This is a genomic window from Aliihoeflea sp. PC F10.4, from assembly GCF_054612275.1.
The window spans coordinates 3942241-3997721 of the sequence record NZ_JBTSWH010000001.1 but is presented as its reverse complement, the minus strand read 5'-3'; the positions used below and the strand labels follow the sequence as shown (position 1 = coordinate 3997721).

Sequence of the window (55481 nt, the reverse complement as noted above, 5' to 3'; positions counted from 1 at the left end):
TCTGCAGCTCCGATCCGCTCGTGCGCCGAAAGCGCCGCTACGCACGCGCACCCATTCGCCGGCCGCACGCCGCATTGCGAGATATTCGCCGAGCGTCCGCGCCTGTGCTTCGCTCATCTTGCTCAGGAGGCGATTTTCGCCAAGCTCGATCGCGCCCTTTTCGTTGGAGCGCTTGTCCGTCTTGCGGTTGGATTTGAAGCCGCGCCGCTGGTCGAGATGGAAGATCGCGCGCCCGATGTGATGAAGCGGCAGCTTTTCGTTCAAGGCACGCGCGCGCAAATTGTAGACGTCGGTGAGAACGGTTTCTTCGGCTTTACGGTCGCGTGTTTCCTTCAAGAGCGCCTGACGTCTTGCCGTGTCTGGCGGCATCAAACCGTATTCGCTCAACGTGCGTAGAACAGCCTTGCGCCGCCTCTTGTAGCGCTCACGCCGCCGCGACATCCCGCGCGCCATGCGTCGGCCTTCGGCAAGCGAGTTTCCCGATTTCGGCTCGCGGCCGTCGCTGAAGATGCGCACGCCAGCGGCAACTATCTGGCCGGGCTCAACCGAGCCATTATTTCCGAGAACGCACCATCCGATCGAGTTCGTTCCGATATCGAACGAGAACGTGCGTATCGACGACATATACCCCTCCACCAAAAGCCCGACGCATGGTCAAACACAGTGGGGGCAATGTAAAGTTGTAATGTCCGGCGGGATCGGCTTGCACGGCGCTACGCATGTGCTAACTTTGGCTCAGTGCTTAGCAGTTCAGAAAACGCGGTCTGGCCGTTAACAAGCCTCGACCAGCACCAGATAAGGCCCTCGCCACGGCGGGGGCTTTTTGTTTTTAAGGCTTCGACGGTCCTAAAGGCTGCGGAATATCACTCGGCGGCCTCGAGACGCGACTCGGCCGGCGCGGTCTTCAATCGCTCGGTCAAACGCTTGCGCTCGCCTTCAGCACGCTTCGCGTTCGCCGCCTTGACGTGACCGAAGCCTCGGATCGTCTGCGGAAGGGACGCCAGCGCCGTTGCTTCCACGATCCGGCCGGGAGCCAGAAGCGAGCGGATAAGGTCGAGGTCGGTCTCGTAGCCGGCGAGCAATTGGCGCTCGTGACGACGCTCGGCCGTATAGCCGAAGACATCGAGCGGCGTGCCGCGCAGCCGCTTTAGCCCCGCGAGAATGCCGAACGCCTTCATCATCCACGGCCCGAAATTCGACTTGCGCGGCTGGCCGTCACTTCCCTTACGCCCGAGGATCGGCGGGGCGAGGTGGAATTCGAGCCGCTCGTAATTGGAGAATTCCCGCGCAAGCTGGCGCTTGAAATTCCCATCCGTATAAAGCCGCGCCACCTCGTACTCGTCCTTGATCGCCATCAGCTTGAAGAGGGAGCGCGCCGCAGCTTCACTCACCACAGTCGACCCCGGCTCGGCCGCTTCCTCCGCGGCACGGATGGCGGCGATATTGTCGGCGTAACGCTGCGCATAGGCCGCATTCTGATAGTCCGTCAGGAACTCGACGCGTCGTGCGACGATGTCATCGAGCGTTACGCTGAGCTTCGTCGCCTCGGTTGCGTCCTCTTGGACCAGTGCGGCGATCTCGTCGGGCTTCACGGCTGCGCGTCGGCCCCAGCGGAAGGCCGCAACGTTCATGGCGACGGCCTGACCGTTGAGATCGATCGCTTTTTCGATCGCCTCGGCCGACAGCGGCAGCGCCCCATGCTGATAGGCGAAGCCCAGCATGAACATGTTGGCGGCAAGCGCGTTGCCGAACAGGATTTGCGCGGTGCGCGTCGCGTTGATGAAATGCGCGTTTTCAACGCCTACCGCCTTCGTGACGGCACGCTTCACGCGTTCGACGGGGAGCGAGAAATCGGCAGAACGTGCGAAATCTCCCGGCATGACTTCCGCCGTATTGCCGACAAAGATCGTCTTGCCCTCGCGCACCGACGACAGGATCTTGGCGCTGCCGGAGACGACGAGGTCGCAGCCGAGCACCATGTCGGCCTTGCCGGCGGACACGCGGATGGCGTTGATGTCATCGGGCGTCTTGGCGATGCGCATATGGCTGAAAACCGCGCCGCCCTTCTGCGCCAGACCCGCCATGTCGATGACACCGCAGCCCTTGCCTTCCAGATGCGCCGCCATGCCGATCACCGCGCCGATGGTCACGACGCCGGTGCCGCCGATGCCGTCGACGATCCCCGACCAACCCGCGTCGAGAGAGGCAAGACGCGGCTCGGTGACGCCGTCCAGCGGATCGCCGCTTGCAGCGCGACCCTCCGCCTTGCGGATTTTCGCGCCATGCACCGTCACGAAGGACGGGCAGAACCCGTTGACGCAGGAGAAATCCTTGTTGCACGACGACTGGTCGATCCGCCTCTTGCGCCCGAATTCGGTCTCGGCCGGCTGCACGGAGACGCAGTTGGACTTCACGCCGCAATCGCCGCAGCCCTCGCAGACCAGTTCGTTGATGATGACGCGCTTGTCCGGATCGGGGAACGTTCCGCGCTTGCGCCGACGGCGCTTTTCGGCCGCACAGGTCTGGTCGTAAAGCAGGACCGATACGCCCTCGATCTCGCGAAGCTCGCGCTGGACGGCGTCGAGATCGTCGCGGTGATGGATGGTCGCGCCTGTCGGAAACTGCATGCGCCCGGAATATTTGCCCGGCTCGTCGGTGACGATGGCGATGCGGTCGACGCCTTCGCCGCGTACCTGGTTCGCGATCATGTCGACGGTCAGTCCGCCTTCGTGCGGCTGACCGCCCGTCATCGCGACGGCGTCGTTATAGAGGATCTTGTAGGTGATGTTGGCGTCGCTCGCGAGCGCGAAGCGCAGCGCCAGCGAGCCGGAGTGATTATAAGTGCCGTCACCGAGATTCTGGAAGATGTGGCCGCGTTTCGAGAACGGTGCCTGCCCCACCCATTGCGCTCCCTCGCCGCCCATGGCCGTGAAACCGACCGTCGAGCGGTCCATCCACAAGGACATGAAATGGCAACCGATGCCGGCCGCCGCGAGCGAGCCCTCGGGCACCTTCGTCGACGAATTGTGCGGACAGCCCGAGCAGAAATAGGGCGTGCGTGTCGCGACATTCACCGTCTCGGCCATCATCGCCTGAAACTGGCGCATCTGCGCTACGCGCGCGGCGATTTCTTCCGAATGCCCGATGGTCTTCAGGACCCGGTCGCCGATCGCGATCGCGATGTCGTTCGGATCGAGCGCGCCGGGCGCAGGAAAGAGCCAGTCGCCGCGCTCGTCCTTCTTGCCGACGATCTTGGGCTGCATGGCGGTGCCATAAAGATGCTCGCGCATCTGCACCTCGATCAGCGAGCGCTTTTCCTCGACCACGATGACCGTTTCGAGCCCTTCGGCGAATTCGGCGATGTGCTCGTAGTCGAGCGGCCAGGGGCACGCGACCTTGAACAGGCGGATGCCAAGCCGGTTCGCCTCGGCTTCAGTGATGCCGATATCGTCGAGCGCCTGGCGCACGTCGAGATAGGATTTGCCGATGGTGATGATTCCGAGCTTCGCCGCCGATCCGCCGGAATAGACGATCCTGTTGAGCTTGTTCGCCCGAATGAAGGCAGCGGCTGCAGCGCGCTTGTATTCGTGCAGCCGCGCTTCCTGACCCATCTGGTCGATCTCGTGGCGGATCGAAAGGCCGCCTTGCGGCATGTCGATTTCCGGCAGTACGATGTTCAGCCGGTCGAGCGACACGTCGACGGACGCGGTCGATTCGATGTTGTCCTTGACGCATTTCATCGCCGACCAGACGCTGGCGAAACGCGACAGCGCATAGCCATAAAGCCCGTAGTCGACGAGTTCCTGCACGCCGGCCGGATTGAAGATCGGGCTCATCGTGTCGACGAACAGGAACTCCGTCGCATGCGCGTTGGTGGAGGATTCGGCCGTATGGTCGTCGCCCATCAGCGCGAGAACGCCACCATGCGGCGAGGTGCCGGCGAGATTGGCATGGCGAAAGACGTCGCCGGACCGGTCGACGCCCGGCCCCTTGCCGTACCAGAGCGCGAACACGCCGTCGTGCCTGCCTTCGCCCAGAAGCTCTGTCTGCTGGGTGCCCCAGCAGGCCGTTGCGGCGAGCTCCTCGTTAAGGCCCGCCTGAAAGACGACGTCGGATTCCCTCAGTTCGCGCTTCGCCTTCCAGAGCTGCTGGTCAAGCCCGCCGAGCGGCGAACCGCGATAACCCGACACGAACCCCGCCGTGTTGAGGCCGTTTCTCCGATCGCGCTCGCGCTGCATCATCAGCATGCGAACGATGGCCTGCGACCCGGAAATGAAGATGCGCTCCTTCGACAAATCGTATTTGTCGTTCAGCGCGACATCGTGAAGCGTCATGAAAATCCTCCCGCTGGCACGACCCTGATGGGTCGACTGGCTAAGTCAATTTTGGCGTGCATGCCAAATCCGTCAAACCTTTTCCCTGCGTCATGCAAAAGAGCAACGACCGACAAGATTATTCATCCGCCGCGCAATATTCTATCGCCAGAACCGGCCCGCATGATGTGTCATGTCGAAAACGCTTCTGTTGGACGGGCAAAACTGTTAGGAGCCGCCAGATTTTCCAGTGCGACATTTGACAAGCGCGACGCCGCCCGCATTGTCGTCATGGAAGAAGTGGGAGCAGTCGCCGACGAACAGACCGCCAGAAGCGGCAGCCGGCGAAAGGTGGAGGACCGATGTTTCACGCAATCAGGAATTGTGCATGCGCACGCCATGCCGTGGCGACCGCACGCCATTCGAGGGCATATTCATGGGACTGATCGTGTTCCTGATCCGGGCGATCTCCGGGTTCAACCGCATACTCGGCAACACCTTTGCATGGCTGTCTCTGGCCATGGTCGCCGTCTGTTTCACCGTCGTCGTACAGCGCTACGTGTTCGGCTTTTCCATCATCTGGATGCAGGACCTCTATGTCTGGCTGAACGGTGCAATGTTCACGGCGGTCGCCGGCTATGCGCTGCTGAGAGACTCGCATGTGCGCGTCGACATTTTCTATCGGCCCGCCTCGATCCCGCGCAAGGCATTGATCGACCTGATCGGCGTCGTGGTCTTCCTGATCCCGTTCTGCTGGATCGTCTACGTCTATAGCTGGACCTATATCGCGCGTTCCTGGCGCATCTCCGAAGGGTCGGCGAATTTCGGCGGCATGCCGGGCCTCTACATCCTCAAGAGCTTCATCCTGGTCTTCGCCTTCGTCGTGTTCATTCAGGGCGTCGCCATGGCCCTTCGCTCAATTCTCGTGCTGATGGGCAAGGAGCATCTTCTGCCTGCCGATCTGCGCTACCCGGTACATCAGGACTGATACACGATGGATCCCGTACTTCTCGGTGAAATTCTTTCCGGTCTGATGTTCTTCGGCATCATCGGCTTTCTCATGCTCGGTTTTCCGGTGGCGTTCACGCTTGCGGGTGTGTCGCTGATCTTCGGCGCCGTCGGCATGCTCCTGGGTGTTTTCGATCCGTCAAACTTCGGCTCGCTCGCCAACCGCTTCCTCGGCACGATGACGAACGAAGTGTTCGTGGCCGTTCCGCTGTTCGTATTCATGGGCGTCATCCTCGAACGCTCGAAGATCGCCGAGCAGCTTCTGACGACGATGGGCAAGCTGTTCGGCAATATGCGCGGCGGCCTTGGAATGTCGGTCATCCTCGTCGGTGCGCTTCTTGCCGCATCGACAGGCGTCGTCGGCGCGACCGTCGTCACCATGGGCCTGATCTCGTTGCCCGCCATGCTGCGGGCCGGCTACGATCCGAAGCTGTCCTGCGGCATCATCTGCGCGTCGGGCACGCTCGGCCAGATCGTTCCTCCCTCGACGGTCCTGATCTTGATGGGCGACATGCTTTCGGGCATCAACGCGCAGGTCCAGATGGCGCAGGGCAATTTCGCGCCTGTTCCGATGTCCGTCGGCGATCTCTTCGCCGGCGCTTTGGTGCCGAGCGCCCTTCTCATCTTGCTTTATCTCGGCTGGATGGTCTTCAAGGCGATCTTCGATCCCGAAAGCTGCCCCGCAACGCCCGTCCCTGAGGCCGAGAAGAAGGGCCTCTGGCTGGAAATCATCACGGCGCTCGTTCCTCCGCTTCTCCTGATCATCGCCGTTCTCGGCTCCATTCTGGGCGGCATCGCGACGCCGACGGAGGCCTCCTCTGTCGGTGCAGTCGGCGCGATGCTTCTTGCGATCCTGCGCGGACGCATGAGCTATACGATGATGCGCGAGGCCGTGCGCTCGACAGCATCCATCACGACGATGATCTTCGTGATCCTGTTCGGCGCGGCCGTGTTCTCGATCGTGTTCCGAATGATGGGCGGCGAGGCGCTGGTTCACGAGTTTCTGGAGAACATGCCGGGTGGCATCGGCATGGCGATCCTCGTCGTGATGGCGCTGATGTTCGTCCTCGGCTTCATTCTCGACGCCTTCGAGATCATTTTCATCGTCGTGCCGATCACGGCACCGGTGCTTTTGGCGATGGGCATCGATCCGATCCTGCTGGGCGTGATGATCGGCGTTAATCTGCAGACGTCGTTTATGACACCGCCCTTCGGCTTCTCGCTCTTCTATCTGCGAGGCGTAGCGCCCAACAACGTGTCGACGGGCATGATCTATCGTGGCGTCATTCCGTTCGTCTTCCTTCAGCTCATCGCCCTTGCGATCATCTTCACCTTTCCGGCGATCGCGACCTGGCTACCCCGCTGGCTCTATAGCTGACGAACAGCACATCGTGCTAAAGGGCCGGCAATCGTCGGCCCTTTTTCATGTCGAGGCCTTATGTCGCTTCCCTATCCCGAACGCTCCGAGACCGTCGGTGAAGCGCTGACGCGAATGATCGCCTCGCTGTCCGCCCCCCGCGTGACGCTAAGGCAGATCCTGCGCGATTTCGGCGACCACGGTTCGCTTCTCCTGTGCGCGCTCTTGACGATTCCGTTTCTTCTGCCGGTGTCGATCCCCGGCGTCAGCACGGTCTTCGGCCTTGCGATCCTCCTTCTGTCGGTCGGTATCGTCGCCAATCAAACGCCTTGGCTGCCGGCGCGCATCATGGACCGTTCGCTGGACGCCGACGCGCTTAAGGGCGTCCTTGCGCGCGGCATCAGCATCATCGCCCGTGTCGAGCGCGTGGTGCGCCAGCGGCTCGAAGGTTTGACCCGCACCGCCTTTGCAAACCGCGTCAACGGCCTGGGTATTCTGGTCGGCGCGATATTGCTGATGTTTCCGCTCGGGCTCGTGCCGTTTTCCAATACGCTGCCGGCGTTCGCGATCCTGTTCCTGTCGCTCGGCATGGCGCAGCGCGACGGACTGTTCGTCATCGCGGGCTATGCGATGCTGGCGGCGACGACCGTTTACTTCGGTGCTCTCGCCTATCTGGTCTTCTTTGCCGGGCGCAGCCTCGCCTCATTTGCCTTGACCTGAGGCTTGAGCGGCCGGCTGAGATAAAGCGAACCGGCCTCCGCGAAGCGCCATTCGATATCGACCGCTTTGGAAATTCCGACCCGCACACCGGCGACGATTTCGGGATTGGAATGGCGGCGCATCACCTGATGCATGGGCAGACCGTTCCACGCAGCATCGACACCGAGCGCCTGTGCGAGCCGTCCGGGTCCGGCGCAAAGAAGACGCGGCGCTTCCAGGCCGCGCCGCTTACGCATCAGGTCAAGTCCACCGACAGGCTCCAGCGCGCGCAACAGCACCGCGCTGCCTGAGATGCAGACGATGTTCAGGCACCAGTGCAACCCATAGGATCGGTAGACATAGGCCGTTCCGGGAGCGCCGAACATCGCCGCGTTGCGCGACGTCGGACCACGAAAAGAATGCGATGCAGGATCGTCGGTCGCATAGGCTTCGGTTTCCACGATGACGCCCGCCGCACCGCCTGCGGCAAGTTCGACGCCGATCAGATCGCGCGCCACCTCGGCCGGGTGGCGATCGAAGAACGAGGCGGAAGGAACGTCAGGCATGCATCGGCGGCTCGTCGTTCTCATCCGGATTAGGCATCGGCGTCTCGTCCGGCAACCGGTCGGGTTCGGGCTCCTTGATCGGCGGCGGCTGCGGGGTCGGCGGCGGATCAGGCGTTTTCGGATCGGGGGAAAGCATGTTCATCTCGATGTCTCCTCGATCATGAAGACGCGCCAGTCGCCGATCCTGTTCCCTTGTGCGGCTTCGCAAGCTATGTCGGAAGATAATGAAATCGGTCAGGAGCGACGGCATGGAAAAACGCAGGCTCGGAGAACACGGTCCGGAAATCGGCGCGGTCGGCCTCGGCTGCATGAGCTTCGGCGGCATGTATGGCGCGACCGACGAGGCGGAAAGTCATCGCACACTCGTCCGCGCACTCGATCTCGGCGTCGATCATCTCGATACGGCCAACATCTATGGAGACGGCGTTTCGGAAGACGTGATCGGATCGTTTATCCGCGCCAACGGAAACCGGTTCACCATCGCGACCAAAGCCGGGATCGTCAGCGGCCCGCCGCGCAGTTTCGACAACTCGCCGGAACATCTGCGCGCCAATCTCGAAGCGTCGCTGCGCCGGCTCGGCGTCGATCACATCGCGCTTTACTACATTCATCGGCGCGAACAGTCGCGTCCGATCGAAGACGTGATGGAAACGCTCGTCCGCTTCAAGGACGAGGGCAAGATCGGCGCGATCGGCCTGTCGGAAATCGCGCCTTCGACGCTCGAACGCGCTTCAGCCATTCATCCGGTCGCGGCAGTCCAGAACGAATATTCGCTGTGGACGCGGCTTCCCGAGATCGGCCTCGTCGAAGCGTGCCGGCGCCACGGCACGGCCCTCGTCGCCTTCTCGCCGCTCGCGCGCGGAATGTTCTCGTCGACGGCGGTCGATCCCGAAAGTTTCGGTTCCTCCGATTTCCGCCGCACCAATCCGCGTTTCATGGAGCCGAACTTCGCCTATAACGCCAAAGTCTTCGACCGCTTCCGCGCTTTCGCAAAAGATAAGGGCGTATCCCCCGCCGCTCTGGCAATTGCGTGGGTGTTGTCGCGCGGACCGCATGTCATCGCCATTCCGGGAACCCGGACCGAAGAACATCTGGCCGAATGCGCGGCAGGTGCGGCGGTCAGCCTGTCGCCTGACGATCTCGCTGCCATCGACACGATCATGCCGTCAGGCTTTGCACATGGGGATCGCTATAACGACGCGCAGGCGGTCGGCCCCGAGCGCTATTGTTGAGAAAAGAAACGGCGGCCCTCGTAAGAGAGCCGCCGCAACTGTCTATGCCCGGATCAGAATGGTGAATCGGGGAAATAGAACTGTTCGGCATTGTCCTGCGTGATCAGGACCGAGCCGATGATGAAATTCCCCGAGACCGGCGCGTTGCCGACATAGTTGAGGGCCGTCAGTTCGATCGCCGTGCCGATCATGGCCGGCGGGTAGGTGACGTCCGCCGGGACCATCTCGTCGCCATCCATGACGCGCTGGATCATTTCCTTCATGCCGGCGCCGCCAAGCACCCACATTTCACCTTCGCGGCCGGCCTGGTTGATGGCCTCGATCGCGCCTACGGCCATGTCGTCGTCGGACGCCCAGACGGCGACCACGTCGGAATTGCGCGACAGAAGGTCCTGCGTGACCTCAAAGGCGTCGTCGCGGTTCCAGTTGCCGTGCTCCATGCCGACGATTTCGATGCCCGAGCCTTCGATCGCACTCTGGAACGCCTCGACGCGCTCATTGTCGATCGTGGTCGGAATGCCGCGCAGGACGATGATGTTGCCGCCGTCCGGCAGGCGCTCCTTGAAGAACTCGCCCGCAACGCGCCCAAAGCCGGAATTGTCGCCGGCGACGTAAAGGTCTTCGATGTTGTCCTGGCTAAGACCACGATCGACCACGGTCACCCATTTGCCGGCTTCCTTCACACGCTGGACCGGCCCGGTCAGCGGCTCGGATTCGAAGGGCAGGACGACGAGCGCGTCGATGTTGCGCGTGGCCATCATGTCCTCGATGTCGGAGACCTGCTGGCCCGGATCGGACGCCGTCGAGAGCACGAAGTCGAGGTTTTCGTAGCGCTCCTCCAGTGCGTCGATGGTCGCCTGCGCATGGAAATTCATGCCGCCGGCCCAACCATGGGTGGCTGCCGGGATCGACACGCCGATGACGGACGTTTCGCCATCTTGCGCGTAAAGCGGGGTGGCGAATGCGACGCCAAGCGCGAGCACGCCGGCCAATGCTGAAAGTTTCATGATCTTACCTCCCTTTGTTGACTTCGCTGGAACGGAAATCTCCTACCGCTCCGTTTTTTTCTGCCGCTGCAACACGACGGCCAGAATGATGATGACGCCCTGGATCGCCCCGTTGAGATAGGGGCTGACGAGGTTCGCCAGATTGAGGATATTGCCGATCAGGCTGAGGATCAGGACGCCGACGACCGTGCCCCAAACGCGCCCGAAGCCGCCCTTCAGCACCGTGCCGCCGATGATGACCGCCGCGATGGCTTCCAGTTCCCACAGCACGCCCGTCGAGGACGAGGCCGAACCGAGGCGCGGCACATACATGATCGTCGCGATACCGACGAGAACGCCGAGCAGCACATAGGCCGCGAGCCGCACGCGCTCGACATGGACGGCCGAATAGCGCGCGACCTGCTCGTTCGACCCGATGGCTGCGCAATGACGGCCGAACGGCGTCTTGCGCATGATGATCTCGCCGATGATGGCGACGAGCGCGAAGACGATGATCGGCCAGGCGACGCCGAGAATGCCGCCGTAATAGACCGGCCGGTAAACCTCGCGCACGGCGAAATCGAGTGACAGCGTGCCGCCATCGGCAAGCCAGGTGATCAGCGAACGGAAGATGCCCATCGTGCCGAGCGTGACGATGAAGGCCTCGATCCGCGCCTGCGTGATGAGGAGGCCGTTGATCAGACCTGCCGCCACGCCGACGGCGAGCGCCGCCGCCATGCCGACGAAGATGACGCCCCAGCCGACGCCCATCGACGGCACCAGCGCATTCATCACCATGATCATGACGCCGGCGATGAAGGCGGCCATCGACCCGACGGAAAGATCGAGCCCGCCCGACGTGATGACGAAGGTCATGCCGACCGCAATGATGCCGATAAAGGCCGAGCGCGCGAGCACGTTCGTCACATTGCCGTAAGACAGGAAGTTCGGGTTGAGGAACGCGCCGAGCGCGATCAGCGCCAGAAGCGCGATCACCGGCCCCCATACGTGGAAGTCGATGCGAAAGCCCGAGCGGGCAGGAGCGGCCGTCGCCGTTTCGCTGGTCATGCTGCTTCCTTGCCTTCAAGACCCATCGCGTAACGCACGATCTGGTCCTCGTTGATCTCCGCGCCCTGCAAAATGCCGGTGATGCGGCCCGACCGCATGACGACGACCCTGTGGGAGAGACCGATGATCTCGGCCATCTCGGAAGAGATGACGATGACGCTCTTGCCGGAGGCGGCGAGCTTGTGGATGAATTCGTAGATCTGCTGCTTGGTGCCGATGTCGATGCCGCGTGTCGGCTCGTCGATGATGACGATGTCGGGTTCGGCCAGCATGGTCTTTGCCAAAAGCAGCTTCTGCTGATTGCCGCCCGACAGGTTCCCGACCTTGACCGCGCGTGTCGGCGCACGCACGTCGAACTCCGAGATCGCCTTGTCCAGCGCCGCTTCTTCGGCGCGTCGGTCGATCGCGTAACGGCCGAAACGGTCGAGCGCCAGAAGCGTCAGATTCTCGCGCATGCCTTGCGTCAGCACGAGGCCGCGCCCTTTGCGGTCCTCGGTGAGGTAGACGATGCCCGCCCGGCGCGCGTCCTTGACGTTGCGGATCGTCGCCGGCTTGCCCTCGACTTCGATCGTGCCGTTTGCCGGACGAACGCCGATCACGCCTTCCATGAGTTCGGTACGCCCGGCTCCCACGAGGCCCGCAAAGCCGAGAATTTCGCCGCGCCGCAGATCGAAGGAGGCATCCTTGACGATGTCCTCGACATCGAGATTGCGCACGGAAAGGATGGTTTCGGCCGCGCTTGCGGGCACCTTGACCGGGAACAGGTTCGACAATTCGCGCCCGACCATGGCCTGCGCCATCTGGTCTTCGTTCATCTCGCCCGCCTCTACGGCCGCCACCCCCGCCCCGTCGCGAAAGACGGTAATCCGGTCGGCGATGCGCGCGACTTCGTCGAGCTTATGCGAGGTGTAGAGGATCGCGGTGCCCTTCTCCTTCAGCCGCGCGATCTGGCGAAACAGCACCTCCGCTTCGCGGTTGGTCAGAACAGCCGTCGGCTCGTCCATGATCAGCACGCGCGCATTGCGCGACAGGGCTTTGGCGATCTCGACCATCTGCTTGTCGGAAACGGAAATGTCGGAGACGCGCGCGTCCGGGCTGACGCGCGTTTCGAGTTCGGACAAAAGCCGGGCGGCTTCGGCGCGCATCGCTTTCTTGTCGAGAAAGATGCCGCGCTTCAGTTCGCGCCCAAGGAAGATGTTTTCCTCGACGCTCAGTTGCTCGGCGAGATTGAACTCCTGATGGATCAGGATGACGCCCTTGTTCTCAGCGTCCTCGCTGGAGGAAAAACGTGTCGGCGCGCCGTCGAGCAGCAATTCGCCCTTCGTCGGTTCGAGATATCCCGACAGGATTTTCATGATCGTTGACTTGCCCGCGCCGTTCTCACCGATCAGCGCGTGCACCTCGCCACCTTGAAGTGCGATGCCGACCTCGTGCAGCACCTCGACCGGGCCGAAGGACCGGGAGACGTCACGTGCTTCGAGGATGGCGGCGTGCTCGCTCACAGCTTGACGAAGCCCCCGTTCTTTGCCGACGAACGAATGCAGGCATCGATGAATTTAAGGCCCTCGACGCCGTCGGCGACGGTTGGGTAGATCACGTCCTCCGGCAGCTTTTCGCCCGCCTGCTTCGCCCGGATCGCACGGGCGGCCTCTGTGTAGATATTTGCGAAGCCTTCTAGGTAGCCTTCCGGATGGCCGGGCGGAATGCGGCTGACGCGTGCGGCAGCGGGTCCTGCGCCCGCGCCGTTGCGCGTGATGAGACGCTTCGGCTCTCCGAATGGCGTGAACCAGAGCTTGTTCGGCTCTTCTTGGCACCATTCGATGCCGCCCTTCTCGCCGTAGATGCGCAGCTTCAGGCCGTTTTCGCAGCCCGGCGCGACCTGGCTCGACCACAGCATGCCGCGCGCGCCGCCGGCAAAGCGCAGAAGAATATGGGCGTTGTCGTCGACGCGTCGTCCGGGCACGAAGCGGTGCAGTTCGGCCGCCAGTTCATCTGTCCTGAGACCTGTAACGAACGAAAGCAGATTAAAGGCATGCGTGCCGATGTCGCCGATCGACCCACCAGCGCCGGACTGTGCGGGATCGGTGCGCCACGCGGCCTGCTTCGATCCAGCATCCTCTGCTGCCTCGGTCAGCCAGTCCTGTGCATATTCGGCCTGCACGACGCGGAGCTGCCCGAGATCGCCATTCGCGATCATTTCGCGCGCCTGCCGGATCATCGGGTAGCCGGTATAATTGTGCGTCAGCACGAACAGCGCATCGCTTTCGTTCGCCAGTTTTTCGAGCTTCTTGGCGTCTGCCAGCGTCGAGGTCAGCGGCTTGTCGCAAATGACGTGAATGCCGCGCTTCAGGAACTCGCGCGCGATCGGATAGTGCATGTGGTTCGGCGTGACGATGGCGACCGCCTCGATCCCGTCCTTCAGCCGCGCCTCGCGCGAAGCCATGTCGCGATAGGAGCCGTAGATGCGCTTTTCGTCGAGGCCGAGCGCCCGGCCCGATTCCAGCGCTTTTTGCGGCGTAGAAGAGAGCGCACCCGCAACAAGCGCGTATTCGCCGTCGAGACGCGCGGCGATGCGATGGACGGCCCCGATAAACGCGTCCTTGCCGCCGCCGACCATGCCGAGCCGGATCGGTCCCCGCCGTGTCTCGGAGCTTCCCGTAATCGCCATCCACTGCCCCCTACGCCAGACCAAGCATGCGGCGATTGGCGGCTTCGTCGGTGCCGCCGTCGGCGAAATCGTCGAAAGCCTTGTCCGTCACGCGAATGATATGGTCCTTGACGAATTGCGCGCCTTCGCGCGCGCCGTCCTCGGGATGCTTCAGGCAGCATTCCCACTCGACCACAGCCCAGCCGTCGAAATCATTTGCCGTGAGCTTCGAGAACACCGCGCCGAAATCGACCTGTCCGTCGCCGAGCGAGCGGAAGCGCCCGGCGCGGTTGATCCACGGCTGGAAGCCCGAATAGACGCCTTGCCGCCCGGTCGGATTGAACTCGGCATCCTTGACGTGGAACATGCGGATGCGCTCGGCATAGATGTCGATATTGTCGAGATAGTCGAGACATTGCAGCACGTAGTGCGACGGGTCGTAGAGCATGTTGGCGCGGGCGTGGTTGCCGACGCGTTCGAGGAACATCTCGAAGGTCGTCCCGTCGAAGAGGTCCTCGCCTGGATGGATCTCGTAACAGACATCGACGCCGCAGGAATCGGCATGGTCGAGGATCGGCTTCCAGCGTCGGGCCAATTCGTCGAATGCCGTCTCGATGAGGCCGGCGGGGCGTTGCGGCCACGGATAAAGATACGGCCATGCAAGCGCACCGGAGAAAGAGGCTAACGCGCCGATGCCAAGGTTCTTCGAGGCACTGAGCGCCTTCTTCACCTGATCGACGGCCCATTCCTGACGCGCCTTCGTATTGCCGCGCATCTGCGGGACGGTGAAGCCGTCATAGGCTTCGTCATAGGCCGGATGCGTGGCGACGAGCTGGCCTTGCAGATGCGTCGATAGCTCGGTCACCTCGACGCCGTTTTCACGCGCCTTGCCCGCGAACTCGTCGCAATAATCCTTGGAAGTGGCCGCTTTTTCCAGATCGATCAGACGGCTGTCCCAGCTTGGCACCTGAACGCCCTTGTAGCCGCAATCGGCGGCCCATCTGGTGATCGAATCCCAGGAATTGAACGGCGCTTCGTCGCCTGCGAACTGCGCCAAAAACAGCGCAGGGCCCTTGATCGTCTTCATGCATCTCCTCCGGGGCGCCTCCACGCCCGACCTCGATATCTCACATTTGCAGCGCAAAACTGTTGCGTTGCAGCGATGTAATCGATTGCATTCAATGCAAACACAGAAGTTAATGGCTGACAAGTCGATTTTTGCGGAAGCCGAACCAATGAAGACTGGTGACGAACTCCACGCCGCACGCTATCTGGCCCGCAGGCGGAACGGCGAATGACAGACAGATTTCCGAAAATCAGGGATGTGGCGATAGCCGCAGGCGTTTCGACCGCAACGGTAAGCCGTTCGCTGTCTGCACCCGACCGCGTGTCGGAGACGACCCGCGCGAGCGTCCTCAAGGCGATCGAGGAAACCGGCTACCGGATCAATCACGCGGCGCGTAATCTGCGCCGCAGGCAGGCCGGCGGCATCGTCGTTCTGGTGCCGAACCTCGCCAACCCGTTCTTTTCGCAAATCCTTTCGGGTATTACCGCCGCAATGGCCACATCCGGCTACAATGTGCTGATCGCCGATACGCGGCCGGCCTCGGACGCAGACCACCGCATCACGGACTATCTCCACAACAACCGCGCGGACGGCCTGATCGTGCTCGACGCCGACCTGCCAGCGGACGTGTTGTCGATCAGTGAGACCACGACCCGTCATCCGCCGATCGTCTTCGCCTGCGAATGGCTGGACAGCGATCCGCGCCCGACCGTCACGATCGACAATGTGGAAGGCGCACGGCTTGCCATCGGCCATCTGGCCGATCTCGGTCATACGCGGATCGGACACCTGATGGGTCCTCCCGACAACATCCTCACCATCACGCGGCGACATGGCGCACGGGCAGCGCTGACCGAACGGGCACTCGAAATCCGTGAGGACTGGTTCTTTACGGGAGACTTCTCGCTCGCGTCGGGCGCGGCCGCCGCGGATCGCTGGCTAGCGCTGGAAGAGCGGCCGAGCGCGGTGTTCTGCGCGTCGGATGCGATGGCTTGCGGCTTTATCGGAGCGCTGCATCAGCGTGGCGTATCGGTACCGCACGATGTGTCTGTTGTCGGTTTCGACGACATCGAGATCGCCGCGCATTTCGTGCCATCGCTGACGACGATCGCGCAGCCCCGCGCGCTGATCGGCGAAACGGCGGCGAGAACGCTGCTCTCTTTGATCGAGACCAGCCAAAACGGGGACGCGACACCCGCGATTTCGCAAACACTTCCCGTTCGTCTGGTCGTTCGCGAGAGCGCCGCGCCGCCGGAAAAGTGAAGCCTTACTGCTCGCCGAGCTTCATCGACGGATCGTATTCGACGCCCGGAACGTCCTTGATCACCGCCTGGCCGCAACGCATCGCCTTGGCTTCAGCGTCATAGGAATAGGTCGGCGATCCATGCAGATGCCAGCCCTTCGCCAGAGCGTTGGACACCTTGTGGCAAAAGCTCGAATCGTCGGGGCCGGTCAACAAACGATAGAGGCGCATTCAGACAGTCTCCTTTTTGCCGGCCCGGGCCAAAAGCCGCTCGGCCTGTTCCAGATGAAGCCGCTCGACCATCCGGCCATCGATCGACAGAACGCCTTTGCCGGCGTTTTCCGGCGCGGAGAATGCCGCGCGGATCGCTTCGGCTTCCCGGATTGCATCCTCGGCGGGTGAAAAAGCCAGACTAGCCGGTGCGACCTGTGCGGGATGGATCAGCGTCTTGCCGTCGAAACCCATATTCGCGGCCTCGCTGCACTCGGCCGAAAACGCGTCCAGATCGCGAAAATCGTTCGAGACGCCGTCGAGAACATCGAGCGAGCCTGCACGCGCGGCCAGCACCATCTGCATCAGCCATGGCGTCAGGTAGCGGCGATCCGGCGTCGAAAGAACGCCCGTATCCTTGACGAGGTCGTTGGTGCCGGCGACGAGGCAGGCGAGCCGCGCGGCATTGTCGCGGCCAAGTTCCGCAATCGCGCCGAGATTGAGCATTGCGCGCGGCGTCTCGATCATCGCCCAAAGCCACAAGGACGGATCGGTCCCAGCACGGTCGAGCATGCGGTCCGCCTCCAGAATGTCGCGCGGGCCATCGACCTTCGGCAGCAGGATCGCATCGGGCTTGGCTTCGCGCACCGCCTTCAGGTCGTCCCGCCCCCATTCGCTGGACAGGGCATTGATGCGGATTACGGTTTCCTTCGAACCCGCGCCGTGTTCGGCGATGAAGGCTACGGCAGCCGCGCGCGCGGCCTTCTTGTCCTGCGGCGCGACGGCGTCTTCCAGATCGATAATGACGGCGTCGCAATCCAAGCTGGCGGTCTTGGCCAGCGCCTTGGCGTTCGTGGCGGGAACGTAGAGAACGGAGCGGCGCGGGCGATAAGGACGGGATGTCATGCAGCTTTGTGGCCGACCGGTGCGGCGCGTGCAAGGGCGGAAGCGGAACCTGCGGGCGGCTTCATGCATTTAGGGCGCAGAACGGGATCATCTCGTTCGAGGAGAGTTGGGGAACCACGTCATGACGCTCGGTACAATTCTGATAATCATTCTGATCCTGATCCTGCTCGGCGCCATACCCGCCTGGCCGCATTCGCGCGGCTGGGGCTATGGCCCGTCCGGCATTCTCGGGGTCGTCCTGGTAGTAGTGCTGATCCTCGTATTGATGGGCCGCATCTAGCGCCCTCTGCGAGACGGAGCACGCCTTCGCCCGGCGGTGAAAACCTGCCGGGCGTTTTGGCTTTATGGGGCCGGCTTTTGGCGATCGGCGATGGACGCGACAGGCGCGAACGCCGCCAGCACCAGGATAAGAACGGCCAATGCCACGAAAATCGGCGCAAACCCTGTCCGCTCGCCGATGAAGCCGATCGCCGAAGGCGCGACGAGGATGCCCGAATAGCCCATCGTGGTCGCCACGCTCATGCCGACGCCGGGCAAAAGGCCCGTCTGGTTGCCGGCAGCCGAAAACGCGATCGGCACGATATTGGCAAGCCCCAGCCCCGCAAGCGCAAAGAAGGCGATGGCAAGATCTGGCGACGGTGACAGCCCAGCCCCCACAAGCCCTGCGCTTGCGATCAGACAGGATGCACGCAGCGTTAAGACCGCGCCGAATCGGTCACGGATCAAATCACCGGAAAAGCGCATGACGGCCATGGCCGCCGAGAACAGTGCGAAAGCGAGGCTGGCCTGTGCAGGACCGGCACCCTGTTCGCGCTGGAGGTAAAGCGCCGCCCAATCGAGAATGGCACCTTCTGGAATCATGCCGAGAAGCGCCGCCAGTCCCAGAAGATAAGGCAACGGCGTCAGCGGCCATCGCACACGCAGCGCTGTCTCGCCTTCGGACGGCTTATCCCGAAACGCAAGACGTGCCACCGCGAGACTCAGGAGCCCGGCCACGATCCCGGCGGCGACTGACTGGGCGAATGCTCCATAAGCTTGCAACAAATATCCGCCCGCCGCCGCCCCGGCAAAACCGCCAAGGCTCCAGAAGCCATGCGACGACGACATGATCGCGCGGTCGAGATGGCGCTCGACGGCGACCGCGTTGGCGTTCATGGCCACGTCCATGCCACCGATCAATGCGCCGAAGCCGAACATGGCAAATGCCGCGACCATGAAATCGGGAGCCAGTACGACCGCCGGCAGGCTGAACGGCATCAAGGCCGCGAAAACAACGAGCGGACGGCGAGAGCCGTGCCTTGCAATGAGGCCGCCGCACCAGGGCATGGCGACAAGCGCGCCAAGACCGAAAACAAGGATCAGCAACCCGAGCCGGCTTTCCGACAGATCGATCCGCTCGGCAAGCGCTGGGATCTGCGGTGCCCAGGCACCGATGACCAGTCCGTTCGCTATAAAGGCCAACGCGACGGCAATACGCGTTGGCGGAAAGGAAAATTCACGTTTCATTACGCACTGCAATACCCAATAAGAGCTATTTTGTTTGTTTGAACCGATTTAAATATTGTGTGTCAAATAATTTTGTTGCGTTGCTGCCCTGTAACAGGTCCGCCGTTTCTTAACGGGCAATTAACCCGGCTCATCACCGCCACAATCGATGTTATGTTGTCGCAAAGAGGGATTCACGAATCTGCTTCGCCGCCTACATCGCCCGCCTGTTCGGCTGCGGCGATCGTGCAAGCAGTAGTTTAGGGTTTGATAGAATGTCCGTAGACACGCCGCGTCGTCGTATCGATTGGAATGGCGAGGGGAACGAACACGAAATCAGTCGGATTTTGAAGCCGAAGAACCTGATGCGCAAGGCAGCAGCGCCTGCCGCCATCTGCCTTGTCGGCCTTGCTCTGGTTGGAGCGCTGGCCGTCGGCCCCGTCGCACGCAGCCTCACCACGACCTCTCCCGACTCAGCCGATACGGCGCAGCAGGCAACGGAGGAAAGCGCCGCCGTTGCTGTCGACGCCGCCCAGCCTGCCGTGGAAACCGTATCCGCCGACGCTACGCCCGCCCCGGTCGCGACTACAGCAGCGCGCATGACCGGCACCGACGCATCCGGGCTTGCCGCCAACGACCCGCGCTGGAGCGCCGACGCGCTTGCGGTCGACGAAAACAAGATGGCCGAGCTTAAAAAGGCCATCGACGAGACCGTCGCGGCCGTCGAGATCGCGGGCACGCTCGGTTCGGACGATGCGCTCTACACCTCGACCATCCCTGCACAGGCGGCTGGATTTGCCCCTGAGCGGCCAGCTATCGCCCCGCGCGAGCGTAGCGCATTCGACGCTGCCCTTTCCGGCACCGGTGAGACGGCTGAAGCTGAGCCGGCGCTCGCAAGCAACCTTCAGCCTGCCAAGGCCAGCCAGTACGTCAACATGCGCTCGGCTCCCGCCGACGATGCGAACGTCGTCGCAGTCGTTCCCGCGAATGCCTCGATCGAGGCCGAAACCGACTGCCGCTGGTGCGAAGTCAGCTATGACGGACAAAAGGGCTATATCTTCCAGTCCTTCATCACGCGCTGATCGGAACGCCCCGCAAGACGGCAATTATCCAGCTTGAGATCTCCAATGAACCCGTCGATTTTCGGCGGGTTTTTTGCGTCTTGCGGGCGGGCCAAATCAATTATTGATCGGTGCGAACCGAACATGCGAACTAAGGTCGCACAAGGGAGACAATCGCATGCGCAACTTCGACCTGCCTGGCCGCTCGGCCGTCTATGCCGAGAACGGAATGGCCGCGACATCGCACCCGCTGGCGACGATGACGGCCCTGTCCGTCCTGAAATCCGGCGGCAACGCGGTCGATGCGGCGATCGCCGCTTGCGCGACGCTTTGCGTGGTCGAACCGCACATGACCGGCATCGGCGGCGACTGCTTCGTCATCCTTGCTGAGCCTGACGGAACGATCCATGCCCTCAACGGCTCGGGACGCGCGCCGATGGGAGCCGATCCGCAACGTTATCGCGACCTTGGCCATGCCAAGATGCCCACATTCGGCGCTCTTGCCGTCACGGTTCCCGGCGCGATCGACGCCTGGGAAAAGCTGTCGCAACGCTTCGGCACCAAAGGTTTCGACGAACTCTTCTCTGACGCGATCCGCTACGGCGAGGACGGCTATGCCGTTCACGGCCGCGTCGCGCTCGACTGGCCGAAGGCGGCCGAATGGCTGGCGAAAGATTCCGGCGCAGCGAGACATTATCTCGTCGACGGCAAGGCGCCCACAATCGGTTCTCGCCACAGCGCCCCGGCGCTGGCGCAAACGTTCCGGGCTATAGCGAAGGACGGAGCAAAGGCCTTCTATCAGGGCGCCATCGGCGCCGAGATCGCGGCGACCGTTCAGGCCGGGGGTGGCTTCATGACGGAAGAGGATCTAGCGGCCGTCTCGGCGGATTGGGTCGACACCATCTCCACGCGCTACGGCGACCTCGACGTGCACGAAATTCCGCCGAACGGGCAGGGCATCACCGCGCTGATCCTGATGCGGCTTCTGGCAAAGCTCGGCGGTGGTGCACTTGCGCCCGATTCGGCCGACCGCGTCCATCTCGAAATCGAGGCAGCGCGCCTCGCCTATTCGGTGCGCGATCACCTTGTCGCCGATCCGGCGACGATGACCGTCACCCCAGCCGAGCTCCTGTCGGATGCCTATATCGACCGGCTCGCCGCCCGCTTTAATCCCGAACGACGCATCGCCGATTTAACGCCGCCGGAAATGCCTTCGTCCGACACCGTCTATCTCACCGTCGTCGATCGCGACCGGCGCGCGGTCTCTTTCATCAACTCGACCTATTACGCGTTCGGTTCGCGGCTGGTCACACCCGTTTCCGGGATCACGTTGCAGAATCGCGGCGCGGGCTTCTCGCTGACCGCCGGCCATCCGAACGAGATCGGTCCCGGCAAGCGGCCGATGCACACCATCATCCCGGCGATGGCGACGCGCGCCGGCAAGGCTGCGATTTCATTCGGCGTCATGGGCGGCGACTATCAGCCGATGGGCCATGCGCATGTGATTTCGAATATGGTCGATCACGGCATGGACCCGCAGGAAGCGATCGATCATCCGCGCATCTTCTGGGGCGACGACGAAGACGTACTGCGGGTCGAAACGGCGATCGGCGAGGACGTCCGTTCCGAACTCGAAAGACGCGGTCACACGGTCCGCGCCGCAGACGCCCCGCATGGCGGCGGCCAGGCGATCGTCATCGATGAGAAGTCCGGCTTCCTGATCGGCGGCTCCGACCCGCGCAAGGACGGCTGCGCGATGGGGTGGTAGTTACGCGCGGGGTATCAACCGGCGCACGATCAGCCAGCAAATACCCGCAGGAATCAGATGCGCGAGCATCATCAATGCCGACACATACCAGTCATCATTCTTGTACCAGACATAAATAATTGCGGTCAGGAACGCTGCCCCTAGCGGCAACCAGAGCGGCGCATAGCCACGAAGTCCAATCGCCGTGCCGGTGATACCGCCGACAAGCAGTGCCTGCAGACCGCCTGCCAAATACCCGAACGGTGACAAGAAGATCGCCGCCATGAAAAGGTGCGGCCCACCCTGGATGCTTGCGATGTTCAGGAGTGCGACGGAAAAACCCAGAACCATAGCGCCGGCGGGTGGTCCGATCAGAACGAAGACAAGAATTGTCAAGAATGCCGGGAACATCGTTCCGGCCTACTTCCCGATTTGGTCGAGCTTGCGCTGCATCGCGGCGATCTGCTCCTTCAGTTCGGAAAGGTCATCGCCGCCCTTGGTCTCGGCAGCGCCATCATCGGCGGGCTTGGCGGCATCGTGACCGCCAGTCACCGGAAAAGGTGTGAACATGCGCATGGCGTTCTGAAAAAGTTCGGCGTTGCGCAGCGCCTGATCTTCCATCGCTTTCAGCGGCGCGGTCATCGGCATCATGCCCATTGGCGACTTGCCGACCGAATCCTTCATCTGCTGGCGAAACCGCTCCTGCTCCTTGGCGAATGCGACCATCGACTGTTCGAGGAAGCTCGGCACGACCATCTGCATCTGATCGCCGTAAAATGCGATGAGCTGGCGCAGGAACGGGATCGGCAGCATGTTCTGCCCGTCGCGATTTTCCAGTTCGAAGATGATCTGCGTCAGAACCGAATGGGTGATGTCCTCGCCCGAGCGCGCGTCCTGAACCGAAAACTCCTCGCCGCGCTTGACCATCTCGGCCAGGTCTTCGAGCGTCACATAGGTACTCGTGCCCGTATTGTAGAGCCGCCGGTTCGCATATTTCTTGATGACCACCGGTTCGTTCTTCTTTGCGGGCATAAGGCTGGCTCCCAGGGATTAACCGACTGTTTCCGCTCGGCAAGCGCAAAGGATATGCGCAAAAGGCAGGCAATTGAAAGCGCTTTGTGCACTGCACGTTTCCTGTTTGCCGGTTTGACTAACGGCGACGAACCGGCAAGAAATGGGCAAAAGCGCCGCTTGCGCGCGTTCTGACCGGAGTAACCTACATGTCCGAGACACATTCCATCGTCGTCGCGAGTGCGGCCCGCACCCCTGTCGGCTCGTTCAACGGCGCATTCGCCGCCGTTCCCGCCCATGAACTGGGCGCAGCCGCCATCAAGGGCGCGCTCGAACGCGCTGGTGTCGACGGCAAAGACGTTGACGAAGTGATCATGGGCCAGATCCTGCAGGCCGGCGAGGGCCAGAACCCGGCACGTCAGGCCGCAATGGCGGCCGGCATTCCGCAGGAAGCTACAGCCTGGAGCCTCAACCAGCTTTGCGGCTCGGGACTTCGCGCCGTCGCCCTCGGCATGCAGCAGATCGCCACCGGCGATGCGAAAATCATCGTTGCGGGCGGGCAGGAATCCATGTCGATGGCTCCACATGCCGCACATATGCGTGCCGGCCAGAAGATGGGCGACTTCAAGATGATCGACACGATGATCAAGGACGGACTGTGGGACGCCTTTTACGGCTATCACATGGGCAACACGGCCGAGAATGTCGCTCGCCAATGGCAGTTGACGCGTGAGGAACAGGATCAGTTCGCGGTCGCCTCGCAGAACAAGGCGGAAGCTGCGCAGAAGGCCGGCCGCTTCAAGGACGAGATCGTCCCGTTCACGATCAAGACCCGCAAGGGCGACGTGGTGGTCGAGGACGATGAATATATCCGCCATGGCGCAACGATCGAAGCCATGCAGAAACTGAAGCCGGCTTTCGACAAGGAAGGCACGGTGACGGCTGCGAACGCGTCCGGCATTAATGACGGCGCGGCCGCCGTCGTTTTGATGAGCGCCGACGAAGCAAAGCGCCGCGGCATCACCCCGCTCGCTCGCATCGTTTCCTGGGCGACGGCCGGCGTCGACCCGCAGATCATGGGCACCGGCCCGATCCCCGCCTCGCGCAAGGCTCTTGAAAAGGCCGGCTGGTCCGTCGCCGACCTCGATCTCGTCGAGGCGAACGAGGCCTTTGCCGCACAGGCCTGCGCCGTCAACAAGGACATGGGCTGGAACCCGGACATCGTGAACGTCAATGGCGGCGCGATCGCCATCGGTCATCCGATCGGTGCATCGGGCGCGCGCGTCTTCAACACGCTGCTCTTCGAGATGAAGCGCCGCGGTGCGCAAAAGGGTCTCGCAACGCTTTGCATCGGCGGCGGAATGGGCGTCGCCATGTGCGTGGAAGCGGTGAACTGAGGGAAACAGGGAGTGGGGAAAGGGAAACAGGGACAAGCAATTCCCTACTTCCTCCTTGCCCGCTCCCCTCATAAAGAAGGGGAGGAGTATTCATGACCACACGCACAGCACTCGTCACTGGCGGCTCGCGCGGCATCGGCGCGGCTATTTCGCAGGCACTGACGGCCGCCGGATACAAGGTCGCCGCGACCTATGCCGGCAATGACGAGAAGGCGAACGCCTTTAGGGCCGAGACGGGCATTCCGGTGTTTAAATGGGATGTTTCGAGCTACGAGGCTTGCAAGGAAGGTATCGCCAAAGTCGAGGCCGAGATCGGGCCGATCGATGTGCTGGTCAACAATGCGGGAATCACGCGGGACGCGATGTTCCACCGCATGACGCCGGATATGTGGAACGAGGTCATCGGCACCAATCTGACCGGCCTGTTCAACATGACGCATCCGGTGTGGAGCGGCATGCGCGAGCGCAAATTCGGCCGGGTCATCAATATCTCGTCGATCAACGGTCAGAAGGGCCAGATGGGGCAGGCGAACTATTCAGCGGCGAAGGCCGGCGATATCGGCTTCACCAAGGCGCTTGCGCAGGAAGGCGCGAAGGCCGGCATCACAGTCAACGCCATTTGCCCCGGCTATATCGGCACCGACATGGTCATGGCCGTGCCGGAAAAGGTGCGCGAGGGCATCATCGCCCAGATTCCCGTCGGGCGTCTGGGCGAGCCGGATGAAATCGCGCGCTGCGTCGTCTTCCTCGCTTCCGACGACGCCAGCTTCATCACCGGCTCGACCATTTCGGCCAATGGCGGCCAGTTCGTCGTCTGAACGTCACCGACAAGCCCGTCTTTCCGCTCCGAAAATGCGTGGAAAGACGGTGCACGACTTGTGGACAACCGGTGGATGAATTGCCGTTGCGTGAACTGGAAGCGGCGCAAAAAGGAACGGAACGAGAACCTGCCGAGTCAGCGATTCGATCCCTTTTCGTTCCAGACTCGTTCCGCTTGGGCGACTGGCGCATGACGTTTCGAAATACTATGTGGGGCGCGCAAGAGGTCCGCCCATTCACTTGGCGGAGCCGGGGTGCTAACCGTTCCCGACATTCCGTCGGCCAAAAGGCCTTTTTGGATAGATGAACATTCAGCCTCGCCCGTCGCAGCCTTTGATCGTTTCCGGCCGCGACGTCACCGCGATCCTCGGTCCGACGAACACCGGCAAGACGCATCTGGCGATCGAACGCATGGTCGCCCATGAATCCGGCGTCATCGGCCTGCCTTTGCGCCTGCTCGCGCGTGAGGTCTATACGCGCGTGGTCGAAAAGGTCGGCGCATCGAAGGTCGCGCTGATCACGGGCGAGGAGAAGATCGTGCCGCCCGGCGCGCGCTATTCGGTCTGCACGGTGGAAGCGATGCCGCGCGAGACGGATGCGGCTTTCGTCGCCATCGACGAGGTGCAGCTTGCCGCCGATTTCGAGCGCGGCCACATCTTCACAGACCGCATCCTCAATCTGCGCGGCCGTCAGGAAACACTGCTTCTTGGCGCGGCGACGATGCGCCCGATCCTCGAAAAGCTCCTGCGCGGCGTTTCCGTCGTCACCCGTCCGCGCATGTCGCATCTGGCCTATGCGGGCTCCAAGAAGCTGACGCGCCTGCCGCGCCGCACGGCGATCGTCGCCTTCTCCGCCGACGAGGTCTACGCCATCGCCGAATTGATCCGCCGCCAGCGCGGCGGGGCGGCTGTGGTGCTCGGCGCGCTCAGCCCTCGCACGCGAAACGCACAGGTCGAGCTCTACCAGTCCGGCGATGTCGATTACCTCATCGCCACCGACGCGATCGGCATGGGTTTGAATCTCGATGTGGACCATGTCGCCTTCGCACAGAACCGCAAATTCGACGGCTTCCAGTATCGCGAATTGACGCCTGCCGAGTTCGGCCAGATCGCCGGGCGGGCCGGACGTCACCTGCGCGACGGCACCTTCGGCGTGACCGGCCGGGTCGATCCTTTGAGCGACGAACTGGTCGAGCGCATCGAGGCGCATAATTTCGACAGCGTGAAAGTGCTTCAATGGCGTAGCGCCGTGTTCGATTTTTCCTCGATCGACGCCCTGAAGCGCTCGATCGACGCTCCACCACCTCTGGAAGGCCTGGCGCGCGCCCTTCCGGCGGTCGACGCCAAGGCGCTCGACATTCTGGCGCAGGACGATCGCGTACGCGCGTTGGCTGACACGCCCGAACGCGTGGCGCTTTTGTGGGATGCGTGCGCCCTGCCCGACTATCGCCGCATCGCGCCCGCACAGCATGCCGAACTGATCCGGTCGATCTTCATCGACCTTGCGACCAAGAGGTATGTCGATGCCGATTATATGGCCGAGCAGGTTCACCGTGCCGACGCCACGAGCGGCGACATCGACGCGCTCTCTCACCGGATCGCTCAGATTAGGACCTGGACTTTTGTTTCGAACCGGCCGGGATGGCTTGCCGATCCGGTCTATTGGCAGGAAAAAACACGCGATATCGAGGACAGACTGTCCGATGCGCTCCACGAACGATTGACGAAACGCTTCGTAGACCGCAGGACATCGGTGCTGATGCGGCGCTTAAGAGAAAATAGCATGCTTGAAGCTGAAATTAATCCGGCCGGCGACGTTTTGGTCGAAGGCCACCATGTGGGCGAATTGCAAGGCTTTCGCTTTACCGCCGACCAGAAGGCGGAAGGCGAGGACGCCAAGGCCGTGCGCGCTGCTGCGCAAAAGGTGCTTGCGAGCGAATTCGAGGCACGCGCCGAACGGTTCGCGGCGAGCGGCAATTCCGACTTCGCGCTGACGGCCGATGGCCTCGTGCGCTGGATCGGCGCGCCCGTCGCGACATTGACGGCAGGCGACGAGGCATTGCGCCCGCGGGCAATTCTTCTTGCCGACGAGCAATTGACCGGTGCGGCGCGTGACAAGGTCGCCGCCCGCATCGACCGTTTCGTCAACTATCAGATCGAGACGGCGCTGAAGCCGCTTTTCGACTTGACCGCGGCCGAGCAACTTTCGGGCATGGCGCGCGGCATCGCGTTCCAGCTCGTTGAGAATTTCGGCCTCCTGAACCGCCGCGACGTGGCCGAGGACGTGCGCGGGCTCGATCAGGACGCACGCGCCGCGCTGCGTCGTCTGGGCGTGCGCTTCGGCGCATTCCATGTCTTCATCCCCGCGCTGTTGAAGCCCGGCCCGGCCGGCATCGTCACGCTGCTCTGGGCGCTGAAGAACGACGGCAAGGACAAGCCCGGCTTCGGCGATGTGGTCAACGCACTCGCCTCGGGCCGCACCTCGCTCGTGATCGATCAGGCGATCGACAAGGATTTCTACAGGCTCGCCGGCTACCGCAATCTTGGCCGGCGCGCGGTGCGCGTCGATATTCTCGAGCGCCTCGCCGATCTCATTCGCCCTGCGCTTGCCTGGAAGGCAGGCGTCGGCCCCCGTCCTGACGGTGCATTCGACGGCAACGCCTTCATCGTCACACCCGCCATGATGTCGATCCTCGGTGCGACCGCCGAGGACATGGACGAAATCCTGAAGGGTCTCGGTTATCGCGGCGACGTCAAACCGGAAGAAGAAGTAAAGGCGAAGCTCGACGCGTTCGACGCCGAGGCGAAAGCCAAGGCAGAACCGGCGCAACCAGCGGAGGAAGCTGCCGCTTCGAGCGAGCCGGCGGATGAACAGGGTGACGTCGAGCCTGCCGAACCGGCCAGCGCAGAAGCGCCCGAACCTGTGGCTGCCGCTGACCAGCCCGCGCAGACCGAAAGCGTCGATGAGGCTTCGCCGGACACATCGGTGGAAGATGCGTCTTCCGAAGACGTCGCAACCGAGCCGGAAGAACCCAAGACGATCACCATCTGGCGGCAGGGCCGGTTCGACGGGCGCCCGCGCCGCGAGCAAGGTAACCGCAACCCGCGCGGAGACCAGCGCCGTCAGGGCGGCCGCTCCGACGAGGCGAACAACGCAGACGGCGAAAAGCGCAGCTTCCGTGGCAAAGGCCGCGAGGACCGGCGGGATGGGGCCAAGGGGCCGCGCAAGGGTAACAAGCCGCACGGCGGCCGGGATGCCAGACCGGGCGGCGCAGAGCGCCGCTGGGAAGCCAAAGCCCCGCGCGAAGCCAAGCCGGCGAAGATCGATCCCGATTCACCCTTCGCCAAGCTCGCCGCGCTCAAGGACCAGTTGAAGAAATAGGGAACCGGCATTCGGAATGACCGACGTCGCGCGCCAGCGCATCGATAAATGGCTCTTCTTCACCCGCGCGGTGAAGTCGCGCTCGCTGGCGGCGAAGATCGTTCAGGCCGGCAAGGTCCGGCTCAACCGCGAGAAGATCGATCACGCGGCACAGAACGTGAAGCCGGGCGACGTGCTGACAATCACGCTCGATCGGCGCATTCTCGTTTTGAAAGTGTTGCTGCCGGGAACGCGCCGTGGTCCGGCGGAAGAAGCGCGCACGCTTTACGAAGACCTGTCGCCGCCTTCGGAAGCGCGACCGCCCACTGATGCCCCGGTTGCCGAACGCGATCCGGGCACGGGCCGACCGACGAAGCGCGAGCGCCGGGAGATCGATCGGTTCGAAGGTCGCGGGTAGAAATCCATTCCGCTCCGCGCCTTTGTGGCGCATTCGCCGCCTCTTGCCACATGGCAAGCGAGCGGCTACCTGACCACTCGATAAGACTTGACGCCTGGAAGGCCGGAGCCGGCACGATGACCTATCTCGTCACCGACAATTGCATCAAATGCAAATACATGGACTGCATCGAGGTATGTCCCGTCGACTGCTTCTATGAAGGCGACAACATGCTCGTCATCCATCCTGACGAATGCATCGATTGCGGCGTGTGCGAACCGGAATGCCCGGCCGACGCGATCAAGCCGGATACGGAACCGGGCCTCGACAAGTGGCTCGAGATCAACACCGAATATGCCCAGAAATGGCCGAACATCACGGCTAAAAAGGAACCGCCGGAAGACGCCAAGACGTTCGACGGTGAAGAAGGCAAGTTCGAGAAATACTTCTCGCCGGAGCCCGGCACGGGCGATTAATTCGGCAAATGATCGAAACGGGACGCACCTGACGTTCCGTCCAGGTGATGAACGCCTTGTTTGTCCTGGAGACGATCTTGTATCGTTCGACCAAAGACGCTTGCGGCATCATGCCGCAGCGCAGCGAATCATTTGCAAGGGATGCGGTGCCGCGGCGCGGCGCTTAGTCCAAATGGTTGATTCTGTCCACATTTTGTGTTACACATTTACGAAATGCCGGTGACAAACGTCGATTCATTGCGCAAGCGCACAAATCACTGAGAGGCGGAATCATATACGGACCAGGGCGATCTGGGCCGCAGTCAACTCATTCGGGTGGACTTGGCCGCTTTTGCTCCCGGAACGGACCTCCGCATTTGTCCCGACACCATGCTGGCCGAAGTTCGGCCATTCCGGATGACCGGTCCTGAAGAGGCCGGTATCGCAACAGGGAGTATCTGGCGTATGGCAACCCCACAGAAGAAGTCCGCGGCACGTCAAGGTTTCAAGACCGGCGAATACATCGTCTATCCCGCTCATGGCGTCGGCCAGATCACCGCGATCGAGGAGCAGGAAGTTGCGGGCCACAAGCTGGAACTCTTCGTCATCGACTTCCAGAAAGACAAGATGCGCCTCAAGGTGCCGGTCGCCAAGGCGACGTCGATCGGCATGCGCAAGCTCTCCGAGACCGACTATGTCGATCGTGCGCTCAAGGTGGTTCAGGGCCGCGCGCGCGTAAAGCGCACCATGTGGTCGCGCCGTGCGCAGGAATACGATGCGAAGATCAATTCGGGCGACCTCATCTCCATTTCGGAAGTCGTTCGCGACCTTTACCGCGCTGAAAACCAGCCCGAGCAGTCCTATTCCGAACGTCAGCTTTATGAGGCTGCGCTCGACCGCATGGCGCGCGAGATCGGCGCGGTCAACCGCGTGTCGGAGACCGAGGCCGTGCACCTCATCGAGCTCAACTTGAACAAGGGCCCGAAGCGCGGCGCCAAGGCGGACAACGAAGAAACCGAGACCGAGCAGGAAGAAGCCGCATAAAGCGGAGCTTCCCCAAACGTTTCGAAAGACCCGGCCATCGCGCCGGGTCTTTTCGTTTCAAATGCCAGCGATCGCGGCATCCAAACAAAAGCTCAACCGAAAGCGACATTGTCGGCATTGCGGCAAATTCACGGCAGCTATGGAACCTGAGGATGCATTCGGCGTTCAGTCCCCGGGCGCGCCATGGCGCATCTCCTCGGTAATGACCGGCCGGAACGGAACGTCTCGATGATCCGCTATCTGGCGCAGGCCGTACCGACGACAAGGGTAGGCTGAAAAAATCGGGAGCGGCCGGATATGGATAACAGCTCTAGAAGGTCGATGATCCGCGCGGCCATGAAGGCGCCCTACCTCGAACGCGACGAGGAATTGGAACTGGCGATCCAGTGGAAGGAGAACCGGGACCAGCAGGCGCTGCACAGGATCACCACCGCGCATATGCGCCTTGTGATTTCCATGGCTTCGAAATTCCGGCACTTCGGATTGTCGATGAGCGATCTCATTCAGGAAGGCCATGTCGGACTGCTCGAAGCGGCCGCCCGGTTCGAACCGGAGCGCGAGGTTCGGTTCTCGACCTATGCGACCTGGTGGATCAGGGCATCCATGCAGGACTATATCCTGCGCAATTGGTCGATCGTGCGCGGTGGAACGTCGTCGGCGCAAAAGGCGCTTTTCTTCAATCTGCGCCGTCTTCGCGCCAAGCTTCAAAGCGGCCCGGAACTGATATCGAACGCAGATCTTTATCGCCATGTCGCTCTGGCGCTCGGCGTCAACGAGGCAGACGTGGCGATCATGGACGCGCGCCTTTCCGGTTCCGATACGTCTCTCAACGCGCCGGTCGTGGAAGATTCGTCGGGAAGTTCCGATCGGATGTCACTCCTTCCCTCCGACGCGCCATTGCCGGACGAGGTCGTGACCGACACGATCGACGGCGAGCGGCGGACCAAATGGCTGTCCGGTGCGTTGACGGCGCTCAATCCGCGCGAACTGAAGATCATTCGCGAACGCCGCCTGCGTGAAGACGGCGCAACTCTTGAATCGCTTGGCGAGCGCCTCGGAATTTCGAAGGAGCGCGTACGCCAGATCGAAAGCCGCGCACTAGAGAAGCTGCGCACGGCGCTGGTCGACGGCAACCCGGAAATGGCTGCGACGGCCTAATTTTCCCGGCTCGCTTCCGCTATCGCCTTTGTCTTGATACACGGCGCATCATGAATGCGCCTTCCACACATTTTGCGATCCTGCTTGGCGGTGAGGTCGTGCCGACCGATCGCCTAGCGCGACAGATTGCCGGATGCCGCGTGATTGCGGCGGATTCAGGCATGCGTCATTCGTCGGCCCTGGGCCTTCGCCCTGAATTGTGGACGGGGGATTTCGATTCCGTCGATGCCAAGCTGAGCGCCGCCTTGCCCGACATCGAGCGCGAAGTCTTCCCCCCAGCGAAAGATTTGACCGACGGCGAAATCGCGGTCGAAGCGGCGCTGGCGCGCGGCGCAACGGCGTTGACGCTTGTCGGCGCGTTCGGCGGCCCGCGTGCCGACCATGCCTTTCTTCATCTCGCGCTCGCGATCCGGTTATCTGAGGACGGCCTCGACGTACGGCTGACGACCGGGGTCGAGGAGGGCATTCCTCTCGCACACCGTGAGCAGAATTTCGACTTCGCCCCCGGCACGCTCTTTTCGGTCCTGGCCATGAGCGAACTCGAAGGGCTGACGCTGACAGGCGCGCGCTGGCCGTTAGAGGCCCGCCATGTGCCGTTCGGCTCGTCGCTCACACTCTCCAACGAGGTCGTCGGCAACCTCTCCGTCTCCCTTCAGAGCGGCCGTGCGATCCTCGTCGCTCATCCGCTCGGCACCGCCTGACTGGTCCTGATAAATGGCTCCACCGCTCCTCAATCTTGATGGCATCAAACTGACGTTCGGCGGCGCGCCGCTGCTCGATGGCGCATCTCTGGTGGCCGGCGAAGGCGATCGCATCGCGCTTGTCGGACGCAACGGCTCGGGCAAGTCGACGCTGTTGAAGATCGCAGCCGGCCTCATCGAGGCACAGGACGGCGAAATCTTCCGCCAGCCTTCCGCTACGATCCGCTATCTGAAGCAAGTGCCGGACATGGAGGGATTTTCGACCGTTCTTAGCTATGTCGAAGCGGGCCTTGGGCCTGCGGACGATCCGCATCGCGCCACCTATCTGGTCGAAAATCTCGATCTCGATCCGTCCGCCGATCCCGGCAACCTGTCGGGCGGCGAGGCCCGGCGCGCAGCGCTTGCGCGCGTTCTTGCGCCGCAACCGGACATTCTCCTTCTCGACGAGCCTACCAATCATCTCGACCTCGCCACGATCGAATGGCTCGAAGGTGAACTCGTCCGCTCGACCTCGGCGATTATCGTCATTTCGCACGACCGACGCTTTCTCGAGCGCGTTTCGAAATCGACCGTCTGGCTCGATCGCGGTCAGACGCGGCGGCTGGAAAAGGGCTTTGCCCATTTCGAGGAATGGCGCGACCAGCTTCTGGAGGAAGAAGAACGCGACCAGCACAAGCTCGGCCGGCAGATCGTGCGCGAGGAGCACTGGCTGCGCTACGGCGTTTCCGCACGGCGCAAGCGCAACATGCGCCGTCTGGGCGAATTACATTCGATGCGCAGTCAGTTCCGCAACCATCGCGGAGCCGAAGGCAAGGCAACGTTGCAGGCGAGCGACGCCGCCGAGTCCGGCAAGCTCGTTATCGAGGCGAAATCGATCGCAAAGACATTCGGCGAACGCCGGATCGTGTCCGATTTCTCGATCCGGGTGCAGCGCGGCGACCGGATCGGTCTCGTCGGTCCGAACGGTGCCGGCAAGACAACGCTCCTGAAAATGCTGACCGGCGAACTTTCCCCCGATGCCGGAACCGTACGGCTCGGCGTCAATCTGGAAATCGCCACTCTCGACCAGAAACGCGATCTCGATCTCGATGAGACGCTGAGCCACTATTTGACGGACGGGCGCGGCGACAGCGTCGTCGTCAATGGCGAGGAGCGCCATGTCGTTTCCTACATGAAGGATTTCCTGTTCAAGCCGGAGCAGGCGCGTACGCCGATCCGCGAACTGTCGGGCGGCGAGCGGGCGCGACTGGTGCTGGCGCGATTGCTCGCACGGCCCGCCAATCTGCTCGTCCTCGACGAGCCGACCAACGATCTCGACATGGAAACGCTCGATCTTCTGCAGGAACTCGTCGCCGGTTTTCCCGGAACGGTCATCCTCGTCAGCCACGATCGCGATTTCCTCGACCGCACGGTGACGAGCACCATCGCGCCCGACAGCGATGGACGCTGGATTGAATATGCCGGCGGCTATGCCGACATGCTGACGCAGCGCGGCACCAAGGCGTTCGCACAGAAGACGCCGAAGAGCGAGCCTAAGGACAAATCCGCCGTCGCGGTGCCGAAACAGACCGCGACCTCCTCATCGAAGAAGCTTTCATTCAAACAGAAATTCGCTCTGGAAAAATTGCCCGGCGAGATGGAAGCGACGACCGGGAAGATCGCAGCACTTGAAGCCAAGATGGCGGATGCCGCTTTCTATACCCGCGACCCGGATGGCTTCGCGAAAACCGCCACCACGCTCGACACGCTCCGCGCCGATCTGGCGCGAATGGAGGAAGAGTGGCTGGAACTGGAGATGCTGCGCGAGGAAGTCGGAGGCTGATTGCGAGGCACGGAAAATGCGCATATAATATGCGCAGGAGAATTCCACATGCTTACTCGTGCGCCCCGCAAATCGGTCAATGTTTCCATCGATGTTGACCTGCTCGCCGAAGCCAAAGAGTTGAACGTGAACATATCGCGCGCCGCTGATGCTGGCCTTACGCAGGCGATCAGCGCTCGCAAGGCGCAATTGTGGCTGGAAGAAAATCGCGAAGCGATCGATGAGAACAATCGGTATTTTGCGCAGAACGGTCTGCCGTTCTCAGAATATCGCGGTTTTTGATGGCGAGATACGACGTCTATCGCGATCCGCGCGGAACCGACAATTTACTCGTCAGCATTCAGTCTGACGTCTTCGATGCCCTCGATACGCGCATGGCGATACCGCTTTTGCCTGAACGTGCCGATCGCACAGCGCTGAAGAAACTGAACCCTATCATCGACATTGCCGGCAAGCGTTACGCACTCTACACGCAGTTGATGCTCGCAGTTCCCGTCAGCGCGCTGCGTGAAAAAGTGACGAATATTTCCGGCAGCCGCGACGAAATCACCGCCGCACTCGACATGCTGTTTCAGGGGTTTTGATCAGACTTGGCGCGGCCGCCCGGCGAGACGATCGGCCAGAACCTCGACGCGTTCGGCAAAACCCGCCAATGCGCCGGTCAGTGCCGCGTCGTTCTTGTCGGCCTTGGTCAGCGCGTCGTCGCGCGTCTTGCGCAAGGTGCCGATCTCACTTTCCAGCCCTTTGACCCGCTTTTGCAACTCGGCAAGTTCGTCCATGACCATGATGCCGGCCATGACGGTCAGACGCTGATCGCCGATCTCGCCGAACGAATCCTTCAGATGCGACACGTAGCGGTCGAAGCGCGTTGCAAGGGAGACGAGATGTTCTTCCTGCCCCTCGTCGCAGGCCATCCGGTAGGCTTTGCCGTCAATCGTTACCGTGACTTGAGCCATCTTCCCCTACCTGTCCAAAACGGCGCGAATGGTCTCCATCGCGGTCACGAGTCGGCGTGAGACTTCCTTGTTGGCGTCTTCGAGACGTTCGCCGCGCGCCTCGGACGCATCGAGCTCCTGCGCGAGCCGTGTGCGGTCCGCGTTCATGCGCTGCACTTCGGCGTCGGCTTCCTGATAGTCCTGGTCATTATCAAGGCGCGTCGAAACCGCGCCTTCCAGCGCGTCGACGGCGGCCCCAAGACGGCCGATGACTTCTCTGAGCGTGGTTTCCCCGGACATGGCTCCCGTTCCCTGGCTCGCAACCGAATCATTGTGCCGCAAGAACGCTTTAATCGAAAAACATTAGGCGTCAGGCGAATCGGCCGTCAACTGAAGCGCGCGACTATCCCCGTCATTCCGTCATCTTCAAGGCCGGCTTGGCGTTGACTCCGTGCTCCGAACGCGTATGTGTCCCCTGCCTGACGGCCATATGGCCCATAAATCTCCCTTTTTCGGCAGGACAGAGCGATCATGACCACACGCGACAAGCACGACCGCATGGCCAATGCGATCCGCTTCCTTTCCATGGATGCGGTCGAAAAGGCCAATTCGGGCCACCCCGGACTGCCGATGGGCGCGGCCGATATCGCGACCGTCCTGTTCACGCGCTTTTTGAAATACGACCCGCAGAACCCGAAATGGGCCGACCGCGATCGCTTCGTCCTGTCGGCTGGCCACGGTTCGATGCTTTTGTATTCGCTGCTCTATCTGACCGGCTACGAGGACATCACGATCGAAGAGATCGAGAATTTCCGCCAACTCGGCTCCAAGACCGCCGGCCACCCCGAATATGGCCACGCCGCCGGCATCGAGACGACGACCGGCCCGCTCGGGCAGGGTCTGGCCAATTCAGTCGGCATGGCGATGGCGGAGCGCATCTTGAACGCGCATTACGGCGACGACCTCGTCGACCATCACACCTATACGCTCGTCGGCGATGGCTGCCTCATGGAGGGCATCAGCCAGGAGGCGATTTCGCTCGCCGGGCATCTGAAGCTGAACAAGCTGATCGTTATGTGGGACGACAACAATATCTCCATCGACGGTCCGGTCTCACTCGCCGATTCCACTGACCAGATCGCTCGTTTCAAGGCATCGGGATGGAACACGCTGTCGGCGGACGGCCATGACCCCGAGGCCATCGCCGCAGCGCTCGAAAGCGCCAAGACCTCCGATCGCCCGACGCTGATCGCCTTCAGAACGACGATCGGCTTCGGCGCGCCGACCCGCGCCGGCACCAACAAGGCGCATGGTTCGCCGCTCGGCGCAGAAGAGATCGCAGAAACGCGCAAGGCGCTCGGCTGGGAGTACGAACCTTTCGTCGTGCCCTCGGACATCCTCGACGCATGGCGTCTGGCCGGTCTCAACGCCGCAAAGGCGAAGAAGGGCTGGGAAGAGCGTCTCGGCAAGGGGGATGCCGAAAAGCGCGGCGAATTTGAGCGGCGCATGCGCGGCGAACTGCCCGATGGCCTCGACGCGGCCATCGTCGACTACAAGAAGAAGCTGTCGGCCGATAAGCCGAAGGTCGCCACCCGCAAGGCGTCGGAAATGGCGCTCGAGATCGTCAACGGCCTCATGCCGGACACGATCGGCGGCTCGGCCGACCTCACCGGCTCGAACAACACCAAGACCTCGCAGACCAAGCCGATCACGCCGATCGATTTTTCGGGCCGCTACCTCCATTACGGCATTCGCGAGCACGGCATGGCCGCGGCGATGAACGGCATGGCGCTGCATGGCGGCATCATCCCCTATGGCGGCACGTTCCTCGTCTTTTCCGACTATGCGCGCCCGTCGATGCGCCTTGCTTCGCTGATGGGCATCCGCTCGATCTTCGTCATGACCCACGATTCCATCGGGCTTGGCGAAGACGGTCCGACGCACCAACCTGTCGAGCAGCTTGCCGCCCTGCGTGCGATCCCGAACCATTACGTCTTCCGTCCGGCAGATGTGGTCGAAACGGCCGAATGCTGGCAGATCGCGCTGGAATCGGAGACGACCCCGTCGACGCTGGCCCTCACCCGCCAGAACCTGCCGACGCTGCGTACCGAGCACAATGAGGACAATCTGTCTTCGCTCGGCGCGTACGAACTCGCCACGGCGAGCGCTGCGGCCAAGGTCACGATCTTCGCATCGGGCTCCGAAGTCGAGATCGCGATGAAGGCGCGCGAAATCCTCGAAGCCAAGGGTCATCCGACCCGCGTCGTCTCAGTTCCGTGCGTCGAATTGTTCGAAGAGCAGGAAGAGGATTATCGCACCGCGATCCTCGGTGACGGCTCGCTCAAGGTCGCCGTCGAGGCAGGCATCCGCATGGGTTGGGATCACCTGATCGGCTCCGACGGTATTTTCATCGGCATGTCGTCCTTCGGCGCGTCCGGTCCCTACGAGAAGCTTTATAAGCATTTCGGCATCACGCCGGAGGCGACGGTCGCAGCCATCGAAGCCGCACTTTCGAAGGCCTGAGAAAATAAAACCGATTAAGTTGGAAAGGGCGGGTCCTGCACCTGCCCTTTTCGCATGTCTGGTGCTGGATTCTGTCGGCATGGCTGGCTAAGACACGGCACCCAAGACTTCATTTCTCCCGGGAGACAGCGAATGACTGTGAGAGTTGCCATCAACGGTTTTGGCCGCATCGGCCGCAACGTTCTGCGCGCGATCTACGAATCGGGCCGCACCGACATCGAGGTCGTCGCGATCAACGATCTCGGCCCGGTCGAGACCAACGCGCATTTGATGCGCTACGATTCCGTCCATGGACGCTTTCCGGGCGAAGTGAAGGTCGTCGGCGACGCCATCGACGCCGGTCGCGGACCGATCAAGGTTCATGCGGCGCGCAACCCGGCCGAACTGCCGTGGAAGGAAGAGGGCGTCGACATCGCGCTCGAATGCACCGGCATCTTCACTTCGAAGGAAAAGGCGTCGGCGCATCTGGAAGCAGGTGCCAAGCGCGTCATCGTCTCGGCACCGGCTGACAATGCCGACCTGACCGTCGTCTACGGCGTCAACCACGACAAGCTGACGAAGGACCACATGGTCATTTCGAACGCCTCGTGCACGACCAACTGCCTTGCGCCGGTCGCGCAGGTGCTGAACGAGGCCATCGGCATCGACCACGGCTTCATGACGACGATCCACTCCTATACCGGCGACCAGCCGACGCTCGACACGATGCACAAGGACCTTTACCGCGCCCGCGCGGCGGCCCTTTCCATGATCCCGACCTCGACCGGCGCGGCCAAGGCTGTCGGCCTCGTGCTGCCCGAACTCAACGGCAAGCTCGATGGCTCGTCGATCCGCGTGCCGACCCCCAACGTCTCGGTCGTCGATCTCAAATTTGTCGCCAAGCGCGCCACGACGGTTCAGGAAATCAACGAAGCGATCAAGGCTGCTGCCAATGGCCGCCTAAAAGGCGTTCTGGGCTTCACCACCGATCCGAACGTGTCGATCGACTTCAACCACGATCCGCATTCCTCGATCTTCGCGCTCGACCAGACAAAGGTTCTGGACGGCACTTTCGTGCGCATCCTCACCTGGTACGACAATGAATGGGGCTTCTCCAACCGCATGAGCGACACGGCCGTCGCCTTCGGCAAGCTCATCTAAGCGACATGTTCCGCGCCCTCGCCACGCGAACAATTCGCTGGCGTCCGCTTGGGGGCGCGGGACTGGAACATCTGACGCTGTCGCCTGCCGGCGGCGGCGTCACCGCCACAAGCGTCGTGGTCGGTGAATTTGGTGGCACGGCATTCGGCGCGCGCTACCGCATCGAATGCGATGCGGGCTGGACGGTTCGCTCATTCCATATCGAAACCACGGATGGGCGCTCGCTTGCCATCAGCGGCGACGGCAAAGGCCACTGGCGCGATGCGTCGGGCCTGCAATTGCCTCAGTTTGACGGCTGCATCGACATCGATCTGTCCGTCACGCCCTTCACCAACACGCTGCCGATCCGCCGGTTGGCGCTTGGGCGCGATACCGGGACCGTCCCGCTCTCGATGATCTATGTGCCGTTCGACACGCTCGAACCGTTCGTCGACGGCCAAAACTACACCTGCCTCGAAGATGCCAGTCTCTATCGCTACGAGGCGGCCGACCGCACTTTTGCTGCCGACCTGCCGGTCAACGAGGACGGTATCGTCCTCGATTATCCCACGCTTTTCGAGCGGCTTTGACCGCCACGGAGAAACCGCATGAGCTTTCGCACCCTCGACGACATCGACGCAGCCGGCAAGCGCGTCCTCGTCCGTGTCGACCTCAACGTGCCACTGAACGATGACGGCACGATCTCGGACGCGACCCGTATCGAGCGCGTCGCGCCGACGATCAGGGAATTGTCCAAAAAGGGCGGTAAAGTCATTCTGCTCGCCCATTTCGCCCGTCCGAAGGGCGAAGTCGTCAAGGGCATGTCGCTTCGACCGATCGGGCAAGGCGTCGCTGACGCCATCAAACACGAGGTCGCCTTCGCCGACGACTGTATCGGCCCCGCCGCCGAAAAGGCCGTCTCCGTGATGAAGGATGGCGACGTTCTGCTTCTGGAAAACACCCGTTTCCACAAGGGCGAGGAAAAGAACGACGCCGAGTTCGCCAAGGCACTGGCCGCAAATGGCGATCTTTACGTCAACGACGCGTTCTCGGCAGCGCATCGGGCGCATGCTTCGACTGAAGGGCTTGCGCGCTTGCTGCCGTCCTATGCCGGCCGCACCATGCAGGAAGAGCTGGAAGCGCTGGAAAAAGGTCTCGGAAAGCCACAAAAGCCGGTCGTCGCCATCGTCGGCGGCGCGAAGGTGTCGACCAAGATCGACCTTTTGCTCAACCTCGTGAAAAAGGTCGATGCCGTCGTCATCGGCGGCGGTATGGCCAACACGTTTTTGGCCGCGCGCGGCACGAAAGTCGGCAAGTCGCTGTGCGAGCATGATCTGGCCGCAACCGCGAAAACGATCATGACCGAAGCCGCGAGCGCCGGCTGCGCCATCGTCCTGCCGGTCGATGCCGTTATCGCGCGTGAGTTCAAGGCGGGTGCGGCAAGCGAAGTGGTGCCTGTCGATCGGGTGCCCGACGATGCGATGATCCTCGATGCAGGCCCGCAGACCGTTGAGAAAATCGCCGAATGGATCGGTCGCGCGAAGACGCTGGTCTGGAACGGGCCGCTCGGTGCGTTCGAGATCGAGCCTTTCGACAAGGCGACGATGACCGCAGCCCGTTTCGCTGCAAAGGAAACGAAGGCAGGAAATCTCGTTTCGGTCGCCGGCGGTGGCGACACGGTTGCAGCGCTGAACCAGGCGGGCGTGGCCGGAGACTTCACCTATGTCTCGACGGCCGGCGGCGCATTTCTGGAATGGATGGAAGGCAAGGAACTGCCCGGCGTCGCTGCACTCGAGAAATAGGCCACGGGCTTGACTTCGCTTCTGCGAACCCATCGTCTTTGCAAGTCACAAATGGCTGGAAGGGACGATGGCAGGACGGATCGATCAGGTAAGAAGCGAAATCTGGGCCGGTGAACTGACCGACGAAGAGGTCGAGCGCGCCGCGCGCGGCATGAGCGAGCGCGGCTACGCGAAAGGCGCCTATATCTGCCATCGTGGCGACCGGCTTGACTCATGGACGGGTGTCGTTACCGGCCTCGTCAAGATGAGCGCCATCGCGCGCACCGGAAAGGCGATCACCTTCGCCGGCATCGGTGCGGGCGGGTGGTTCGGCGAAGGCTCGATGCTCAAGAACGAAGAGCGCAAATACGACCTCGTCGCGCTGCGCGACACGCGCATCAACCTGATGACCCGCGCGACCTTCGTGTGGTTGTGCGAAAACAGCGTCGGCTTCAACCGCTTTCTCGTGCGCCAGCTCAACGAACGGCTCGGCCAGTTCATCGCGATCACCGAGCACGACCGCTCCTTCGATGCGAAAGCGCGGGTGGCGCGAAACCTGTCATGGATCTGCAATCCGGTGCTGAGCCCCCGCGTCGGCGAGATCATCGAAATCACGCAGGAAGAGGTCGGTCTGCTGGCCAGCGTGTCGCGACAGGTGGCGAACCGATGCCTCGCTGAACTTGCCGATGAAGGACTGATCGCACTAGGCGCTGGCACGATCCGCCCGCTCGACGTCGAGGCGCTGGCCGATTACGGCGCGTGAAATTCAACAATGTGGGGATTGGAGCGCAGACGCGCTGCCGATCCAACAGACTATTCCATGCGCTGTCTGTCAAGGCCCGTATTGCCCGCCATCGTGATTCGTGGAAACTTCATCGCAAGGATGGTTTCGAACGAGAGGAGCCTGCACGTGCAGGACGTTCGATTCAGGTCCGACAATGACGGGACCGTTTGAAGCCTGCCGCTGAGGAGCGGGCGGCGGTCCGGGAGGAGCAGAAGTTGGCCGAGGCACACGCCTTGCCCGATACGTTCCCGAAATATCTGCTGCGCAATGCACAGATGTTCGGATCGCGATGGGCTATGCGCCACAAGGATCGTGGCATCTGGCAAAGCTGGACCTGGTCGCAGCAACGGGACGAGATACGCGATTTCGCGATCGGTCTTGCCGAACTCGGCTGCCGACACGGCGACAAGGTCGCGATTGTCGGCGCCAACCGGCCGCGTCTCTACTGGGCGGTTTGCGCGGTCCAATCGCTCGGCGGCGTGCCTGTCCCGGTCTATGCCGATGCCGTTGCCGAAGAACTTTCCTACGTTTTGTCCCATGCGGGCGTGCGCTTCGCGGTCGTGCAGGATCAGGAGCAGGTCGACAAGCTGGCAAGCTTCGCCGACAAGCTGACCGACCTCGTCGCCACCATCTATGACGAGCCGCGCGGCCTTGCCGACTATGACCGCGCCGCGCTTCACGATTTCGCCGACCTGCAGGAGATAGGCTGGCGCGTGCAGGAGGCCGATGATGGCCGCGCGAAGGCATGGGAAGACGCCATCAGCGCGGCTTCCGGCGACGATATCTCGATCATGCTCTACACCTCCGGCACGACAGGCCGCTCCAAGGGCGTGATGCTGAAGGCGAAGAATGCGGTGAAGGCCGCGCAGGACACGGTCGCCTTCGATGGACTGACCGAAAAGGACAGCGTCCTCGCCTATCTGCCGCTCGCCTGGGTCGGCGATCATTATCTGAACTACGCGCAGGGCTACGTCTCGGGCTTCACCATGGCATGCCCGGAAAGCAGCCAGACCGTCGCGCAGGATTTGCGCGAGCTTGCCCCGACCTTCTATTTCGCGCCGCCGCGCGTCTTCGAAGGGCTTTTGACCTCCGTTACGATTCGCATGGAGGACGCCGGTCGTCTCAAACGCGCAATGTATCGGCACTTTATCGAAGTGGCCCGCAGACACGGCGAGGCGATCCTCGAAGGGCGCAGCGTGCCGCTTGGCGCGCGGCTGTCCTACGCGCTTGGAAACATGCTCGTCTATGGGCCGCTGAAGAACGTGCTCGGCCTGTCGAACATCCGCGTCGCCTACACGGCCGGCGAAGCGATCGGTTCGGACCTGTTCTCTTATTTCCGCTCGCTCGGCGTGAACCTGAAGCAGCTTTACGGGCAGACGGAAGCGTTTCTTTACGTGACCTGCCAGAAGGACGGCGAAGTCCGCTCCGATACGGTCGGCCCGCCCGCGCCCAATGTCGACATCCGCATTTCTGAGGATGGCGAAGTGCAGTTCCGCTCGCCCGGCATGTTCTCCGGCTATTATCTCGAAGACGAAAAGACGGCGGAAGCGATGACGCCGGACGGCTATGTGAAGACCGGCGACGCGGGCTTTTTCGATACGGACGGCCAGCTCAAGATCATCGACCGCGCCAAGGATGTCGGCAAGCTTGCCTCAGGCGCACTGTTCGCACCCAAATACCTTGAAAACATGCTGAAATTCTTCCCCAACATCAAGGAAGCGGTCGCCTATGGCGACGGGCGCGACTTTGCCGCCGCCTTCGTCAATATCGATCTTCAGGCCGTCGGCAACTGGGCCGAGCGCAACAACATCGCCTACGCCTCCTATCAGGAACTTGCCGGCCATCCGCAGGTCTATGAGATGATCGCGGCGAATGTGGAGGAGACGAACCGGCGTCTGTCGCAGGAGCCGATGATGGCGGCCGCACAGATCCGGCGCTTCCTCATCCTGCACAAAGAACTCGACGCCGACGACGGCGAGTTGACCCGCACGCAAAAGGTTCGCCGGTCCTTCGTGGCCGAGCGTTACGACGGGTTGATCGAGGCGCTCTACGACGGCTCGCCCGAAAAGTTCGTCGAGACGGAAGTGACCTATGAAGACGGGCGCAAGGGCCGCATCCGCGCCACGGTGAAGATCGTCGACGTTCCGGTGTTCAGTGCAGCCAACCCAGTCAGGGAGGCTGCCGAATGAACGCGCATCCCGACCACGATCTGATCGTCGCGCCCGAAGACGACGGCATTGCCAAGGGTGCCCTTTTGATGGACGTCAAGAACGTCTCGCTCGCCTTTGGCGGGGTCAAGGCGATCACCGACATCTCGTTCGACGTCCGCAAAGGCGAAATCCGCGCCATCATCGGCCCGAATGGCGCGGGCAAGACGTCGATGCTCAACGTCATCAATGGCTTCTATACGCCGCAGGTCGGCACCATCACCTTTCGCGGCCAGACGCGCCGCGCGATGAAGCCGCACCATGCCGTGCGGCAGGGCATCGCGCGCACCTTCCAGAACGTCGCGCTGTTCAAGGGCATGTCAACGCTCGACAACATCATGGCTGGCCGGTCGGTGCTGATGAAGCGCAACATATTGTGGCAGATGCTGTGGCACGGACCCGCGCTCGCCGAGGAAATCCAGCATCGCGAAAAGGTCGAGGAAATCATCGACTTCCTCGAAATCGAGCACATCAGGCATACGCCGGTCGGCAAGCTGCCCTACGGCCTGCAAAAGCGCGTCGAGCTTGGCCGCGCGCTCGCGATGGAGCCGTCGCTCCTTCTTCTCGACGAGCCGATGGCCGGAATGAACCTGGAGGAGAAAGAGGACATGAGCCGCTTCATCCTCGACGTGAACCAGCAGCGCGGAACGACCATCGCGCTGATCGAGCACGATATGGGCGTCGTCATGGATTTGTCGGATCGGGTGGTGGTGCTCGACTACGGCAAGAAAATCGCCGACGGGCCGCCGGACGAGGTCAAGGCCAATCAGGCCGTGATCGACGCCTATCTCGGCGTGCCGCATTGATCGGGAGGGGATAATGGAAAGCTTGCATTCGATCTTCGTGGCGCCCTTCGCCGACATGGCGGCCGCGCCCGATTTCCTCATTCAGGTCGTCTGGGAAGGGCTGGTCTCGGGCGTGCTTTACGCGTTGATCGCGCTCGGCTTCGTGCTGATCTACAAATCCTCGCGCATTTTCAACTTCGCGCAGGGCATCATGGTCGTCTTCGCGGCGTTGACGCTCGTCGGCCTCTACCAGATGGGCGTGCCGGCTCTGCTTGCGGTGATCCTCACGCTCGCCGTCATGTTCGTGCTCGCCGTCACCATCGAGCGGGTCGTGCTGCGCCCGCTCGTCAACCAGCCCGACATTATCCTGTTCATGGCGACGATCGGCATCACGCTGTTCCTGATCGGTCTCGGCGAGACGATCTTCGGCGGCGAGAACAAGCGGATGATCACCAGCGAACTCTACATTCCCACGGGAAGCTGGATGCTGGAGCCTTTCGGCGGCTTCGTCTCCATCGAGCAGCGCGACGTGACCGCCGTCGTCGGCGCGGTGGCGCTCGTGGCGCTGCTTCTCGTCTTTCTCAACAAGTCGCGCATGGGCCGCGCGATCCGCGCACTCGGCGACGACCATCAGGCCGCGCTTTCGGTCGGCATCTCGCTGTCGACTATCTGGGTCATCGTCTGGTTCATCGCAGGCATCATCGCACTGGCGACGGGCATCGCGTGGGGCGCCCGGGCGGGCGTCTCATTCGCGCTGGAGGTGATCGCGCTGAAAGCCTTGCCGGTGCTGATGCTGGGCGGGCTGGAAAGCGTGACCGGTGCGATCGTCGCTGGCCTTGCCATCGGCATCCTCGAAAAGGTTTTCGAAATCTATTGGGGCCAGCCGCTTCTCGGCGGCAATACGGAAGCCTGGTTCGCCTATATTCTGGCGCTTCTTGTCCTGCTCGCCAGACCGCAGGGTCTGTTCGGCGAAAAAATCATCGAGCGGGTGTAAGCACATGTTCTATCGCGTCGCGGGCCAGTACAAGACCAGCTACAAGGCGGATTACGCCCTCTTCCCCGTCAGGCAGGATGCGATCCTGCTAGCCATCATCCTAGTCGTCGCCTTCGTGGTATTTCCGCTGACGGCGAGCAACTTTGCGTTCCGCGCGCTTTTGATCCCGGTGTTGATCTACGCGCTCGCAGCCCTCGGGCTGAACATTTTGACCGGCTATGCAGGCCAGCTTTCGCTCGGGACCGGCGCGTTCATGGGCGTGGGCGCCTATGCCTGCTACAAGCTCATCACGATCTTTCCCGAGATGAATATCCTCGTCGCGATCGCCCTATCCGGGTTCTTCTCGGCCATGGTCGGCGTCGCCTTCGGCCTCCCGTCCTTGAGGATCAAGGGGTTCTATCTCGCCATCGCGACGCTCGCCGCGCAGTTCTTCCTTGTCTGGCTATTCCAGAAATGGGGCTGGCTCTACAATTACAACGCATCGGGAGCGATCCAAGTGCCGAACACGCAGATGTTGGGCGTGACCGTGACCGGCGCGCGCGCCTCGGCGCTGACGCAGTACTACGTCGTTTTGTGCATCGTCTGCGTCGTTACGCTTTTCGCCATCAACATCACACGTGGACGCATCGGGCGGACTTGGAAGGCCGTGCGCGACATGGACATCGCGGCAGAACTCGTCGGCATCAATTTGATGAAGGCGAAGCTCTCGGCGTTCTTCGTTTCGTCCTACATCGTCGGCATCGCCGGCGCGATGTTTGTCTTTTTGTGGCGCGGCGCGGCTGAGGCCGATCTGTTCGACATCCAGTTGTCGTTCCGCGTGCTCTTCATCGCGATCATCGGCGGGCTGGGCTCGATAATGGGCAACTATCTCGGCGCGATCCTGATCGTCGCCCTGCCCGTCATCATCAATTCGGTACCTGCCGCATTCGGCATTCCGATCTCCTCGGCCATGGTCGAGCATTTGAACACCATGATCATCGGCGCGCTGATCATCGGCTTCCTGATCATCGAGCCGCACGGGCTGGCGCGTTTTTGGGCCGTGATCCGCGAAAAACTGATCATCTGGCCGTTCCCGCATTGAGGAGTGCGGGATTTCATTAAGGCAAAGCCCGGTGGAAACGGGCGAAGTGGAGGAAAGAGCATGAGACTGAAATATACGACGGCCCTGATGGCCGGCATCGTCGCGGTCGGTTTCGCAGCCCCCGCCTTGGCGCAGGACACGCTGAAACTGCCCAACATGTCGTACCGCACCGGACCCTTCGCCGCGACCGGCACGCCGCATATGAACGGCCAGCTCGACTACATGACCATGCTGAACGAGCGCGACGGCGGCATCGGCGGCGTTCGCATCGCCTTCGAGGAATGCGAGACCGGTTACAACACCGAAAAGGGTGTCGAGTGCTACGAGAAGCTGACGTCGGAAGGCGCGCTCGTCACGCAGCCCTGGTCGACCGGCATCACGCTTCAGGTGTTGCCGCGCACCAATGTCGATGAAATTCCGATGTATGCCCCCGGCTACGGCTTTTCGGCCATGCAGGACGGCAGGACGTTCAAATGGGCCTTCAACCCACCGACCTCCTACTGGGACGGTGCGTCGATGATTATGCGAGGTATTTCGGACGGCAATCTCGACAATCTCAACGGCCAGAAGATCGCCTTCCTGCATCTCGACCATCCCTACGGCAAGGAGCCGATCCCGCTTCTCGAACAGCTTGCCGAAACGCACGGCTTCACGCTGCTGCCGATCCCCGTCGGCCTGACGGAAATGCAGAACCAGTCCGCGCAATGGCTCCAGATCCGCCGCGAGCGACCCGACTACGTCATCATGTGGGGCTGGGGCGCGATGAATGCCGGCGCGATCACGGAAGCGGTCAAGACGCGCTATCCGATGGAGCAGTTCGTGTCGGTGTGGTGGGGCGCGCACGAACCCGACCTCAATCTCGTCGGTGAACAGGGCAAGGGCTTCCGCGCCCTGTCGTGGAACTTCGCCCACTCCGAATCGAGCCTGATGCAGGATGTGAAGACGCATGTGGTCGACGCTGGAAAGTCGCAGCTCAACCAGAGCGCGGGCGAATTCGATTCGACCGCCTACCAGCGCGGTATCCTGATGTCGGTCATCCTTGCCGAGGCGGTGGAGGCCGCGCAGGAAGAAGCCGGCACGCCGATGATCGACCGCGAGCAGCTTCGCAAGGGTCTCGAAAACGTCAATCTCGACGAGGCGCGCCTGGCCGAGCTCGGCATCGGAGAGATGATGGCGCCCTTCGCCATGAGCTGTTCGAACCACACGGGCCACGCTTCCGCATGGATGGTCGAGTGGGACGGCGCGAAATTCGTCAAGGTCTCGGACCTGATCGAAGCCGACCGATCGGTCATCGACCCGTTGGTCGAGCAGGCATCGGCTGACTACGCGTCCGCCAATCAGCCCTGGGACATGAACGACGAGTGCTCCGACTAAGGCGCTGATATGCGGCGGCCACGCGCCGCCGCATGCTCCAAAGAAAAAGGTCTCGATAATGAGTGAAGCGACAGCACGCGCGCCCGATCCCGCTGAGCCGATTCTGTCGGTCAACAATATCGAGGTGATCTACGACCACGTTATTCTCGTTTTGAAAGGCGTGTCGCTTTCGGTACCGCGCGGCGGCATCACCGCGCTGTTGGGCGCAAACGGTGCCGGCAAGACGACGACGCTGAAGGCGATTTCCAATCTCCTCCACGCCGAGCGCGGCGAGGTGACGAAGGGCACGATCCTGTTCGAGGGCGGGCAGGTTCAGGCGCTCTCGCCCAACGATCTGGTCCGGCGCGGCTGCATTCAGGTCATGGAAGGGAGGCACTGCTTCGGCCATCTTTCCGTCGAGGACAATCTGATGACCGGCGCGTTCACGCGGCGCGACGGAAACGCGGCGATCAAGGACGACCTCGAACTCGTCTACCAGTATTTCCCGCGCCTGCGCGAGCGGCGAAACAGCCAGGCCGGCTACACGTCAGGCGGCGAGCAGCAGATGACAGCGATCGGGCGGGCGTTGATGTCGCGGCCCAAGATGATCCTCCTCGACGAACCGTCGATGGGCCTTGCGCCGCAACTCGTGGAGGAAATCTTCGAGATCGTGAAGAAGCTGAATGACGAGCAGGGCGTCTCCTTCCTGCTTGCCGAGCAGAACACCAATGTCGCGCTGCGCTATGCCAAATACGGCTACATCCTCGAATCGGGCCGCGTCGTGCTCGACGGCGAAGCATCGGCCCTGCGCGAAAATGACGATGTGAAGGAATTTTACCTCGGCGTCGGCGGCGAGGGACGCAAATCGTTCCGCGACGTAAAACATTACAAACGCCGCAAGCGCTGGCTGTCATGAGTGAAAGCGACCTCCTCGCCGCGTTGCGCGCGCAGCTTTCCCTGGCGATTGCTGAACAGCCGTATTGGGCGAAAAGCCTGGCCGGGATCGATGTCGAAACGCTGACATCACGCGCTGCGCTGGCTGCACTTCCCGTCCTGCGCAAGTCGGACCTTGCCGGATTGCAGGCCGCTCAGCCGCCCTTCGGCGGATTGAACGCCACGCCGGCGGGATCGCTATCACGCCTCTTCATCTCGCCCGGCCCGATCTTCGATCCCGAAGGACGTGGGCGCGACTGGTGGGGGGCGGCAAGGCCGCTGGAAGCTGCGGGCGTAAAAGCCGGCGACATCGTTCTCAACACCTTCTCCTACCATCTGACGCCGGCTGGCGCGATGTTCGAAAGCGGCGCGCACGCGCTCGGCTGCGCGGTGATTCCGGCTGGGCCCGGCAACACCGCCGACCAGCTCGTCGCGATCGGCCAGTTCCGCCCGACAGCCTATGTCGGCACGCCGGATTTCCTGAAAATCCTGCTCGACAAGGCGACGGAGGCCGAGGTCGATACTAGCTCGATCAGGCGAGCGATCGTCTCCGGTGCGGCTTTGCCACCCTCGCTTCGCGCCGAACTCGAAGGGCACGGCGTGCATGTGACGCAGGCCTACGGCACGGCCGATCTCGGCATCGTCGCCTATGAGGACGGCGGCGAGGGAATGGCCATCAACGACGGCGTGGTGCTGGAGATCGTCCGCCCGGGAACCGGCGAACTCTTGGCGGATGGCGAAGTCGGTGAAATCGTCGTCACGCGGCTCAACCGCGACTATCCGCTGATCCGCTTCGCGACCGGTGACATGTCCAAAATGCTAAAAGCGGGTGCCGACGGGCGGCGACGCATCGCGGGCTGGATGGGTCGCGCCGATCAGGCCGCCAAGGTCAAGGGCATGTTCGTGCGGCCGGAGCAGATCGCGGCGCTGGGCAAGGCATTGGGCACCGATGGGCGCATGCGCCTTGTCGTCACTCGCGCGAACGAACAGGATGCCATGGTCCTGAAACTTGAACATCCCGATCCGTCGATCGCCGAAAAGGCAGCCGGCAAACTTTCAGAGCTGACGAAGCTGAAAGGCGTGGTCGAGATCGTGCCGCCCGGCACGCTGCCCAATGACGGCAAGGTCATTTCCGACGAGCGCTAAAAATCGTCACCGCCTTCGCCGGGAATGAACGCGTCGAAAGCCGCCCAGAACTGGTCGCGATACCGATCCTTTTCCTGCAGGATTTCGTGCTTTGCGCCGTCGATCGTGACAAGAGAGGCCCCGCGCAATTGCTGCGCATAGGCTTCGATCGCGGGCGTGGAGACGAGCGTATCCGCACCGGCCGCAATCAGCAGCGTTGGAATGCGGTTGTTGCGCAGGAATTCGCGCGTCTGGACTCGCGCTGAAGCCGCACTCGCGGCATGGACCCAGCCCACCGTCGTCGCGCCGAGGGCGAGATTCGGATGCTCGGCATAGATGCCCTGGTTGCGTGCGAAGCGTTCCGGGTCGCTGGTCACGATATTCGTTTCGAAAATCTGGTTCTGCGGCTTTCTTTGCCCGCGCGCGAGGTACACACGGCCCAATCCGATACGCGTCAAGAATCCGGTAACGCGGCGCAGCGTTTTCATCGAAACCGGGATGCGCTCGAGCGTCAGAAGCGGCGCGAGCAGCACCATCCGGCGCACACGGTTCGTGAGTCGCGGCGCGGCGAGCAGCGCCGTCAGCGCGCCGGTCGAATGGCCGAGAAGATAGAAAGGTGCGCGGCAGTCCGGCAAAAGGATTTCGGAAACGAAAGCATCGATGTCGGCGAGATGGTCCTGAAACGAACGCACATGGCCACGCCGGGGATTTCTGGTCAGGCGTTGCGATCCGCCCTGCCCGCGCCAGTCGAAGATGGCGACCGCAAAGCCGCGACCCTGCAACTCGCCGATGGTCTCGAAATACTTCTCGATCGCTTCGTTGCGGCCGGGAAAGATGACGACAGTTCCCTTGAGCGGCCGTCCGGTGGCGGCGAAGCGTGCATAGCGCAGCCGCACCTTTCCCTTGCCGGGAAACGTTCCGGTACTGGCGTCCGAAGGAGCGGGATTGCCGGCGCTGGCGAATATCTGGTCGGCCATGGATACCCTGTCTGTCTCGATACACGTGATAGAAACAGGCACGCCGAAAGGCAAAGACTATCGCAAGGCTTGGGCGCAAAAGGTAAGGCCGGAAGCTCCTTTTGGGAAACTTCCGGCCTCTGACGAACCGGGAGGAAGGGACGTTACACCCGGTCCGGCTTGGGTGACGACCAGCGGCTTGATGGCCGTCTGTTCGAATTCATTGATCGCAATCTAGCCGGACGCGGCTGAACGAAATCCGAAGTGGCGGTTCATCTGGCGTTCATCGCGCGCATCTTGAAACGCGGCGCGCCAAAACCCACCTCAGTCCAGCGGTCGCCGATGTCGGGGCCGCTGGACGCCAAGAGGAAGGACCCAAGGTCTTCCCGACGCGCTCCACACGCAAAACACGTTGCTCAATTGGAGAACACACCCATGCGTCACGTTGATTTTTCACCGCTCTATCGCTCGACCGTCGGCTTCGACCGCCTGTTCACGATGCTCGATTCGCTCGGGCAGCCGGATACCGGCCAGTCCTATCCGCCCTACAATATCGAGCGCACGGGCGAGGACGCCTATCGCATCTCGATGGCCGTCGCCGGCTTCGGCGAAGAGGACATCTCGATCGAGGCGCATCGCAACGTCCTGACCGTGAAGGGCGAGAAGCCTGAGACTAAGGACCAGACGTCCGAGTTCCTGCATCGCGGGATTGCCGCGCGCGCTTTCGAGCGCCGCTTCCAGCTTGCCGACCACGTCGAAGTCGTCGGTGCGCTTTTGAAGAACGGCCTCCTGCACATCGAGCTGAAGCGCTCGGTTCCCGAAGAGCTGAAGCCGCGCAAGATCACGATCGAGGCCAGTTCGTCCGGAGCCAAACAGATCGAAGGCCAGACGGTCAACTAAGACCACCTGACCTTGAATATACGAACGGCGTCCCTCGGGACGCCGTTTTTCGTTGGATGCGCTTTAAGCGTCAGTCCTTGACTTCGGTCTGCGGTCGATCGCCGCCGCTGGCGCTTTCTTCGTGCCACACGCCTTCGCGATCCTGATATTCGATCGCTTCGTCGTTACCGCCAAGCTGCTGCTCGGCAGCGGCGCGCTCTGCCGCCTTGTGAGCGGCCTCGCGCGTTGGAAAGGGTTCCGAAAAGACGTTCTTGGCCTTGTAGGCCCATCCGCCGTCATGTTCGACGATTTCGTAGATGAGCTTGCTCACGAGCGCGACCCGCCCGTGCGTCGGCGGCCGGGCGTCCGCCTTGTTCCGGTTCGCTGGTCCGCGATGCGTTGCGGCGGTTCGTTTTCGAGCGGTGCGTAAATTCGGTAGAGCGTATAGGCGCCGAGCGCCATGAGCAGCAGACGGATCATCGGAAATCATTCTCCCTTGTCGAAGCGGCTGACGGCTGTCATGCATTCGGGCTGACAACCGCCAGACAGGCCGACTGGTTCCGTTATTCGCGCATGTTCCGCTTCACCCGTTGCCGGGCGCGTTTATTTTTTCCACCAGCGCAGCGACATGCACGACAGGCCTGCATCGATCTTGCCGATCTCGGTCGTCTTCAGCGCGAAAGAACTCTCACGAGCGGCGATCGATCTTGCGCCGCTAAGGGCCGCACTTCGAACCGCGCATGCCATCGGAAAACCAGCCCTGATCGAGGTGATGACGCCCTGAGAAATACGATGCATTTCGGGTGTTTAGTCATAATTGTATGAGCTCAAGTATCGTTACGTAAGTTTCTCGCCCGGATAAATTCGATCACAAAATCGCCTCGAAATCGCCCAAACGATTACCAAGTCGTGCCTCATCGACCCTTCAGATGCGCTTCGCGAAGACTTTGTGGTCTCGCGCTCAACAAGGGTTATTCGATAAATGCTTCAATCAAAGGCGGCGAAAGCCGCATTCGTCATATGCGCACTTTCGCTTGGTGCCGCGTTGCCGGCTCATGCCAACGACAAGGTGGAAGCCTTGAAGACAATCACCGGCCCGGCCTCATGGTATGGCTCGAAATTCCATGGCCGCACGACGGCCAATGGCGAGCGATACAACATGCACGAGATGACAGCCGCCCATAAAACGCTTCCGTTCGGGACGAAGGTCCGCGTAACGAACCAGAGGACCGGGCAGGCCGTGACCGTGCGCATCAACGATCGTGGACCGTTCGTCGGCAATCGGGTCATCGACCTCTCACGCGGCGCGGCGCAGGCCGTCGGCATGATCAATCAGGGTGTCGCGTCCGTAAAAATCGAAGTGCTTTGACCTCAGGCTCGGGCGACTAATGCGTCGTCGCGGCAACCTGCATAGGCTGTTCTTCGGCGGTCCGCTCGAACAGAGCCGTCACGATGCTCATGACGAAATTCTCCGCTGTGTTGACGCCGGAAAGCTGCCCCTGGCCGACCGATGTGAAGTCGATGCTCTCCTCCGCGGCGGGCAGGAAGTTCGCTCCGACGATGCGGACGTCGCGTCGCGCATCGGGAATTTCCTGTTCGGTCGTGGAAATCTGCGCCACTTCGCGATGTATCGTTGCAAGGCTTGTCTGAGCAGAAACCTCCACGGCGGGACGATCGACCGGGAGCGGAGCGTGCTCCGGCAGAACCACCGCGCCCGCCACGCCCGGAACCAGCATCGCTGTCAAAATAGCGAGGGTGGAAGCCTTGGTTTTGAAGCGAACGAATGCGGTTCTCATAATTGTTGCCTTGCAGTCATGCGTTAATCTGTTCCGTCACATCCGAGCACCCTTGCGGCACCGCAAGTGACCGCCCTGAAAACGCCGCGACCTCGCTCCGGTTCCCTCCCGTTTTCGTGATGGTGTCGACGCCGCTGAACGCGATCAAAAAGAGAGCCCGCCGAAAAATTGCGCGCTATGCGAGCGCCCCACATGGCGATTTTGTGGCTTCCTCGGGAACGAAGGACAAATTGGCGTGTTGATGAGCAGCCACTAACATTGGGAGCTTCATCATGCACGGCATCATCTATCTCGTCGGCCTCGTCGTGGTCGTCCTCTTCATCCTTTCGCTTCTCGGCCTTCGCTGAACAATGACCGGAGAACTTCGATGACTCCTGAATACGGGGCTGCACCCACCGCGCCTGTCGGCGCGACGGCCATAGCGACAGGCGATGAGAAATCATATGTCGACTGGCCTGCAATCATCGGCGGCGCGGTTCTCGCGACCGCCATTTCTTTTGTTCTTCTCGCTTTCGGCTCCGCGCTTGGGCTGAGCTTCACCTCGGCTTATGAGGGCTCGGGCATTTCGCTTGCCGCATTCGCCATCGCTGCGGCCCTCTGGCTGATCTGGGTTCAGGTCTCGGCCTTCATGGCGGGTGGCTATCTGACCGGACGTCTTCGCCGCCGCAACTACGATGCGACGGAGGAAGAATCCGATATCCGCGATGGATCGCACGGCCTGCTCGTCTGGGGTCTTGGCGTTCTTCTGGGCGCGGTGCTTGCCTTCTCCAGCGCTTCGGCGGTTCTCGGCACGGCGGCCAACGCAGTCGGGTCGGCGGTCGGCGGAGCGGCCTCGGGCGCGGCGACGCTGGCCGACAACGTCAACCCGAACGCGCTTTTGAGCGACCGTCTCCTGCGCCCGGGAACGGCGACCGACACCGCGACTGCCGAACAACGCGAAGAGGTCGGCCGCATTCTCCTGACGGCTGTGGCCGATGGCGAACTCGCACTGGACGATCGCGATTATCTTGCAGGCATCGTCGCCGCCCGGACCGGAACCGACGAGGCCGAAGCGCAGGCGCGCGTCGATCAGGTGTGGGCACAGGCGCAGGAACTGGAAGCGACCGCACGTGAGGCGGCCGAACGGACACGCCGCGTCACCATGGTTGCTGCCTTCATCACCGCCGCTTCGCTCCTGATAAGCGCCGTGGGTGCTTATTTCGGTGCAGTGACCGGCGGCAATCACCGTGATCGCCACACGATCGTTCAGGGCTGGGTCCGCCCCTGGTAAAAGCTGACATCTTAGCGAAACATCAACGCCGTCCCGGATTTCAGGGCGGCGTTTTTCGTTCGGATGAGGCAAAACTTGACTCCGTGTCGGTTTTTGGAACATAAGCCGCCTGTTCAAGCGACGAGTGACCAACTCGAGCAGCCGACCGGGGCGCTTTCCTGATTGAGGAAAGGCCGGATCCCGGAGGTCAACACCCGGCAGCGCCATGCGCCCCCGGGTGTCGTTTTGCTTTGCGGGTTGGGTCGGCGCTCCGGACGCATTACCTCTCGGGCGATGACGCGCGAGACATGAAGGACGGATGATGTTCGAAAACCTGCAAGAGCGCCTTGGCTCCATCCTGAACGGCCTGACGGGTCGTGGCGCGCTTTCGGAAGCCGACGTTTCGGCCGCGCTGCGCGAAGTGCGCCGCGCGCTGATTGAGGCCGACGTAGCGCTGGAGGTCGTCCGCTCCTTCACAGGCCGGGTGCGCGAAAAGGCAGTCGGCGCTGAAGTCCTGAAATCGATCAAGCCCGGCCAGATGGTCGTCAAGATCGTTCATGACGAGTTGATCGAGATGCTCGGCGCGGAAGGCGAGACGATCGACCTCAACGCGCCCGCGCCCGTCGTCGTGATGATGGTGGGCCTTCAGGGTTCGGGCAAGACGACGACATCGGCCAAGATCGCCAAGCGACTGACGGCGCGTCAAGGCAAGAAGGTCCTGATGGCCTCGCTCGACACACGCCGCCCGGCAGCGCAGGAGCAGCTACGCCAGCTTGGCGAGCAGACGAGCGTCCCGACGCTGCCGATCGTCGCCGGCCAATCGCCGGTCGACATCGCCCGCCGTGCGGTTCAGGCCGCAAAGCTCGGCGGCCACGATGTCGTCATCCTCGACACGGCCGGTCGCACCCATATCGACGAGCCGCTGATGGCGGAGATGGCGGAAATCCGTCAGGTCGCCAACCCGCACGAAATCCTGCTCGTCGCCGATTCGCTGACCGGTCAGGACGCGGTCAATCTCGCGCAGAACTTCGACGCCAGAGTTGGTATCACCGGCCTTGTCCTGACCCGCATGGACGGCGACGGTCGCGGCGGCGCCGCTCTTTCCATGCGTGCCGTCACCGGCAAGCCGATCAAGCTGATCGGCACCGGCGAAAAGATGGATGCGCTGGAGGAGTTCTATCCCAAGCGTATCGCCGACCGTATTCTTGGCATGGGCGACATCG

General features: G+C 62.2%; 56 protein-coding genes (2 of these 56 only partly in view). 35 read left to right on the top strand and 21 right to left on the bottom strand.

What is annotated here, in order from left to right; all coding sequences use genetic code 11:
* Window positions 1-624, bottom strand: the 5' portion of a protein-coding gene (gene cas9, locus ACX82Z_RS20020) for a type II CRISPR RNA-guided endonuclease Cas9 (protein ID WP_459590851.1). 57 nt of this gene lie to the left of the window's left edge; only the first 624 of its 681 coding nucleotides appear in the window; it begins with the start codon at window positions 622-624; its stop codon lies off the left edge, out of view.
* 239 nt (window positions 625-863) lie between these two features.
* On the bottom strand, window positions 864-4334 hold the full coding sequence (locus ACX82Z_RS20015) for an indolepyruvate ferredoxin oxidoreductase family protein (protein ID WP_459590850.1): 3471 nt from the start codon (window positions 4332-4334) through the stop codon (window positions 864-866).
* A 367-nt stretch (window positions 4335-4701) separates the two neighbouring features.
* On the opposite strand from ACX82Z_RS20015, the gene ACX82Z_RS20010 reads away from it, so the two are divergent.
* Genes ACX82Z_RS20010 through ACX82Z_RS20000 form a run of 3 tightly spaced genes read left to right on the top strand, consistent with a single transcriptional unit; the run spans window position 4702 to window position 7398 of the window.
* The gene (locus ACX82Z_RS20010; RefSeq protein ID WP_459590849.1) at window positions 4702-5301 is read left to right on the top strand and encodes a TRAP transporter small permease subunit; all 600 of its coding nucleotides are present in this window, start codon (window positions 4702-4704) and stop codon (window positions 5299-5301) included.
* Window positions 5302-5307: 6 nt separating this feature from the next.
* A complete protein-coding gene (locus tag ACX82Z_RS20005) occupies window positions 5308-6699 on the top strand; it encodes a TRAP transporter large permease (RefSeq protein WP_459590848.1) in 1392 nt (463 codons plus the stop codon).
* A 60-nt stretch (window positions 6700-6759) separates the two neighbouring features.
* Window positions 6760-7398 (top strand): exopolysaccharide biosynthesis protein, encoded by a 639-nt coding sequence (locus ACX82Z_RS20000; RefSeq protein WP_459590847.1) that lies wholly within the window; start codon window positions 6760-6762, stop codon window positions 7396-7398.
* Here the strand turns inward: ACX82Z_RS20000 and ACX82Z_RS19995 are convergent.
* Together ACX82Z_RS19995 and ACX82Z_RS19990 are read right to left on the bottom strand one after the other, a co-directional pair.
* The gene (locus tag ACX82Z_RS19995; RefSeq protein ID WP_459590846.1) at window positions 7347-7943 is read right to left on the bottom strand and encodes a DNA-3-methyladenine glycosylase; all 597 of its coding nucleotides are present in this window, start codon (window positions 7941-7943) and stop codon (window positions 7347-7349) included. The two genes, ACX82Z_RS20000 and ACX82Z_RS19995, sit on opposite strands and share 52 nt — an antisense overlap.
* Complete coding sequence (locus ACX82Z_RS19990) at window positions 7936-8085, bottom strand: hypothetical protein (protein ID WP_459911952.1); 150 nt, start codon at window positions 8083-8085, stop codon at window positions 7936-7938. Before ACX82Z_RS19990 ends, ACX82Z_RS19995 begins: the two co-directional genes overlap by 8 nt.
* A gap of 106 nt (window positions 8086-8191) precedes the next feature.
* On the opposite strand from ACX82Z_RS19990, the gene ACX82Z_RS19985 reads away from it, so the two are divergent.
* Window positions 8192-9175, top strand: a complete 984-nt coding sequence (locus ACX82Z_RS19985; RefSeq protein WP_459590845.1) for an aldo/keto reductase — start codon at window positions 8192-8194, stop codon at window positions 9173-9175.
* Window positions 9176-9228: 53 nt separating this feature from the next.
* Here ACX82Z_RS19985 and ACX82Z_RS19980 read toward each other — a convergent pair whose 3' ends face one another.
* From ACX82Z_RS19980 to ACX82Z_RS19960, 5 genes are read right to left on the bottom strand one after another with little or no spacing between them, the layout of a single operon-like run.
* Complete coding sequence (locus tag ACX82Z_RS19980) at window positions 9229-10182, bottom strand: ABC transporter substrate-binding protein (protein WP_459590844.1); 954 nt, start codon at window positions 10180-10182, stop codon at window positions 9229-9231.
* Window positions 10183-10224: 42 nt separating this feature from the next.
* Window positions 10225-11229, bottom strand: a complete 1005-nt coding sequence (locus tag ACX82Z_RS19975) for an ABC transporter permease (protein ID WP_459590843.1) — start codon at window positions 11227-11229, stop codon at window positions 10225-10227.
* Window positions 11226-12731: a sugar ABC transporter ATP-binding protein gene (locus tag ACX82Z_RS19970; RefSeq protein WP_459590842.1), complete on the bottom strand. Its 1506-nt coding sequence runs from the start codon at window positions 12729-12731 to the stop codon at window positions 11226-11228. The genes ACX82Z_RS19975 and ACX82Z_RS19970 overlap by 4 nt, the downstream gene beginning before the upstream one ends.
* Window positions 12728-13897 carry a Gfo/Idh/MocA family protein gene (locus ACX82Z_RS19965; protein ID WP_459590841.1) on the bottom strand — a complete coding sequence of 390 codons (1170 nt, stop codon included), beginning with the start codon at window positions 13895-13897 and terminating at the stop codon, window positions 12728-12730. Before ACX82Z_RS19965 ends, ACX82Z_RS19970 begins: the two co-directional genes overlap by 4 nt.
* Window positions 13898-13907: 10 nt before the next feature.
* Window positions 13908-14963, bottom strand: coding sequence for a sugar phosphate isomerase/epimerase family protein (locus tag ACX82Z_RS19960; RefSeq protein ID WP_459590840.1), 1056 nt, complete (start codon window positions 14961-14963; stop codon window positions 13908-13910).
* Window positions 14964-15170: 207 nt separating this feature from the next.
* On the opposite strand from ACX82Z_RS19960, the gene ACX82Z_RS19955 reads away from it, so the two are divergent.
* A complete protein-coding gene (locus tag ACX82Z_RS19955; RefSeq protein ID WP_459590839.1) occupies window positions 15171-16205 on the top strand; it encodes a LacI family DNA-binding transcriptional regulator in 1035 nt (344 codons plus the stop codon).
* A gap of 4 nt (window positions 16206-16209) precedes the next feature.
* Here ACX82Z_RS19955 and ACX82Z_RS19950 read toward each other — a convergent pair whose 3' ends face one another.
* Both ACX82Z_RS19950 and ACX82Z_RS19945 read right to left on the bottom strand, forming a co-directional pair.
* Entirely contained in the window at window positions 16210-16416 is a 207-nt protein-coding gene (locus ACX82Z_RS19950) for a DUF1737 domain-containing protein (protein WP_459590838.1), read from the bottom strand.
* Window positions 16417-17301: an HpcH/HpaI aldolase/citrate lyase family protein gene (locus ACX82Z_RS19945; RefSeq protein ID WP_459590837.1), complete on the bottom strand. Its 885-nt coding sequence runs from the start codon at window positions 17299-17301 to the stop codon at window positions 16417-16419.
* A gap of 121 nt (window positions 17302-17422) precedes the next feature.
* Here ACX82Z_RS19945 and ACX82Z_RS19940 point away from each other — a divergent pair, with 121 nt between their 5' ends.
* A complete protein-coding gene (locus tag ACX82Z_RS19940) occupies window positions 17423-17581 on the top strand; it encodes a DUF3309 family protein (RefSeq protein ID WP_459590836.1) in 159 nt (52 codons plus the stop codon).
* A gap of 62 nt (window positions 17582-17643) precedes the next feature.
* On the opposite strand, the gene ACX82Z_RS19935 is transcribed toward ACX82Z_RS19940, so the two are convergent.
* On the bottom strand, window positions 17644-18807 hold the full coding sequence (locus tag ACX82Z_RS19935; RefSeq protein ID WP_459590835.1) for an MFS transporter: 1164 nt from the start codon (window positions 18805-18807) through the stop codon (window positions 17644-17646).
* Window positions 18808-19061: 254 nt separating this feature from the next.
* Here ACX82Z_RS19935 and ACX82Z_RS19930 point away from each other — a divergent pair, with 254 nt between their 5' ends.
* Both ACX82Z_RS19930 and ACX82Z_RS19925 read left to right on the top strand, forming a co-directional pair.
* Window positions 19062-19868, top strand: a complete 807-nt coding sequence (locus ACX82Z_RS19930) for an SH3 domain-containing protein (RefSeq protein WP_459590833.1) — start codon at window positions 19062-19064, stop codon at window positions 19866-19868.
* A 157-nt stretch (window positions 19869-20025) separates the two neighbouring features.
* Window positions 20026-21615: a gamma-glutamyltransferase family protein gene (locus tag ACX82Z_RS19925; protein ID WP_459590832.1), complete on the top strand. Its 1590-nt coding sequence runs from the start codon at window positions 20026-20028 to the stop codon at window positions 21613-21615.
* Here ACX82Z_RS19925 and ACX82Z_RS19920 read toward each other — a convergent pair whose 3' ends face one another.
* Window positions 21616-22005, bottom strand: coding sequence for a hypothetical protein (locus ACX82Z_RS19920; protein ID WP_459590831.1), 390 nt, complete (start codon window positions 22003-22005; stop codon window positions 21616-21618).
* 9 nt (window positions 22006-22014) lie between these two features.
* The gene (phaR, locus tag ACX82Z_RS19915) at window positions 22015-22626 is read right to left on the bottom strand and encodes a polyhydroxyalkanoate synthesis repressor PhaR (RefSeq protein WP_459590830.1); all 612 of its coding nucleotides are present in this window, start codon (window positions 22624-22626) and stop codon (window positions 22015-22017) included.
* 188 nt (window positions 22627-22814) lie between these two features.
* Here phaR and ACX82Z_RS19910 point away from each other — a divergent pair, with 188 nt between their 5' ends.
* From ACX82Z_RS19910 to ACX82Z_RS19860, 11 genes are all read left to right on the top strand, one after another.
* Complete coding sequence (locus ACX82Z_RS19910; protein ID WP_459590829.1) at window positions 22815-24002, top strand: acetyl-CoA C-acetyltransferase; 1188 nt, start codon at window positions 22815-22817, stop codon at window positions 24000-24002.
* A 92-nt stretch (window positions 24003-24094) separates the two neighbouring features.
* Window positions 24095-24820, top strand: coding sequence for an acetoacetyl-CoA reductase (gene phbB / locus ACX82Z_RS19905; protein ID WP_459590828.1), 726 nt, complete (start codon window positions 24095-24097; stop codon window positions 24818-24820).
* 304 nt (window positions 24821-25124) lie between these two features.
* Window positions 25125-28202 carry a helicase-related protein gene (locus ACX82Z_RS19900; RefSeq protein ID WP_459590827.1) on the top strand — a complete coding sequence of 1026 codons (3078 nt, stop codon included), beginning with the start codon at window positions 25125-25127 and terminating at the stop codon, window positions 28200-28202.
* Window positions 28203-28218: 16 nt separating this feature from the next.
* The gene (locus ACX82Z_RS19895; RefSeq protein ID WP_459590826.1) at window positions 28219-28599 is read left to right on the top strand and encodes an RNA-binding S4 domain-containing protein; all 381 of its coding nucleotides are present in this window, start codon (window positions 28219-28221) and stop codon (window positions 28597-28599) included.
* A gap of 116 nt (window positions 28600-28715) precedes the next feature.
* A complete protein-coding gene (gene fdxA / locus ACX82Z_RS19890) occupies window positions 28716-29054 on the top strand; it encodes a ferredoxin FdxA (protein ID WP_459590825.1) in 339 nt (112 codons plus the stop codon).
* Window positions 29055-29498: 444 nt separating this feature from the next.
* Entirely contained in the window at window positions 29499-30077 is a 579-nt protein-coding gene (locus ACX82Z_RS19885) for a CarD family transcriptional regulator (protein ID WP_459590824.1), read from the top strand.
* Window positions 30078-30374: 297 nt separating this feature from the next.
* Complete coding sequence (locus ACX82Z_RS19880; protein ID WP_459590823.1) at window positions 30375-31235, top strand: RNA polymerase factor sigma-32; 861 nt, start codon at window positions 30375-30377, stop codon at window positions 31233-31235.
* Between the two features lie 50 nt (window positions 31236-31285).
* A complete protein-coding gene (locus ACX82Z_RS19875; protein ID WP_459590822.1) occupies window positions 31286-31936 on the top strand; it encodes a thiamine diphosphokinase in 651 nt (216 codons plus the stop codon).
* A gap of 13 nt (window positions 31937-31949) precedes the next feature.
* Complete coding sequence (locus ACX82Z_RS19870; protein ID WP_459590821.1) at window positions 31950-33758, top strand: ABC-F family ATP-binding cassette domain-containing protein; 1809 nt, start codon at window positions 31950-31952, stop codon at window positions 33756-33758.
* A complete protein-coding gene (locus ACX82Z_RS19865; RefSeq protein WP_459590820.1) occupies window positions 33759-34040 on the top strand; it encodes a type II toxin-antitoxin system CcdA family antitoxin in 282 nt (93 codons plus the stop codon).
* The gene (locus ACX82Z_RS19860; protein WP_459590819.1) at window positions 34040-34342 is read left to right on the top strand and encodes a CcdB family protein; all 303 of its coding nucleotides are present in this window, start codon (window positions 34040-34042) and stop codon (window positions 34340-34342) included. Before ACX82Z_RS19865 ends, ACX82Z_RS19860 begins: the two co-directional genes overlap by 1 nt.
* Here the strand turns inward: ACX82Z_RS19860 and ACX82Z_RS19855 are convergent, their stop codons facing one another.
* Both ACX82Z_RS19855 and ACX82Z_RS19850 read right to left on the bottom strand, forming a co-directional pair.
* Complete coding sequence (locus ACX82Z_RS19855; protein WP_459590818.1) at window positions 34343-34714, bottom strand: cell division protein ZapA; 372 nt, start codon at window positions 34712-34714, stop codon at window positions 34343-34345.
* A 6-nt stretch (window positions 34715-34720) separates the two neighbouring features.
* A complete protein-coding gene (locus tag ACX82Z_RS19850; protein WP_459590817.1) occupies window positions 34721-34993 on the bottom strand; it encodes a DUF4164 domain-containing protein in 273 nt (90 codons plus the stop codon).
* A gap of 231 nt (window positions 34994-35224) precedes the next feature.
* Between ACX82Z_RS19850 and tkt the strand changes: the two genes are divergently transcribed.
* The 12 genes from tkt (at window position 35225) to ACX82Z_RS19790 (ending at window position 49399) form a co-directional block, all read left to right on the top strand.
* On the top strand, window positions 35225-37216 hold the full coding sequence (gene tkt, locus ACX82Z_RS19845; RefSeq protein WP_459590816.1) for a transketolase: 1992 nt from the start codon (window positions 35225-35227) through the stop codon (window positions 37214-37216).
* 132 nt (window positions 37217-37348) lie between these two features.
* Window positions 37349-38356 carry a type I glyceraldehyde-3-phosphate dehydrogenase gene (gene gap, locus ACX82Z_RS19840; protein WP_459590815.1) on the top strand — a complete coding sequence of 336 codons (1008 nt, stop codon included), beginning with the start codon at window positions 37349-37351 and terminating at the stop codon, window positions 38354-38356.
* 5 nt (window positions 38357-38361) lie between these two features.
* On the top strand, window positions 38362-38925 hold the full coding sequence (locus tag ACX82Z_RS19835) for a putative glycolipid-binding domain-containing protein (RefSeq protein WP_459590814.1): 564 nt from the start codon (window positions 38362-38364) through the stop codon (window positions 38923-38925).
* Window positions 38926-38943: 18 nt separating this feature from the next.
* Window positions 38944-40137 (top strand): phosphoglycerate kinase, encoded by a 1194-nt coding sequence (locus tag ACX82Z_RS19830; RefSeq protein WP_459590813.1) that lies wholly within the window; start codon window positions 38944-38946, stop codon window positions 40135-40137.
* Window positions 40138-40204: 67 nt separating this feature from the next.
* The gene (locus ACX82Z_RS19825; protein WP_459590812.1) at window positions 40205-40879 is read left to right on the top strand and encodes a Crp/Fnr family transcriptional regulator; all 675 of its coding nucleotides are present in this window, start codon (window positions 40205-40207) and stop codon (window positions 40877-40879) included.
* 296 nt (window positions 40880-41175) lie between these two features.
* Window positions 41176-43089: an AMP-binding protein gene (locus ACX82Z_RS19820; RefSeq protein WP_459911896.1), complete on the top strand. Its 1914-nt coding sequence runs from the start codon at window positions 41176-41178 to the stop codon at window positions 43087-43089.
* Window positions 43086-43913 carry an ABC transporter ATP-binding protein gene (locus tag ACX82Z_RS19815; RefSeq protein WP_459590811.1) on the top strand — a complete coding sequence of 276 codons (828 nt, stop codon included), beginning with the start codon at window positions 43086-43088 and terminating at the stop codon, window positions 43911-43913. Before ACX82Z_RS19820 ends, ACX82Z_RS19815 begins: the two co-directional genes overlap by 4 nt.
* Before the next feature lie 13 nt (window positions 43914-43926).
* On the top strand, window positions 43927-44886 hold the full coding sequence (locus ACX82Z_RS19810) for a branched-chain amino acid ABC transporter permease (protein ID WP_459590810.1): 960 nt from the start codon (window positions 43927-43929) through the stop codon (window positions 44884-44886).
* A 4-nt stretch (window positions 44887-44890) separates the two neighbouring features.
* Window positions 44891-45967 carry a branched-chain amino acid ABC transporter permease gene (locus ACX82Z_RS19805; RefSeq protein WP_459590809.1) on the top strand — a complete coding sequence of 359 codons (1077 nt, stop codon included), beginning with the start codon at window positions 44891-44893 and terminating at the stop codon, window positions 45965-45967.
* Between the two features lie 60 nt (window positions 45968-46027).
* On the top strand, window positions 46028-47341 hold the full coding sequence (locus ACX82Z_RS19800; protein ID WP_459590808.1) for an ABC transporter substrate-binding protein: 1314 nt from the start codon (window positions 46028-46030) through the stop codon (window positions 47339-47341).
* Window positions 47342-47399: 58 nt separating this feature from the next.
* Entirely contained in the window at window positions 47400-48236 is an 837-nt protein-coding gene (locus ACX82Z_RS19795; protein ID WP_459590807.1) for an ABC transporter ATP-binding protein, read from the top strand.
* Entirely contained in the window at window positions 48233-49399 is a 1167-nt protein-coding gene (locus ACX82Z_RS19790; protein ID WP_459590806.1) for a phenylacetate--CoA ligase family protein, read from the top strand. The genes ACX82Z_RS19795 and ACX82Z_RS19790 overlap by 4 nt, the downstream gene beginning before the upstream one ends.
* On the opposite strand, the gene ACX82Z_RS19785 is transcribed toward ACX82Z_RS19790, so the two are convergent.
* Window positions 49396-50355, bottom strand: coding sequence for an alpha/beta fold hydrolase (locus ACX82Z_RS19785; protein ID WP_459590805.1), 960 nt, complete (start codon window positions 50353-50355; stop codon window positions 49396-49398). The genes ACX82Z_RS19790 and ACX82Z_RS19785 overlap by 4 nt on opposite strands.
* A gap of 414 nt (window positions 50356-50769) precedes the next feature.
* Here ACX82Z_RS19785 and ACX82Z_RS19780 point away from each other — a divergent pair, with 414 nt between their 5' ends.
* Window positions 50770-51234, top strand: coding sequence for an Hsp20 family protein (locus tag ACX82Z_RS19780; RefSeq protein ID WP_459590804.1), 465 nt, complete (start codon window positions 50770-50772; stop codon window positions 51232-51234).
* Window positions 51235-51304: 70 nt separating this feature from the next.
* Here the strand turns inward: ACX82Z_RS19780 and ACX82Z_RS19775 are convergent, their stop codons facing one another.
* The 3 genes from ACX82Z_RS19775 to ACX82Z_RS19765 all read right to left on the bottom strand — a co-directional run bounded on the left by ACX82Z_RS19775 (window position 51305) and on the right by ACX82Z_RS19765 (window position 52011).
* Entirely contained in the window at window positions 51305-51544 is a 240-nt protein-coding gene (locus ACX82Z_RS19775; RefSeq protein ID WP_459590803.1) for a DUF2188 domain-containing protein, read from the bottom strand.
* The gene (locus tag ACX82Z_RS19770; RefSeq protein WP_459590802.1) at window positions 51541-51693 is read right to left on the bottom strand and encodes a hypothetical protein; all 153 of its coding nucleotides are present in this window, start codon (window positions 51691-51693) and stop codon (window positions 51541-51543) included. Before ACX82Z_RS19770 ends, ACX82Z_RS19775 begins: the two co-directional genes overlap by 4 nt.
* Before the next feature lie 123 nt (window positions 51694-51816).
* Window positions 51817-52011: a hypothetical protein gene (locus tag ACX82Z_RS19765; RefSeq protein WP_459911950.1), complete on the bottom strand. Its 195-nt coding sequence runs from the start codon at window positions 52009-52011 to the stop codon at window positions 51817-51819.
* 184 nt (window positions 52012-52195) lie between these two features.
* Here ACX82Z_RS19765 and ACX82Z_RS19760 point away from each other — a divergent pair, with 184 nt between their 5' ends.
* On the top strand, window positions 52196-52582 hold the full coding sequence (locus tag ACX82Z_RS19760) for a septal ring lytic transglycosylase RlpA family protein (protein ID WP_459590801.1): 387 nt from the start codon (window positions 52196-52198) through the stop codon (window positions 52580-52582).
* A 16-nt stretch (window positions 52583-52598) separates the two neighbouring features.
* On the opposite strand, the gene ACX82Z_RS19755 is transcribed toward ACX82Z_RS19760, so the two are convergent.
* Window positions 52599-53009, bottom strand: coding sequence for a hypothetical protein (locus ACX82Z_RS19755; RefSeq protein WP_459590799.1), 411 nt, complete (start codon window positions 53007-53009; stop codon window positions 52599-52601).
* Window positions 53010-53376: 367 nt separating this feature from the next.
* Between ACX82Z_RS19755 and ACX82Z_RS19750 the strand changes: the two genes are divergently transcribed.
* Together ACX82Z_RS19750 and ffh are read left to right on the top strand one after the other, a co-directional pair.
* The gene (locus ACX82Z_RS19750) at window positions 53377-54279 is read left to right on the top strand and encodes a hypothetical protein (protein ID WP_459590798.1); all 903 of its coding nucleotides are present in this window, start codon (window positions 53377-53379) and stop codon (window positions 54277-54279) included.
* A gap of 301 nt (window positions 54280-54580) precedes the next feature.
* Window positions 54581-55481 carry the 5' portion of a signal recognition particle protein gene (gene ffh, locus ACX82Z_RS19745; RefSeq protein ID WP_459590796.1) on the top strand. It continues 680 nt past the right edge of the window, so 901 of the gene's 1581 nt are visible here — the first part of the coding sequence; the start codon lies at window positions 54581-54583; its stop codon lies beyond the right edge, outside the window.

What these genes read in the sequence shown, in the direction of transcription:
- ACX82Z_RS19955 (WP_459590839.1), top strand. Translation starts at nt 15,171, where the DNA reads ATGACAGACAGATTTCCGAAAATCAGGGATGTGGCGATAGCCGCAGGC.
- phaR (WP_459590830.1), bottom strand. Translation starts at nt 22,626, where the DNA reads ATGCCCGCAAAGAAGAACGAACCGGTGGTCATCAAGAAATATGCGAAC.
- ACX82Z_RS19780 (WP_459590804.1), top strand. Translation starts at nt 50,770, where the DNA reads ATGCGTCACGTTGATTTTTCACCGCTCTATCGCTCGACCGTCGGCTTC.
- ACX82Z_RS19790 (WP_459590806.1), top strand. Translation starts at nt 48,233, where the DNA reads ATGAGTGAAAGCGACCTCCTCGCCGCGTTGCGCGCGCAGCTTTCCCTG.
- ACX82Z_RS19965 (WP_459590841.1), bottom strand. Translation starts at nt 13,897, where the DNA reads ATGGCGATTACGGGAAGCTCCGAGACACGGCGGGGACCGATCCGGCTC.
- ACX82Z_RS19830 (WP_459590813.1), top strand. Translation starts at nt 38,944, where the DNA reads ATGAGCTTTCGCACCCTCGACGACATCGACGCAGCCGGCAAGCGCGTC.
- ACX82Z_RS20000 (WP_459590847.1), top strand. Translation starts at nt 6,760, where the DNA reads ATGTCGCTTCCCTATCCCGAACGCTCCGAGACCGTCGGTGAAGCGCTG.
- ACX82Z_RS19935 (WP_459590835.1), bottom strand. Translation starts at nt 18,807, where the DNA reads ATGAAACGTGAATTTTCCTTTCCGCCAACGCGTATTGCCGTCGCGTTG.
- ACX82Z_RS19895 (WP_459590826.1), top strand. Translation starts at nt 28,219, where the DNA reads ATGACCGACGTCGCGCGCCAGCGCATCGATAAATGGCTCTTCTTCACC.
- ACX82Z_RS19980 (WP_459590844.1), bottom strand. Translation starts at nt 10,182, where the DNA reads ATGAAACTTTCAGCATTGGCCGGCGTGCTCGCGCTTGGCGTCGCATTC.
- ACX82Z_RS20010 (WP_459590849.1), top strand. Translation starts at nt 4,702, where the DNA reads ATGCGCACGCCATGCCGTGGCGACCGCACGCCATTCGAGGGCATATTC.
- ACX82Z_RS19875 (WP_459590822.1), top strand. Translation starts at nt 31,286, where the DNA reads ATGAATGCGCCTTCCACACATTTTGCGATCCTGCTTGGCGGTGAGGTC.
- ACX82Z_RS19825 (WP_459590812.1), top strand. Translation starts at nt 40,205, where the DNA reads ATGGCAGGACGGATCGATCAGGTAAGAAGCGAAATCTGGGCCGGTGAA.
- gap (WP_459590815.1), top strand. Translation starts at nt 37,349, where the DNA reads ATGACTGTGAGAGTTGCCATCAACGGTTTTGGCCGCATCGGCCGCAAC.
- ACX82Z_RS19850 (WP_459590817.1), bottom strand. Translation starts at nt 34,993, where the DNA reads ATGTCCGGGGAAACCACGCTCAGAGAAGTCATCGGCCGTCTTGGGGCC.
- ACX82Z_RS19785 (WP_459590805.1), bottom strand. Translation starts at nt 50,355, where the DNA reads ATGGCCGACCAGATATTCGCCAGCGCCGGCAATCCCGCTCCTTCGGAC.
- ACX82Z_RS19805 (WP_459590809.1), top strand. Translation starts at nt 44,891, where the DNA reads ATGTTCTATCGCGTCGCGGGCCAGTACAAGACCAGCTACAAGGCGGAT.
- ACX82Z_RS19800 (WP_459590808.1), top strand. Translation starts at nt 46,028, where the DNA reads ATGAGACTGAAATATACGACGGCCCTGATGGCCGGCATCGTCGCGGTC.
- ACX82Z_RS19855 (WP_459590818.1), bottom strand. Translation starts at nt 34,714, where the DNA reads ATGGCTCAAGTCACGGTAACGATTGACGGCAAAGCCTACCGGATGGCC.
- ACX82Z_RS19945 (WP_459590837.1), bottom strand. Translation starts at nt 17,301, where the DNA reads ATGACATCCCGTCCTTATCGCCCGCGCCGCTCCGTTCTCTACGTTCCC.
- ACX82Z_RS19750 (WP_459590798.1), top strand. Translation starts at nt 53,377, where the DNA reads ATGACTCCTGAATACGGGGCTGCACCCACCGCGCCTGTCGGCGCGACG.
- ACX82Z_RS19815 (WP_459590811.1), top strand. Translation starts at nt 43,086, where the DNA reads ATGAACGCGCATCCCGACCACGATCTGATCGTCGCGCCCGAAGACGAC.
- ACX82Z_RS19820 (WP_459911896.1), top strand. Translation starts at nt 41,176, where the DNA reads ATGTTCGGATCGCGATGGGCTATGCGCCACAAGGATCGTGGCATCTGG.
- ACX82Z_RS19770 (WP_459590802.1), bottom strand. Translation starts at nt 51,693, where the DNA reads ATGATCCGTCTGCTGCTCATGGCGCTCGGCGCCTATACGCTCTACCGA.
- ACX82Z_RS19960 (WP_459590840.1), bottom strand. Translation starts at nt 14,963, where the DNA reads ATGAAGACGATCAAGGGCCCTGCGCTGTTTTTGGCGCAGTTCGCAGGC.
- phbB (WP_459590828.1), top strand. Translation starts at nt 24,095, where the DNA reads ATGACCACACGCACAGCACTCGTCACTGGCGGCTCGCGCGGCATCGGC.
- ACX82Z_RS19760 (WP_459590801.1), top strand. Translation starts at nt 52,196, where the DNA reads ATGCTTCAATCAAAGGCGGCGAAAGCCGCATTCGTCATATGCGCACTT.
- ACX82Z_RS19975 (WP_459590843.1), bottom strand. Translation starts at nt 11,229, where the DNA reads ATGACCAGCGAAACGGCGACGGCCGCTCCTGCCCGCTCGGGCTTTCGC.
- ACX82Z_RS19900 (WP_459590827.1), top strand. Translation starts at nt 25,125, where the DNA reads ATGAACATTCAGCCTCGCCCGTCGCAGCCTTTGATCGTTTCCGGCCGC.
- ACX82Z_RS19810 (WP_459590810.1), top strand. Translation starts at nt 43,927, where the DNA reads ATGGAAAGCTTGCATTCGATCTTCGTGGCGCCCTTCGCCGACATGGCG.
- ACX82Z_RS19835 (WP_459590814.1), top strand. Translation starts at nt 38,362, where the DNA reads ATGTTCCGCGCCCTCGCCACGCGAACAATTCGCTGGCGTCCGCTTGGG.
- ACX82Z_RS19985 (WP_459590845.1), top strand. Translation starts at nt 8,192, where the DNA reads ATGGAAAAACGCAGGCTCGGAGAACACGGTCCGGAAATCGGCGCGGTC.
- ACX82Z_RS19880 (WP_459590823.1), top strand. Translation starts at nt 30,375, where the DNA reads ATGGATAACAGCTCTAGAAGGTCGATGATCCGCGCGGCCATGAAGGCG.
- ACX82Z_RS19940 (WP_459590836.1), top strand. Translation starts at nt 17,423, where the DNA reads ATGACGCTCGGTACAATTCTGATAATCATTCTGATCCTGATCCTGCTC.
- ACX82Z_RS19795 (WP_459590807.1), top strand. Translation starts at nt 47,400, where the DNA reads ATGAGTGAAGCGACAGCACGCGCGCCCGATCCCGCTGAGCCGATTCTG.
- ACX82Z_RS19950 (WP_459590838.1), bottom strand. Translation starts at nt 16,416, where the DNA reads ATGCGCCTCTATCGTTTGTTGACCGGCCCCGACGATTCGAGCTTTTGC.
- ACX82Z_RS19920 (WP_459590831.1), bottom strand. Translation starts at nt 22,005, where the DNA reads ATGTTCCCGGCATTCTTGACAATTCTTGTCTTCGTTCTGATCGGACCA.
- ACX82Z_RS19885 (WP_459590824.1), top strand. Translation starts at nt 29,499, where the DNA reads ATGGCAACCCCACAGAAGAAGTCCGCGGCACGTCAAGGTTTCAAGACC.
- ACX82Z_RS19930 (WP_459590833.1), top strand. Translation starts at nt 19,062, where the DNA reads ATGTCCGTAGACACGCCGCGTCGTCGTATCGATTGGAATGGCGAGGGG.
- ACX82Z_RS19995 (WP_459590846.1), bottom strand. Translation starts at nt 7,943, where the DNA reads ATGCCTGACGTTCCTTCCGCCTCGTTCTTCGATCGCCACCCGGCCGAG.
- ACX82Z_RS20005 (WP_459590848.1), top strand. Translation starts at nt 5,308, where the DNA reads ATGGATCCCGTACTTCTCGGTGAAATTCTTTCCGGTCTGATGTTCTTC.
- ACX82Z_RS19755 (WP_459590799.1), bottom strand. Translation starts at nt 53,009, where the DNA reads ATGAGAACCGCATTCGTTCGCTTCAAAACCAAGGCTTCCACCCTCGCT.
- ACX82Z_RS19925 (WP_459590832.1), top strand. Translation starts at nt 20,026, where the DNA reads ATGCGCAACTTCGACCTGCCTGGCCGCTCGGCCGTCTATGCCGAGAAC.
- tkt (WP_459590816.1), top strand. Translation starts at nt 35,225, where the DNA reads ATGACCACACGCGACAAGCACGACCGCATGGCCAATGCGATCCGCTTC.
- ACX82Z_RS19870 (WP_459590821.1), top strand. Translation starts at nt 31,950, where the DNA reads ATGGCTCCACCGCTCCTCAATCTTGATGGCATCAAACTGACGTTCGGC.
- ACX82Z_RS19860 (WP_459590819.1), top strand. Translation starts at nt 34,040, where the DNA reads ATGGCGAGATACGACGTCTATCGCGATCCGCGCGGAACCGACAATTTA.
- ACX82Z_RS20015 (WP_459590850.1), bottom strand. Translation starts at nt 4,334, where the DNA reads ATGACGCTTCACGATGTCGCGCTGAACGACAAATACGATTTGTCGAAG.
- ACX82Z_RS19910 (WP_459590829.1), top strand. Translation starts at nt 22,815, where the DNA reads ATGTCCGAGACACATTCCATCGTCGTCGCGAGTGCGGCCCGCACCCCT.
- ACX82Z_RS19990 (WP_459911952.1), bottom strand. Translation starts at nt 8,085, where the DNA reads ATGAACATGCTTTCCCCCGATCCGAAAACGCCTGATCCGCCGCCGACC.
- ACX82Z_RS19765 (WP_459911950.1), bottom strand. Translation starts at nt 52,011, where the DNA reads ATGCATCGTATTTCTCAGGGCGTCATCACCTCGATCAGGGCTGGTTTT.
- fdxA (WP_459590825.1), top strand. Translation starts at nt 28,716, where the DNA reads ATGACCTATCTCGTCACCGACAATTGCATCAAATGCAAATACATGGAC.